The organism is Actinomycetaceae bacterium MB13-C1-2, from assembly GCA_035621235.1.
GTDB lineage: Bacteria > Actinomycetota > Actinomycetes > Actinomycetales > Actinomycetaceae > Scrofimicrobium.
Genome location: CP141731.1, coordinates 576,522 through 629,669, shown reverse-complemented (window position 1 = coordinate 629,669; position 53,148 = coordinate 576,522). Strand labels below are relative to the sequence as shown.

Here is a 53,148-nt window from a genome sequence, read left to right as displayed (position 1 = left end):
TGACACTATTACCCCATGGGATTCCTTATCTACGGGGGTACGCAAGAGTACGAGTTTGATGATCGAACGCTCGCGCACCTCAAAGTCGTGCTGACGATGAAGCTTCGACTTCAGGAGAGTTTTCTGGTCAGTTGGATCAATCCCGCGGAGCGTGGGGGCGGACGCTTTTCGATCTGGTTGTCGCCGTCTATTCCACTTGCTTTTCGTTTTGTTGGAGGACGGGCACCGGAACTCAATAGGGACTGGATCGAAGCGTTGACCGAGACCTCAAATGGCTCGCGTGGACTAGTTGTCCTCTCGGAATCCGAGGCTCAACAGTACCTCTCAACGCGACGCGGAAGCGTGGGACAACATGTCGGCTGACAACCTTGTTCAGGGGACTCGTCGCTGATGGGATGTTTTCTGCGACGACCAACGGTTGTGAGCGGCTTTGCTTCTCGAAGCGCTCGATGTGGCTAGTGATTACGTAGCAGGTTGATCAGTTCCGACTTCTTTAGGCCGGAGTATCCCGTCAGACCGAGTTCCTTGGCCCTGGCCCTCAGCTCAGCAACAGTTCGGTCCTCATAGTTTGGCGCGGTCGCCCCGCGTGTGCCGACGGTCGACCGTCCTTCTTGTGCAGCCGCGTTGGATATACGTGCCGCCTTCTCCTCTGAAGCCCCCTCTTCGCGCAAGCGGTCGTAGAGTTCGGGATCCTTGAGTTGTGGCGTCTTATTCTTTGGCATTTTCCTCTTCTCCTTGGTCTCGAAGAGCCTCATGCTAAACACGCTAAGGGACTGCTCTGCGGGAAAACGACCCCCTTGACAAGCTCAGGTAGACGTGAGTTGCTACGGGAGTATAGTGAGATATATCCCAGTCAATGCATGTTTCTTTGTCGACCCGGGGAAAGAAGGAACTCGAAATGACTGACAACCAGAGACTCTCCCGCTTTGAAACGGGGTCGGGCTTCATCGCCGCTCTGGACCAAAGCGGCGGCAGTACCCCTCGCGCGCTTCGCCAATATGGAATCGACGAGTCGCAGTACTCGAATGACGATGAAATGTTCGGCTTGATTCACGAGGCACGCACCCGCATTATCACTAGCCCCGTGTTTACCAGCGACAGGATCCTCGGCGCGATCTTGTTCCAGGGAACCCTGGAGCGAGACATCGGCGGTCGTTCCGTTGTCGATTATCTATGGAACGAGAAAGGCATACTTCCCTTCCTGAAAATTGATCGTGGTTTAGAGGACGAGGAAGGCGGCGTCCAGATGATGAAGCCCATTTCTGGACTTGAGGAAACACTGGCTCGGGCCGCCAAACAAGGAGTGTTCGGGACTAAGGAGCGGTCGGTTATTCACAGTGCTAATCCGGAGGGAATTAGGCGAATCGTCGAACAGCAGTTTGAAGTCGCTAACAAGGTACTCGACGCAGGCCTGGTTCCAATCGTTGAGCCTGAGGTGGATATCAGGTCCGTTGATCGGGCTGAGTCGGATGTCCTCTTGAAGAAGGAACTACTTGAAGCGCTCGACAAGCTTGGTGACAGGAAGGTAGCGCTGAAACTTAGTCCTCCGGTTGAAGACGGCTTTTATGCAGATCTCATCAGTCACCCGAATGTTGCACGGGTGGTTGCGCTTTCCGGTGGCTATAGCCGGGAGGAAGCTAACGAGATACTGGCTCGGAACCCGGCGTTGATCGCAAGCTTCAGTCGCGCCTTGCTCGAAGGTCTAACCGCGCAACAGGATGACGAGGAGTTCAACAGAACCCTGGATACCTCAATTGAGTCCATCTACGATGCTTCGATGAAAGACTCTTAGATAGTCGTTTCGCCATGTAAATCGTGCTCTCACGCTGCAAGTCTGCGCGAGGTGATGCTGGTAGCTTGTTGCCATGACTGCCGTTTTAGTCGGAGCCGATGGGCGCACCCGCTGCGGGTGGGTGGGAGATGATGAAGAATACTGTCGCTACCACGACAAGGAGTGGGGGTTCCCCCTTCACGGTGATCAAGCCTTGTTCGAAAAGATGTCACTAGAGGGATTCCAAGCGGGCCTTTCTTGGATAACAATCCTGCGGAAGCGCACGCGGTTCCGTGAGGTGTTCGAGGGTTTTAATCCCGCTCTTGTTTGTGACTTTGGCGCGGAGGACATTGAACGTTTGATGGGGGATCCCGGGATTATTCGGAACCGAGCGAAGATTGAGGCGACTATCGCCAATGCGGCGATAGTTCGCGATATGGCCGAGGGAGAGCTTGACGAGCTGATGTGGTCGTTCGCTCCAGAAAGACTCGATTCAGGGCGGCCTCGTCCTCGAATATTTGAAGAAATACCGGCCGTGACTCCAGAATCAACTGCAATGAGTAAGGAACTCAGAAAACGGGGATTCCGTTTCGTCGGACCGACGACAATGTACGCACTTATGCAGTCGGCGGGAATGGTAGATGATCACCTCGCTGGATGTTGGCGCACGCTGGCCTGACGAGTTCACAAAAGCCATGTCCGAAAACCGCGAGTGTTCGCGGGTCGGGGTTGGTAGCTTGGACTCCGAGCGCCGAGGAAGAGGGGTCGAAAATGCTTGAAACTAGCGGATCTCTCTACTCCGCGTTTGCCGCTAAAGATGCCCGTTTTGACGGCCGTTTCTTTGTCGCAATCTCGTCGACGGGAATCTACTGCCGCCCTGTCTGCCGTGCCAAACAGCCCAAGAAAGAGAATTGTACGTTCTACTCATCTGCCGCCGAAGCTGAAGACGCAGGATTTCGGCCATGTCTGATGTGTCGACCGGAACGCGCGCCCGGAACATCCACAACGGACGCAAGCATGAATCTGGCGCGTCGAACTGCCCGGATGCTTGAGGAGGATTGCGGGAACGAGCAGAGTCTGGAACAGATCGCTGAGAGCCTAGGCTGCTCCTCGCGCCACTTGCGCCGCGTCTTTATGGCCGAGTACAACGTTTCGCCCGTTCAGTACCTACAGACCTGTCGTCTCTTGCTGGCAAAGAGCCTACTGACAGATACCGATCTGTCAGTCATCGATGTTGCCAATGCGTCTGGATTCGGAAGCCTTCGGCGCTTTAATGAGGTATTCAAGAAGAGATACCGACTTGTCCCAACAGCGTTGCGCAAGCGCGCTTCAGAAGGATCGACTTTGGACGGAGTTATCTCTGTGGGCCTCGGATACCGGCCGCCGTATCGCTGGAAGGAGATGTTGGAATTTTTGGCCAGGCGCGCAATTCCTGGAGTCGAACTGGTGACGGACAGCAAGTACATGCGTACGGTTCGACTCCTGCTGGCTGGCGGCGAGTCCCTATCTGGTCACCTGAGTGTCGCTAATGATGAGAGAAACCACCTCTTGATCGTGACGGTAAGCGATTCACTACTGTCCGTGCTGCCAAGGGTGCTTGCAAGGGCCAAGGGCCTTTTCGATCTTCACTGTGACCCTTCGGCAGTTGATGGGGTGTTGAGACAACTGAACGATGTCCGTCACGATGCAGCAAAGCTAGGAACCCGTGTTCCCGGTAGCTTTGATTCTTTTGAAATGGCAACGCGAGCGATTCTAGGACAACAGATATCCGTCGGGGCTGCACGAGTTCTGGCCGGAAGGATCGCAGCTCTATACGGGAGACCCCTACAGACAGGAGTGGAGGGACTGACGCATACGTTTCCCTCGCCCCATGAAATAGCGGCAATGGGTGATGAAGTCACTGAGAATCTCGGCAAATTGGGGGTTATCTCAATGCGAGCGAGGGCGATTTGTGAGTTGGCTCAGCGCATGACTTCGGGCGATTTGAGTCTGACCCCTTTAGCCCAGCCGGAAGAAGAGATAACGAAGTTAAAGAGCATTCGTGGCGTTGGGGATTGGACGGCACAGTACATCGCGATGCGGGCGATGGAATGGCCGGACGCATTTCTCGCGACAGATGTGGGAATCAGAAAGGCATTACCTGGCTTCACTTCGAAGCAGTTGCTTGAGATGGCGGAGCGGTGGCGTCCGTGGCGTAGCTACGCAACGGTCAGTCTATGGAACGCACTTGAGGCGGACACTGCAGGAGTCTCGTCCGTCCCTGCTCGTTCGCCTCAATACGACCAAGGAGAATGATCCGTGTATTACTCCACTAACTATGCTTCGCCCATCGGTCCGCTTACGCTGGCCTGCGATGGCGACGGACAGAACCTCGTCGGACTCTGGCGTCAGGGGCAGAAGTACTACGGGAGAGGCATTCCCGAAGCCATGCTGGCGCGCGACGATATCGCCCTACTCGATGATGTGAAAGCTTGGCTAGACAGATATTTCGCCAACCAAAGGCCAGAGATTGCCGAGCTCTCACTGGCGCCGATCGGGGGAGCTTTTCGGCAGGGGGTATGGGAGATTCTTTGCGGGATTCCGTACGGTGAGGTCGTCACATATGGTCAGATCGCTAAGCAGATGGCGGCGCGTGCGAACCGGGAGTCAATGTCCAGTCAAGCGGTCGGAGGGGCCGTGGGGCACAACCCGATCTCGATCATCATTCCGTGCCACCGGGTTGTCGGCGCAAATGGAAGCTTGACGGGCTACGCGGGAGGCATTGATACAAAGATCCGACTATTGGAGCTAGAGGGCGTAGACATGACGACCCTGTTCGTTCCTGAGCGCAGCACGGCACCATAACGTCCTAAAATCGCATCGTTCAATTGCGCTGAGCATACTTTTGCAATGAAGGTTGCAAGTGACAATCTGCCGACGATGAAGCCTAGGTCAGGCCGTGTCGTATGGGTCGGGCGCATTGTGGTAGTCACCGCGTTTTGGGCGTCGGTGAGATTTTGCTTATCGAGGCCCACAGCTCACGCCAGTTGGCACTTGAGTACGGTCGGTCCGTGGTTTTTGTTAGCCAAGTAGTAGCGCAGCCACTACCGCTCCGCAGAAAAGAAACTCGGTGCTACCAAACACTACGGGCTTTATCGGGTGAGGTCGGCGCGCGGAGAGATAGGGGAATAGCCAAGCTCTCAACAAAAGGACAACGAAGACGGCGGCGAGCCAGGGACTCGCCACACCCAGGGCGGCACCGACGGCGGCGAGCGCGACTAGAACTGCGTGATAGGTGAGGGAGAAACGAAGCCAGGTTGGGTTACCTCGTTCGCGAATCATCGTTTTGACGTAGGCGATGGTGCCGATGAAGTAGACCGCGAGGACGATGGCAAAAATCCAGATATGCCGCCAATCGGGGACGCGGGTACCCAGCATCGTGGCCATTGGCATTAGCAAACATGCGGCGGTGATCATGGAGGAACGAGCTAGGAAGCTCCTCGGACTCCCCGTCCAGGTTTGTTGAAGCGAAGCAAGCACTAACGGCACCAGAGCGAGGCCGAACCAGAGTAGGGAAGGTTCTCTCAAAATGAGTGCCACCGCAGACCCAACGAACAGCGTGGCATAAGTGAGCAGAGCTGGAAGGTATTTTTTCCCTCTTTCTAGACGTAGTTTTCCGGTGGCCGTGCGGTTTCTGGGGCGAGGAGCGACCGAAAGAATCCACAGTGAAAGAACATCGTAGAACTGGAACCCTATTAGGGCCGTGACCGTAAGCAGTAGCTGCTGCCAGGCAAACCCGCCGAGAATGCTCCCGACGAGTATCGGAGCTAAAACCATGGCCCATCCGCCGTGCTGGTGCGAAATCCAGCCGGAGCGAGCCAGCTTGGAAAATCGGCTGCGGGACGTCTTGCTCATGACCCTAAGCGTAAGGGGCGACCGCGGTGGTCGTCTCTGAGGCAATATCCTTGTCCGGTGTTTTGCGTGGCCGGCGTAATCACTTTGGTGCCATCTTGTTTGAGCGGTCCTTGTTTGAACGGTCTGCGGATATCCAGATCGACTTACGTGAAAACGTACTCAGACTGCCTAGAGTCGCTTCGCCACCTTTTTCAGAACTAAAGTGGCGTACTCTCAACAGGCATTACCGCATTGGCCGGGAGAGCACCACGGCGAGCGGAATGAGGGCGACAACCCCTACTATCGACAGTGCGGAGAAACTCGTTACTGCCATTAGGGGTCCCGAAGCGAATGCGGCGAGCGCGCCGAATAGATTTGCTAGTGAGTCCACTCCGCCCTGGGACGATGCGCGTGTCTCTGACGAGACCGCCGTCGCGAAGAGCGCTGATGCGGAGACGTTGACGAATGACCATCCAACGCCAAGCAGGATGAGAGAGATGACGACCCAGGTCATGTCGCCTGCCCAGCAAATCCCGATCAGCAGCGAAAGCAGAAAGATGAATCCGCCCAGGGTCATTGTCAATCTATTGCCAAATCGATCGGTGAGAAGTCCGACGACGGGTGCCAGCGCGTACATGCCAAGAATGTGAAGGCTGATTGTTATTCCAACTAAGCTCAGTGACCCTCCCTCGTGCATCACGTGAACTGGGGTCATTGTCATTATTGAGACCATTACGACTTGACCCACGACAATTGCGATGATGGCAACCCGAGCCGGTCGGTTGTCTCGCATCTCGTTTACGATGCTCCTGATCGCACCGCTTTTCTTAAGAGGCGCGGGATTCTTGGTAGCGGTGAGTTCGTCCGAGAGGAGCATTGGGTCTGGGCGGAGGAAGAAAAGGACCACCAGTGCGGCGATTACTGAAAACGCGACTGCAATGAGGAATGCGCTGGCGTAGACGGTGAGTCCCGTCAGTTGACTGACGGCTTCGCCCGGAACCCCAAGGTTTGGCCCCAGCACCATTCCGATTGTCGCCATCCAGACCACAAGTGAGAGCGAGCGGGCTTTGTTGACGGGTGCGGCAAGATCAGTGGCGGCAAAACGTGCCTGAAGTGTCACTGCGGAGCCCGCACCAAAGAGAAATAGTCCGACAAAGAGCGGAACAGTAAGGCCCCACTGCGCGGCGGCAATCAGAATTAGTCCACCAAGACCTGCAATTGTCCACCCGGTTGTCAGGGCAACTCTGCGCCCATGGCGAGTCGCGAGGTTTCCGAGGGGGATGCCCATAGTCGCAGTGCCGAGGATTCCAGCGACTCTGGCAAGTCCCGCCCATGCCTCGCTGTCAGTTACTTCTCCAGCCAAGAGGATGCCGATAGAAGGTGCGACTCCGACTCCGATGGTTCCGAAGATTTGGGAGATGATCAAGACAACTAGGGTGCGCCGCTGGATTCTGGGGACATCCGGCGCGGTAACCGACTGCTTTGTGCTGAGTGCGTCGCTACGCGTGGTGACATGGTCGGTCATCTATTTGGTTCCTGGAGAGCTCTGGAATGCGTGTTACTAAAGACGCGGGAGCAACCTCGCGCGAAGTAGTGCCTATCTCGACCTACTGAAGGAAAGCATACCGGGATGGGGTATCTCAAGTAAGGGGCCGTCCATCTGTGTTGCGGGAATTAATCCGGATGTCCCCCGTATTGGTTGCCACTGCCAATGACTGGCAAATGGAAACATCGCCGACTGAGCTTAGGTTCTTCCTATTAAGTGAGGATGCCTCGGTAGGCTTTGGGTATGCAGAGACGCAGGTTTCGATTCCTTCTAACTGAGGTCGTCACGGTAGTCGTGGCGATCTCGGCCTGCTCTTCTTCATCAGGTGATGCGGCCGAGGAGTTCGACCCCGGTCTGCTCTGGTCCGAACTGACATTCCTTACTGACGGCCCCGATCTAGAAGAACTTAAGGCCCAGGCGGTTGAGGAAGAGGAGTTAATGGCCCAGTGCATGAAGAAGGAGGGTTTCGAGTACATCCCAACGAACCGGAACGTGTCTGTGTACAGTGCGGAGACCGTTGCGGGCTGGGCTCAGGGAACCCTTGAGTTCGCCCAGCAGTACGGATACGGAATAGTTAACAGTCCATGGTTCGAGGAATCAATCGTGACCAGCCAGGAGACGGACTATTCAGATCCGAACGCAGACTATTTTTCATCCCTCAGCTCTGAGGAACAGCAGACGTACTGGTTGACACTGTATGGAGAGGGAGATTCGCCCGAAGACATTGAGGCTTCTGAAGACGGTGAGTACGTTTACGACTGGACGAAGTTTGGCTGTTTCGGTTGGGCGCAGAATGAGACGACTAAGGACTCTCCATACGCTTTCTATGAGGACCCTGAGTTCAGTGAATTGGTTGATGCCATAGGCGGCGTCTGGGACACTGTGCGGCGGGATCCAGAGATGGAGACGTTAGAGGCGGAGTGGTCCTCGTGCATGTTGGACGCGGGGTACGAGGGGTTAGAAACCCGCGGCGATGCGAGTCGGGCGATGCGGGACAAGTACGACGTTCTGAGTGGTTGTTCTGGTAACACCTGTATGGATCCGCCAAAAGACAAGAAGCGCGAGTTCCAGGAAGAGGAAATAAAGCAGGCCGTTGATGACTTTAGCTGCGCGGAAGAAGTCCACTACGACACGCGGTTAGAAGTGATCGACGACCGAATCCAGAAGGAATTGATCGAGCGTTACCGCCCCCAGATAGACGCCGCAATCTTGAAGTACGGAGAGAAGAAGTAGCTAATCCTTGTCGAACTTACGGTACCCCAAGTACGAAGTGGGGTTCCCAAACCCAATTACCTTCTATCCCCACTGGCTTAGCTTGCTAAGGAAGCGTTGCAACTCGGGGGTACGCGGATGGGTGAAGATGTCCCCGCTGGGGCCATACTCCTTAATAACGCCTCCGCTGAGAAATGCCACTTTGTCGCAAACTCGGCGGGCAAACCCCATCTCATGAGTGACAATAATGAAACGCGTTCCCTCTTGCTTCAGATCGTTTATAACTCCCAGCACCTCGGCTGTGTACTCGGGGTCGAGAGCGGATGTCGGCTCGTCCAGTAGCAGCAACTGCGGACGAGGAGCAATTGCCCTTGCTATCGCCACCCTCTGACGTTCTCCACCAGAGAGCTGGGCGGGATGCTTGGTGGCCACCTCTGACAGCCCGAAACGGTCTAGGAGGGCGTGGGACTGCTCGCGGGCGTCCTCTTCCGAAACCCCGTGGACGGTTCGCAAAGGAAGCGCGATGTTCTCGATGGCGTTCAGGTGATCAAACAGGCCGGAGTGTTGGAAGACAAATCCTAGTGACGCGCGGTAGGCCGGAAGGGACGAGGCGCGGTAGTCGACTTGTGTGCCCTGGATCTTGACGGTTCCGGAACTGGGCTCTTCCAGTCCGCCGACTGTGCGTAGCAGCGTGGACTTACCGCCGCCCGAGGGCCCGATCAACGCGAGAGTCGATACGTCCTCGTCAAAGTTGATACCGCACAACACCTGCTGTTCACCAAAGGACTTATGGAGATTTTCTAGCTCAATGCGCATAGTCAAACTTCCGCTCAAAGTGGGAACTCACCAGCATCAGTGGCAGCGTTAGGCAGAGGTAGAGGATTCCAAGGAAGATGTAGCCACCAAAAAAGTTGTAGTTGGTTGCAGTGATTTCACGAATCGTCTGTGTGACCTCGATGACCGCGATGACGGACAGCAACGAAGAGTCCTTGATGAGCGAGGCGAACTGGCCTGTCAGTGCGGGCAGGGTCCTCGCCACCATTTGAGGAAACACGACGTAGCGAAGCTTCTGCGTCCTAGTGAAACCTACGGCGTCGGCTGCAAGGAGCTGGTCACGGTCCAGGGAGGAGGCAGAGCCACGAATGATTTCGGCGACATACGCTCCGTTGAAGACAGAGAGGATGATGATTCCCGCCCAGGTTTTGTTGTTGATCCCCCAGGCGGTGCCGATGATGTAGTAAAAGAGGTAGATCTGCACCAGGAGTGGGGTTCCGCGGATGATCTTCACGTAAATGTCTGCGCCGTATCGCAACGGTAGGAGTCGGGAGTTCGCCGCCAAAGCGACCGGGACACCAATGACCAGGGCCAGTACGACGGAGGCCAGACAGATCTTCAGGGTGAGGATGAACCCGTCAACCAGTCGCACCTGGTATTCAGCAACAAAGCTGAAATCTAGTCGAATGCCAGCTTGATACAGGGAAACCCAGAAGACCAGGACGATGAGAGCGGCAACCAAGAGGTAGTTGGCTGCAACTTTGAGTGGTGGGGTTTTCTTCCCCGGAACCGCCCTAAACCAGGTGCTCAACATCGGTGGTTCCTAACAGAACTCTCAAAATTACTGCTCCTGCATACATCTCGCAGGTTCTTCGGTCCGGGGCGAGGTTTCATGCAGTGCTCGCTCAGTCTAGGTCGAAGAACCACGAGAATCCGAGATCGTCGAACGCCTTCTTCTCTTCCGCAAGGTGTTTCTGAGTGATCGCATCGAATCCGCCATCCGCTGAGTACTGGGCAATAAACTCGTTGATCTGATTCAGAAGTTCCTCGTTCCCCTTCGCAACGGCAATGCCCCAGTACTCGGGGTCTTGGAAAGGAACGAAGACGGCTTTGGTGGTGTCTGGGTTACGTTGCTGGTTGCGATATATAGTCAGTTGGTCATAGAGGAAACCATCGGCTTTCCCCTGGGTGACCTCAGTTACGGCAGCGCTTTCATCAGCAAGCCGAACGATGTCCGCATTGGGTAGGTTTTTGGTGGCGAACACATCCCCAGTGGACCCTGTTTTGACTGTCACGGTCTTACCCGCCTGGTTCAAGTCGTCGATGCTTTCAATGCCGGAGTCGGCGTTTGCCAGAATCGCTAGTTGTGCTCGGGCGTACGGGTCAGAGAAATCAACCGACTGCTTGCGGTCTTCAGTAATGGTCATTGAAGACATGACGGCATCAGCCTTGCCGGTCTGCAGCATGGGGATGAGGCCGTCGAAAGACGTGTTCTCAATCGTCAGGTTGTATCCGTAGGCGTTCGCAAAGTCGCGGAAGAAGTCAACGGAGACTCCTTCGGGGTTGCCCGCCTCGTCTTTGGTCTCAAACGGAGGATAAGCGAGTTCCATAGCGACGACGAGTGGCTTGCCATCCTCGTTCTCAGCCATATCAGAGGTGGTCGAGCCGGACTGGTCGTCACTGCTTTCCGTGTTGCTTGTGCTAGTTCCGCTGGAGCAACTGGATAGCAAAGCAACTCCGGCAACAATGGATACGAATGTGCGGCCAAGTCTGTTTCCCATGATGAACCTCCCGGGGGTGGGGACGATGGACCCACTTAGCCTAACGCGGTCCTCGGGCACACCACCGGGTCGCGAGACTGAACCGGACGGGTAAGCCCGAGTCAGAATCGCCACAGACACAGGCAACGATCAGGTGGGCACTCAAGCTGAAGGAGAACGTACTCGGTCAGCCTGGGTGCCCACCCATTCCCAAATGTTCGTTGCCGCGTCTGGTAGTAGTCAGTCGCCCGTGGCTTGGGACATTGCTAACAGCCGCTTCATTGCGGCTCCCGGTGACAGGTCTCTGCGCGGATGCAACGAGTTGTCAGATCCCATTCAAACAAGGCAGACGCAAATCTGGTGACTATCTGATGGATCATCCGTCCACCCTAAAATGCGCCGACACGATTGTCTCTTGGTCAGTTCTTCTCCTGGATGACTGGGTAAGGCGTGGCCGAGGAGAGCTCGGCGATCTCGTCGGGTACGTCGGGAATCTCACCAGCCTCAACGGTTGGCTCAACCACACCAAGTTCCGCATAGTTGAATGGGCACTGTCCCGAGAGCACTAAACGGGCTTGCTGTTTGTCGATGGTTTTAGTCCAGGTACCTATGACAACGGTCGCGATCGCGTTCCCGGCGAAGTTGGTTAGTGCCCTAGCCTCGGACATAAAACGGTCAATGCCAACGATGATGCCCACGCCGTCCAAAAGGTCGGGACGATAGGCCTGCAGTCCTGCTGCAAGAGTGGCAATTCCAGCGCCCGTGACGCCGGCTGCACCTTTTGAGGCGATGACCATGAAGATCAGTAACCCAAACTGCTCGCCCCAAGGCATAGGCTTACCCATCGCATCAGCAATGAAGATTGAAGCCATCGTCAAATAAATCGCTGTTCCATCAAGGTTGAATGAGTAACCGGTCGGGACGACGACGCCGACCGTTGACTTGTTTACCCCAAGGTGTTCCATCTTCGCCATGAGATTTGGAAGGGCAGACTCTGACGACGATGTGGCCACGATAAGGAGGAACTCGCGTGCAAGGTACTTGAATAGCCTGAAGACGCTTAGACGCGAAACAGCGAAAAGTATCGATCCAAGTATCACAAATACAAACACGATGCAGGTCAGATAGAACGCGAGCATAAGCAGTCCAAGCTGCGCAACTGCCGCGATTCCGGTCTCGCCGACAACGCCAGCGATTGCGCCGAACGCTCCGATTGGGGCCACCCAAAGAATCATTGTGAGAATGCGGAAGACTAGCTTTTGTAGCAATCCCACGGTAGAGAGGACCTTATTGGCACCTGCACCCATGCGTTGTACGGCAACCCTGCAAGCAAAGCCACGAAAAGGACTTGCAACACGGAACTGCCAGTTAGAGAAGCGAAGATCGTTGTTGGTATAAGACCGGAGAGGAATCCATAGACTCCCGACCCGTGGTCTTCGGCCGGGTCCCCCAGGCTAAAAGTGCTTCCCTCTGGAATATCAAGTCCCGACCCGGGTTCGATGATATTGCCAACTATCAGCCCAATGACAAGGGCGAGTGTCGACATTGTGAGGAAATAACCCAGAGTCAATCCGCCGATTTTTCCAACAGTGGCAGCGGCCTTCACCGAGCCGATGCCAAGAACGATTGTGCAGAAGATGATCGGTGCAATCATCATCTTGATGAGTTGGACGAATATTGTTCCTAATGGTTTCAGAGCTACGCCTACCTCTGGGGCAAGCCAGCCAACCATGATCCCTGCGATCACGGCAATGATGACCATGATGTAGAGCCAGTGAGAGCGGTCCTTCTTGGGTTTTGTTTCGGCTATCCGGGGAGCTGTGGATTGAGGGCTGAATGATTCGTCAATTGCTACTTGAGCCATTTTTCTTCCTTGTGCTGCTGACTGTCGCCTTTGATCAGCACGAAGGCAATATGTCACATAACACAAACGTTCGACCGGAATACAACAGTGACCTTGGTCCCAATTCAATTGACGATGTCTGCCTCGTGCGGTCGAGGGATGTCCCGTTATTTAGCGCCAACATCGACGTGAAGTGCGGCAACAAACGAGCCTTGGCAAACAGATATGTGTGCATACAGAGCCTTGAATGCTCCGATGCAGAGGGGCGGTGGTTTGGCGTCGTGGGTTGTCCGCAATTGGTGCAGGGGCTTTTTGGTAGTCCTCTGTGCCTTCTTTTAGTAAAAGAGCTCTTGTCTTAACCATGGGCTGGATCGCGAATAAGAGTGAGGGGTTCGTGACGTTTGATTTCCTCGGGCGTAAGGGTGAAGCGACGGACTGGACTGGGCTTCCGAACCCATTTCCAACGTCGGACGCCGTAGCGAAGCATTCGATGCTTCTGGCTAACGCGGTTAGCGCTAGCGCAGAAGCGTTCCTACGTAGGTGACTCCTGTAGTTTGCTTTCATGGAAGTAACTGCTGTTGGGTTTGACGATGTGCCGGGTGCCACCGGTGTGTCAATGTCGATGTTGCTGGACCAAACTCGATTGGAACGTGTTCGAGTCGATATCGCAGTCCTCGACGAGCACTCGTCCCTACCCAGACACCGGGCAGGACAGAACCAACTCTTCTATGTGGTTTCTGGAACTGGACGGGTTGCCGGTGCAGACGACGTCGAGGTCCCGGTCGGCCCCGGTACGCTGGTTGAATGGCAAGCAGGGGAAGAGCACACCTCGTGGGCGTATACGAGAATGACTGTCCTCATAATCCAAGAGCGGAGCGCCCCGACCGTAGGTGGTTCTCAGTGAGTGAGTACATACGCCCGGCGATTAAGTCGCGCGTCTTCTATGACGAGAACGGCAGAGTCATCGACTATGGGGCCCGTTGGCCTGACAGCCCTCCCGAGGAAAGCTACTCTGTAACCGCCCATCCTGAGCGTTTTGCGCCGCTGCATACGGTGGTGGATGCCTTGGTTCAATACCTGGTGAACAACTATCAGGTTCGGGTGGACGAGGGAGTGCACCTGCTCGAAACCTTGGGTGCGCGTGAGTTTAGCGTGCCCGGACCGGATGAAGTTGACCGCGTGGTTCGGTTGACGCCGAACGATGGCGATTGCTCGCCGCTTTCCTTTATCTGCACCTCTTACCCTGGGGTGCGGGTGGCCGCAGGGGAGTTTGGCGTGTTCTATTACCCCAACTGTGGATGCGATGCCTGCGATGAGACATGGGATAGTGCCGCCCAGGCGATGGAAGAAGATGCGCTGGCCGTCATTAGTGGAGGATACCGCGAGATGGTCGACCTCATCCCTCTCAGAAAGATCGGATACCAGCGGAGCGCGGGAATCAGTGTCGGTCCAGGGCGCACATATGGTTGGGAGATCAAAGGTCCGGACATGAGTTTTAGTCGGAGTTCCGTGGGTGATGCGAGCGGGATACCCGTCCGAACTCTCAAGGCAGTCAACAAGCGGCTGAAGGAACTGACGAAAGTAACGCCGAACGGGTACTGGAAGGCCTGGGAAAGACGGAATGCTTAGCCGATTATCCAATCGGTTGGCTGGGACGGTGACAACTAGCCGCAAGGTTCCGGTGCCATAGTTTGGCTTCATGGGTTCTGCGTAATTGGTGCACGGGGTTCCTTCAGAGCCCTCGTGCGTCTCCTTTTGATAAAGGAGCTTTTGTTGCATCGATAGGGTGGTTCTATGAGTGTTCCTGAAGACTGGCTGGAGTATCGTCGCGGCGATCGTGAACTGGTCGGGTGGATCGCGCCCGAGGGCGAGGGTTTCGTGACGTTTGATCTCCTCGGGCGTAAGGGCGAAGCGACGGACTGGACTTCCGCGGAGGAACGCCTGGATGAACTAGGAATCGGCTACTTGGCTGATCTGTACGGGTTCCGTACGGACGACGGATCGTGGGTGAGGGTGAAACTCATTGAGGTATCACCTGACGGAATCAAAATGAAGCGGGACGACTTCGGTGACGTGACCGCTGATCTGCCAAAGTACTCAATGCAGTTCCCAATTGATGATCGATTGATGCCGCTCGACGATCTGGTTGAGGACACACACCTGATTCACAGCTCGGAATAGGCCGCTTGGCGGGGTTCGGGAGATCCCGGGGTTCTCGGACTTGAATATCCACCAGCGTGGCTAGTCCGCTAACGAAAACATGCGAGAAATTAGGTATCGGCTGGACACTGTGACAGATATTCCTCTCTGTCCTGGCAGTGGGGGCCAGAGCTACGCGAGCCATTGGATGCCAGCGAAGGCAATCACTGAGACAAGGACCGTAGATAACGCCGCTAGCAGGAACGGGCGCAAGCCCACTTTACGCAGATCCCGGATTTTCACGCCGCAGCCCAGGCCGAACATGGCGGCGGCGAGGAGCGCGGTCTGGAGGACTCCTCCTGCCGACAAAACCGCGTCTGGCAGTGGCACAAAAGACCGTAGGGCAACCATCGCAAGGAAACCCACAATGAACGGGGGAACGAAGGGCGGGAGTTTGGCCGGAGATCCCTCGTTCGCAGCATTCTTGAGCAAGGCCCGCTGCCGCGCACTGTAGACCGCGACCACGGGAGCCATCAGCAAGACGCGGGACAGCTTCACAATAACGGCAACGGTCAGGGCAGTTCCGCCGAGGATGCCGCCGATTGCGACCACCTGCGCGATTTCGTGCACCGACGCGCCTGCCCACAGCCCCGCCGTCTCCGGATTCAGGTGCATTAGCGTGGCAAGCGCCGGAAGCAGCGGGATCATTAGCGTTCCAAAAATGACGACGAGGGCGACGGCGGTGATGGTGTCTTCCTCGTGCTCATCGTTCGGGTCGAGAACTCCGGCGGCCCCCGCGACGGCTGCAGCACCACAGATTGAAAAGCCTGTAGCGATCAGGAGCGTGAGCCGGGACGGAACTCGCATCAACCGTCCAAGCAGTACGGTTCCAAGGATTCCACCTAGGACGACTGCAAGTACTACCAGTAGCATTGGGGCGCCCAGGGAAACGATGTCTGAGAGCACAAGCTTCAGTCCCAGCAGGATGATTCCGGCACGCAGTAGTTTCTTGGAGGCAAAGTTGATTCCCGGTGTGAGCGAATCGGGGAGATGGACGAGGTTGGTGAGCAAGACTCCCAGCAGAATCGAGACGATCATCGGGCTGATCAGTGGTTGCAGGAAGTTGATGCCGTAGGAGAGAGTAGCAGCTCCCAGAGCTAGAGCCAGTCCCGGTAAGAGGACCATGAACCCGGAGGTCCAACTTTGCTTAGTCTGGGGTGCGGCTGGTTGTTCGGCTTGCCTGATGTCGCTGGGAGTCACATGCTTCATTGTGCCCCTAGGGGGTCGGCGCAGGTAGCTGGTTCCACACCTGTGGCGAGGGTTGTGGCCAAAATCGGAAGTCTCGGCGAGCAACAGGTTGCCAAGCCTCCGATTTAAGCCAGCTATACGGGATTCGGGTCCGAGGTTGGGTGCAGGAGCCTGAACTTCTCGCACACGGCTGGCATGTCTGGTTCAAATCGGGGGGAGTAGCTGCGCCAGTAGTGCTCGTGAACCTTGCGCCAGTAGTCGAGGGTGCGGTCGCCTTCTCCTTCCTCGTACGCATGGGTCTCATCGACCTCGTTGAAGGGAACGACTTTGACGTCCGTCGTTTCGATAATCGCACGAGGCGCTCCGGTGCCGTCCAAAAGGATGCTGAGAGAACCGGGCTCGGGGAGGGGGTCGCTATCGTGCTCGTATTCCCAAAGGGATGAGGCGGTGGCGGTCTTAGTTCCACGGAGAACTAGGGCGAGGAGTTCGTCGGCCATCTCAGGAGTCGCACCAAAGGCCCACGCTTCGGGAACAGCCTCTGGAAGGTGAGGAAGCTTGGTTCGAACCCGTTCCCAAAACGCCACAATGTCACCAGAAGAATCACTCACGGGAACAAATATAACGGGATGAACGGCTAGTCAGATTGTGGATCTGAAGATACGGCAGGAGTGCACCGCACCGTTGGCTACAGTTTGAAGTGCTATCTCACTGGGAGATGAGAACAAGCCGGGTTCAAACACCCTCTGACCCGGAGAAACAACAAACCCCCGACCAGGCGGGGGTTTCTGTGGCTCCGACGGGCGTCGATCCCGTGACCTTTCGATTTTCAGTCGAAGGTTATAGACTAGTAGAGTCTCAAAATTCCGCGATAAACCGCCATTTCTAGCCATTTAGGTCACTCCTGCGGTAGCTTAGCGGTAGCACCAGAAGGCCAAAGTAATGGCTAAAGTAAGGAGCGTTCATGCCTGCGAAAGAATCCACGCCGCTTCCACAGCGATTGATGTCAAGTGTGCAACTTACGGAGGGCGGGTGCTGGGAGTGGCAAAAGGTTAAGAATCAGACCGGATACGGACAGCTATGGGTAGGCTCCCGGTCTGACGGGACCAGGAAGTTGCGACTTGCTCACGTGGTCGCGTATGAGACATTCAGGGGAGCAATTCCTGACGGGCTTGTCTTAGACCATTTATGTGAGAACAAGGCATGCATTAACCCCACGCATTTAGAGCCAGTGACCTCCGCCCAGAACTTCCAGCGATCAAGGGAGCAAAGAGCGCCGCTGCCAGGAGTCCCCACTCCTCAGATGAAGCCATCCCGAAGAGCCGTGGAGCCGAAAAAGAACCACCGTCTACCCTACGGAGAGGGGTCTTTCTACAAGCGCAAAGACGGCATGTGGGTGGGCACGCTCGAAGCGGGCACCAATGAGAAAAATAAGCGCCGCCGTATCGTGGTCACCTCAAAGGACGAAGATGAGGCGTGGGACAAGCTCCAGGTCAAACGCAAAATCCTCCACCTGAAGGGGCGAGCCGCCGCACTTAAAGGATCTAGGACCGTGCAGGCGTGGGTGAAAGATTGGCTTCCCATCCAGCAAAAACGACTACGACCCAACACTTTCAAGGGTACGCGATCGTACATGACTAAATGGGTGATCCCTCAAATTGGGAGGGTGAAGCTCGAAGATGTGGACGCTGACCATGTGCGCAAGGTGAGCCGAGCGGTACTCGATGCGGGACTGTCCTCGACCACGGCAGGAACCGTGCAGGGTGTGCTCCAGAAATGCTTGCGGGACGCGAGGATCGAGGGGTATACCGTATCCGATGCCGCGCTGGATGTGCCGAAGCCGCGCAAGGAAAACACTCGTCAGCGGACAGCGGTCCCAGTGGACGCGGCAATAGCGCTACGAACCAAGGCCGAACAGTGGCCTGGTGGGGTGCGCTGGCTGATCGCTTTCGTGCAAGGTATGAGACCCGCTGAGGTTCTAGGTCTGACGTGGAATGCCATCGACTTCGAACGGGGGCTAATGGATGTTTCCTGGCAGCTTCAAGCACTCCCGTACAACACTCCACGAAAAAGGGAGAGTGGATTCAGTGTGCCAGATGGCTATGAAGTCAAGCATCTGGAAGATTCGTGGCACCTTGTGCGACCGAAGTCTGACGCCGGTCAGCGCGTCATGCCACTAATCCCCTATGTAGCAAAGTATCTGGCGGCGTGGCGAGACAGCAGTGAGCGGCCAGAAAACAAGGGCGGACTGGTCTTCCCGCGAGCAGACGGCTACCCGCGCTCACAGAGAGAAGATCGCGAAGACTGGCGAGCGCTCCAAGATGCCGCCCAGCAGTGGAAAGTGCCACCAGTAGGCGACGGAAAGCCAAAATATTGGGAAGCTTACGAAGTGCGACGAGCCACCGCGACGATGCTTCTGAGGGACCATGTGGACCCGAAGATAATCAAGACGATCATGGGCCACTCGGACGTGCTGGTCACGGAGGGCTATCAGGATGTGGACGAGAAGATGCTCCGCGACGCGCTAGAGCAAGTGAGCCAATCACTGCGACCCAAGCAGATTACCGCCTAATTTCCTGCCTCTTTTGCGGCAGTGGTGAGTGTGGCTTCATCTCGGGCACGCTCGCAGATCGGTTCTTGATTGGGTAGCCCTTTCTTTGGTCACGGTTTGGTAACTTTTGGTGATCGCTCGGTTTGGGCTTGCACCCCCCTTATAAGTGGGGTAGACTTATTACATGAGGCAAAGGGGAAGAGGTCCCCGCCCATCAGGTCAGAAAGGACCAGAACAATGGCACAGTACGGAATCGACAGCGAAGCTCAGACCCTCATCGATGCGGGATGGACCGAAGACCAGATCATCGCCCTCGCCCCCAATCAGAACATTCAGCACCAAAGCTTCGGATGGATAGCTTGGAACCGCGACGCGGTGTACGCCATCGAGAATGCGGCATCTAGGGTCACCGAGCCGAAGAAAGAAGCTTCAGCACCTCGCCCCGTATCCCCTGCCACGGACCGCCAGATCGCTTATATTCGGACCCTGATCCGCAAGGGTGCTGGCTCCGAGGGTGGATTCATGCGGGTCCCTGCCGATGCTGACCTGGTGAAGCTGTCGAAGCGGGAGGCTTCCGCTCTGATCGATTCGCTCACTGGCAACTACTAAACCACTCCACCGCCCCGGCCAAAGCGGGCCGGGGCACCCAGTTTTGAAAGGACTAAGACCATGGAAGACGTCGATCAGTTAAGCGCTCAAGCGGTCAAGATCGCCGAATCCCGCGAAGCAGCAGGGGAAGGCAAGCTTTACCCGACCGCATTCCAGAACCTCGACAAGCTCAAGATGATACTGGCTGAGGACATCCCCGCTGACGAGCTTCAATACGATCTTGGAAATGAGATCTACCGCTTCGACGGGCATCCGCTGATGGGTCTGCTTTCCGACTTCGATTACGCGATTGCGATGGCTGGGGATGGACACTCCCGTAATGACAAGGCCACTGTCCTCGCTCTGGCGAAGCTCATTGGTGAGATGGAATCCTAGAAAAGGGGCGAGGACTGATGACTTATTTTGAGGACAAGGCGAGGCTAGCGCTCCGTAAGCTTCACGCTGACGAAACCCAGTATGCGGCTCTTGCTAAGTGGGCGGAGGAGCACAAAGGCCAGGAGGGAGAAGTCTCCGGCGTGATAGTCACTAGGGATGGGCGCATTGTCGCTGAAACCTTCCGGGTGGACGACGGGGTAGTAGGCCCTGGTGATACCTATGTGGATCGGGACTCCACGGACATCGAGCTTGGAGGTAATCGGCTTGACCTCGCTTTAGGGGCTATTTCCCACGCTTTGGGTGAGCCTGTCTGTCACATCCCGATTTGGGATTTGACGCAAGGCTCCGGTGATTTCGCTAGAGCGCAGGTCGTGAAGGGTAGGAGGCGCATGAGTGGGGCCGAGCTGAAAAAGGTTCGCCACGCGCTGGGTTTCACTGGTCCACGATTGGCTGGGCTACTCGCTGTCCGCTATGACACCCTGAGGAAGTGGGAGTCCGACAAAGAGCCGATTCCGTACGCTCTACCCGATGACCTGCGGGGGATCGTCCGGGACCAGATCGATGCTCTCCAGGACCTAGCGGAGTCCTTGAAAGCCTAAAACAGGGATCATCCCCACTCGCGCGGGGTAGGCTTGGTGGGTCAAGGAGGGTCAGCATGGGCAAAGCGAAGACAGTCACGTCATGGCGGGAAGCCGCGCGGATCACCGGACTCACCCCGGCCACACTCAGGGCACGAGTCGAGGCCGGCAATCTCACCCAACCGCCATGGACGCAAGCGGCGCTAGAAAAAGCCAGGGACGCGAAGACCACCAATCGGAGCAAACGTGGCGAAAGGTCAGAGCACGGAACCTCTGCTCGCTGGTCCGCTGGATGCAATTGCGAGGAATGCGCAGGGGCACACTTGAGCGCAGTCCGGGACCTACGTAGGAGAAAGTCACTTGAGGCACTAGAGCCTCACCGGGAGCAGATTTTGTCCATGCTCGCTTCGGGAGACACGTACAAGAAAATCTTTGAGAAAACTGGGATTCGACCGCAAGCGCTCACCGGAATTGCGTCCTGGGATGAGGAATGGCGGCAAGCTCTCGATGAGGCGCTGATGAGTGGGCGACGCCCAGACCTGAACCACGGCACGAGTTGGGGGTGGCGGTGTGGGTGTAGGTGCCCTGAGTGCCGGGACGCGCACGCTTCTGAGTGCCGATAGAAAGAATCCCCGCCAGCCCATTTTTCAATGGAGGGCGGGGAGTTAGCTCTGCTGACGCAAAGCGCAATCCAAAGGATCATCCCCACCGAAGCGGGGATCACAAAATCAGCGTAACACCTGCTGCCGACTTAAACACCAAAATCGGCCTCTCACCCAGCTAGTGCCAGGTGAGAGGCCAAGTGTTGTTTGCGTGTCGATATTCAGTTATGCCGCGACCCCCTTTATAACCTGAGGCTATGGGGGAGCCGTGGACGATTATTCGGGTTCTGGTGGTTTCGGCATGTCAGTAGTGTCCACCGACTGAGTGAGTAACCAGCGGCGGATTCTTGCACCCCACTCCTCCCACTCCAAAAGCCTGCGTTTGAGTTTGCGGCGTTTCGGGTCGGTCTCCCCGATAAGGTTCACGGCCTGCGTGAGTGCGGTAGACCCGATTACTGCGATGATGATGGGTTGCCAATCCACTGGCGACCTCCGCTCTTCTTAGAAAAGGTCGTAGTAGCGGGTCAGCCACACCCAGCGGACTATCACCACGATCAGGACAATCATGCCGAGGGCTATGAGGACGTGTCCTGCGAAGTCGTTGCCCCAAAGGGTTGATGACTCGATGACGATTCCTCCTAGTAGCCCACCGAGGGATATTGGCATGAAAACGAGTTCCCAGCGTGCGCGTTTTGGCCCGCCAAGCCACGCGCATGGCAGTCCAACGGCGGCACCGGTCATCATCATTATGGCGGGCACCCATTGCCAGGCGGGTTCCCCTCGTAGGTTGGGTATGAGGTCTATTCCGAGGGCGAGCACGACCATGTATGCGGCGACTGTAGCGCCGCTGATGATGCGAGGCTCAGATAATGTGTGCTTCAGTCGCTGCCACATGATTCGGCCTTCCCTTATTCGGCGGCGTGTTTGGGGGAGGCGTCCAGGGTTTCCCCGTCAACCAGCGCGCTCGGTTCCCCGTAGTTTGGTAGTTCGGGGTTCCACCACTCGGGAGCGTCCGGGTCCACGCCTACTAGCTGGCCCGCGTCCACTGGCTGGGCTTCCTGCAAAGTCGTGTAAGTAACCTGATCTGCGGAGCGTTTTGCCGTGTCATACAGTCCAGCGGCGGACAGTCCGAGGATCAGGCCGGTAGCTGCCGCCTGATACCAGCCCTGAGTGGTCGTCGGGTCTGCGCTCACCGTGTACTCGACTACTTGCAAGACCACGCCAAGGACGACGGCTAGCAGTGTCGCCCACTTGCCTGAAATGCCGAAAGACTTTGAGAGTTGCACCAGGGCAAGAATCGCGGGGATTGTCGCCAAAGTCGTTACCGTATCCATTACTAGATTCCCTTCCTTACCTTGTCTAGGTCCGCTTTGAGGCGTGCGGCGTGAGCTGCTGTCACCGTGGGCCAAGACTTCGTTTCCCAGTTTTGAGCGATTGGGTTGATGTAAGACCCTGGCATGGGGCCACGACCCGCGCCGTTACTAAATTCGCTGTAAAACCCGCTTACGGGGTTGAAAAGCATGTACATGCGGCTCTTACCGTCCGCTGTGGTGTAAGTGAGTCCTCGAAGCATTGCTTGCTCCTCCTCTTCGGTTGATTGGTTTGTGCTGCTGCTTGCTGACTGGGGGGCGGGGGCGTCGGCGACGAGTTGAGCGACGCGCTGAGTTGAGATGTCTTCACTCCAGCCGACGTATGCGCCACCGAACCTTGCAATCACAGCGGCGACACTGGACAACCATTCCTGTCCATACCCACTGCCGGGGGAGCTCAGGAAGCCGCGGCCCGGAATCCAGTAGACGACATGACCCCAGTTTTTGTAGGTGCCGTTGTACGTATTCCAATGGGAGAGCCAGAGGATGACGGGCACGTTCGGGATTGGCTCACCTGGACCATGCCGGTGCTTGACGGCCATCCACGCATCCCACGCGGTCGCCTCCCTCGCCGGAGCGCGAGCCACCTGACGGGCCAGACTCAGGCACCATCCAGCCCAGACACGAATCGACAAATCCGGGGGCACCAGTTGCTTCCAAGCCATGCGTGGCCTCCTCTTTCGGGCATGAAAAAACCGCCCCAAGTGAGGCGGTTGAAAAGGATCAGCTGTTGAGGGGCGTCCACGCCCACCCAGTAGGCTGCTTGTCGGCGTAAACCCGTTGCAACCTGGCAGAGAGATCGGCGACCTGTCGTTGTAAGGAGAGGACCTGAGTGGCAACATCTCTCAGCCCACTGATCTGACCCTCAGCGTTAGTGAGTCGGTTCTCTGCGGCTCCGATCCGTGAGGCGTGGGAATCGAGTCGCCCGGAATGGTTCGCGATGATCGTGTCCTGCGAATCATTCCTCGACTTCTCATTGTTGATCGCGGTTTGTAGTCGGTCGGTGCGGTCAACCGTCCAGGTCGCGAGGTTGACCATGTTCCCGTTGATGCGCGCCCCCACGCCTTGGCTCCCATCGGGGAGGTCCCCGAGGGACGCTTCCGGGGTAGTCGAATCATCAGTGGGTAGCAGATCAATACTGCCTTCGCCTTTAGTGATTGAGGAGAGGCCTAGGGTGCGGGCGTAGGACTGGTGTCGTTGCACGCCCGCGAAGTCCCGCAGCGTGCTGCCGAGGTTCTTTTGGTAGGGGAACCGCATTTAGATCGCCCCCACTTCTACCGTGTCCAACATGCCTGCTGTTACTGGCAGTCTCACTTCTCCGACTCGCATTGTCCCGTTGTAGCCAGCGGGGATCGTCCATGTGGGAGCGATCTGCGCGGTGATCAGGTCACCCAGTTTCGGGAGGGCCGGGAGTTTGTCAGCGACCAGCACTGCTTTCGCGGGGTTGCGTAGGTTCTGGCCTGCTTTGAGTTCCGCACTGGCTAGAGCCGCCAACGCCGCTTGGCGGATGATGTTCGGGTAGGACAGGTTCTTCGTGATTTTCACGTGCCCCTGGGTGGCTAGCGTGTCATCAGCTTTTTCGTAGAACAGTTGTTTCGCGCCGTCGCCTGCGCCCCACGCATACACGGAGTGGAGGTAGTTGCGTGAGTCTATGGTCTGTTCGAAGGACAGGCAGTTCCCGGAGCGGGTTCCGGGCCCATCGTGGCGAACCACAATGGAGGATGATTGCTTGATTTCTGGGGAGCCGAACCGGACCGTGCGATTCACTTTGGTTAGCGAGCCGCCGCTCCAAGACCCGGTGTGGCCCACCCTCCAGTCGAATCCGTCTTCGGGTTGGCTGATCTCGTCCAGTGCGTCGGAATAGTAGCCCTCGCGGGTCCGCCACTTACCCGTCCGCTTCACACCCGATGACGAGGTGGGAACCGTGATCTGGAAAGCCTCTTGCCACCCCTGAAAAGCGTCCAGTAGTAGGGTTTTGGCGATTGCCAACTGCTCGGTAGCTGTCTTGTACTCATACGATGCGTGCAAGGAACGCAAGGCCGGGTAGCCATCCCACTCCATACCCTGCACGGCGAGGAGACCTTCACCGATCACCTCGGGGCGTTCCATCAACAGCCACTCACCCAGCACGTTAGTGCCAGCGGTGAGGACCACCGTGCGGCGCCCAGTTGAGAGCACATCAATCACCCTGGCTACAGCAGGCCAATCCACCTCACTACTGTCCCGCCTCTTCAGGTTGCCAAGTGGCACGGTCAGGTCACAAGTCCCACCACCAAACCGACTGGTGAACGAGCCAGACATAGCAGGCAGCTCACTGACCACAGCGCCGGTAAGAGCGTTTACCGCCCACAGTCTCACGTTCACGTAGAATCACCTCGATCTATCATTAACAGGGGTGCTGATGGTTACGAGGGTCGCGGTTCTGGGGTCATGCGCAAGCCGTGATCCGTTCAACCGGAAGTTCGTGCCCGACTATAAGGACCACTTTGAGTGCGTCTCCCTGGTCGATAAGGTCTCACTGGTGAGCATGGCGTCGCCCCAAATCAGCTTCCCAGCGGAAGACTTGAGTGTTCTTGACGCGCGGAACCAGTTGATCCTCGCGAAGGAGCTGCGCCGTGAGGGGTTCAAAGACATCAGAGATTCTCGCCCAGAAGTTCTCGTTGTCGACTTGTGGGCCGACGCGGTCATGGGATTCGCGCGGCTCACTGACGGAGGAATCGTCACACGCAACTTCTGGACTGTGGAGAAAACAGACTTCTACAAAGAGCGCCTAGAAAAAAAGACGACGCTCACCTGGGCACACGACGAATACTGGCCGATGTTCACCGCCGCAGCTGACGCAGTGATCGGACGAATCCGCTTGGAAAACCCCGGGCTCTCGATCGTGCTCCACAAGCCCCGAAACGTCGGTAAGTGGACCGACAAAGACGGAGAGATCCACGCGTTCGACGGATACCACCTGACGCAGAACAAAGCGTGGGTGAAAGCCGATGCCTGGTTCGCGGAAAGACATGCTGACATGGTGATCGACTTGATGGAACCGGGTCAAATGTCTTACGCGGAGCATCCGTGGGGGGCTTTTCCTGTTCATTACCACAGTGACTATCACCAGCGGTTCATACGTGCACTAGGGGCGGTCACCGGAGCGTAGCGTCACGTCCAAGCTTCACTTCGAGTGACCGTGCATCCGGCGGATGCGCCAGATACCTGCCAAGTTGACCCTCCTGGGTCGATATACGGCCAAGACCCTGACGCGATTCCAAAGAGTCTGTTCCCAGCGGCGTTGAATACGTCGCCGTTACGACAATCCACGAACCGCTTGGCCGCACTGCTCCAGCCGTCAAGTTTCCATGTGCCGCCAGGGTGCGTGATCGTCAGGTCACCAGATGGGTAGGTGACCTCTAAGAGTGGGTAGGCGCGGGCGTCCCCACGATTAGGTAGGAACACTGCTCCGTCAGTTATGGGTGCGCTACCCCCGGTGACCCCACTAGCAGAGGCGAGCACGGACTGGGCCTGGTTCGCTGGTCCAAGCCAAACCGCGCCTGGAGAGTCCCCGTCGAAATACTCGCCGACCTGATCTCCTCGTTCAACTAACAGCGCATCCCACCACACGACTGTCTCGCTGGACCCGTTCATGAGTCGCACTAAACAGTTCGACGCGCCCTTCGGGACCGTGAACGTCACCGATACGCGGTGGCGGCCTGGCTCGTTCGGTGCCTGCTCACTCAATGCGTACTCCCAGTGGTTTCGGGCGTTCGCCATTTCCACACCGACAACGATCCTGCGCGCCAACGCCGACAATAACCCCGACTGAGGAGAGGTGAGGATGATCGTCGCTGAAACCGTGTAGGTGCCTCCAGGCTCAAACCCGAGCCTGCTCATCGCCCCACCTATGCCCGCAACGAACGCAGATGTCTCATTGCTGCCCGCATAGCGCGGATCGATCCTCAGCGTGTAGTTGCCAGCTACCGGTGGTAGGTACGAGCCAAATACCTGGAATAGGAGCGCCCCGCCGCCTGCCGGCATAGCAGTGCCCCCGGTGCCCTCCGCGACGGGTGTGGAAGCGGTCATCTGCGTAACCGAGTTGTTTGGTTCACCGGCCCACGCGATGTACAGGCCGGAAATGTCACCCATATCGCCGTCCAACGGGCCTTTATCTTTTGAGGTTTCTTCAACCACAAAACTGTCGTACCAGACCGGTGTTGTTGTCGACCCGTTGGTGAGTCGAATATTCACGCCGGTCGCATCATTTGGCACTGTGAATGTGGTGGTCAACCGGTGAACACCTGGAGCGTTGGGTGCCGGGTCAGACTTCGCGAAGGTCCATGTGGTGCTCCCATCAGATCGGGGAATGTCAACCACAATCGACCGAGCCAAGTTGCCCAAGGTGCCGGACTGTTCTCTTTGCAGATAGATCGTCGCGCTCACCGTGTACGTCTTGCCTGGAACCACCCCCAGCTTCGCGAGAGTCTGCCCGGTGCCAGCAATGTAAACCGAGGTCGCCGTCGTGGCGGTAGGGCCTGGAGCCACACACAGTGACACGTCACCCCGGTCAGACCACGCCCGCGACTGGTAGCAGACAGCAGCCCCACCAGCCGTCACAGCGACCTGCGCGCCCTGCTGGCGAACGTCAGGGAACGTCCGGTCTTGCGATGGCAAAGCAACGTCCGCGTAGATGGGCAGGTGATCTGACGCTAGAGGCGTTTCCAGAGGCAAACCTGTACCGTCAGCGAAACTGGCCGTCACACCCACTTCGGGAACCACGCTGAGCCCCTTCACGAGAATCCCATCAATCCAGTTCCCATTCTGATAGCCCACCATCAAAGGGTCCAGATCATTGAATGAATTCAAGCCACCGTTAGTGACTGACACAGCGAGAGATCGACTATTCACGTAGCCGCGAGCCGCCATACGCCCATAAACACTGGTGTCCGTAGTGAACGGGTCGTTGAAATCACCGGTCAGAACCACTGGGATGCCACCATTTGCCGCAGACGCAGCATCCAACGTATCCGCGGCGACCTGGCAAGACTCAGGGCGCGACGCGGTATCACCGAAATGCGTCACCGAAAAGATGAACTCGGCACCCGTTACTCGATGCTGGAACACGGCCCACGACAACAACCGGTTTCCCTGCGACTCAGGAAAATTCGGGTTAACAATCACCGAAGTGACAACGCTAACCCTTTCAACCGCCGACCGCCGCCACACAATGCCGTTATAGTTCGCGCCGTCACTCCCAGCCCATACGCCCGGCTCAATACGGTCCAACTCGCGAAGAATATCCGCCAAATGCGAGTCAAAAACCCACGCCTGCAACTCCTGCAAACCAACAATCACAGCGCCCGTAGAGACAATCGCCTCAGCGATCCTCCTAACCCTTACCGCCCACGGCGCAACATCATCACGCAAATCCGCATACCGCTGATTCAAAACATTAAACGACGCCACACGCAAAGCCGCCGGACCCGTCGGCACAGTCACCGTTCCACCAGCCGACGCCTCAAAACTCGGGTTCGTCGCCAAATTCGTGCGCACCACCTGAGACACAGCCCGCTCAAAACTAGGGTTCGTCGCCAAATTCACGCGCAAACCCCGAGCCTCCAAACCCTCCACAGACTCAGCAGAACTAATCGCCACCGACGAATACCGCAAAGGATCATCCGCCTGAAGAGACAGGGTGACCTTTGCGAGCCGATCAGAAACCTTCGTAACCTGCATGTCCATCAAACGACAGTCGGCCTCACGCGACACGCCACGCTTCAACTCGCGGACGACCAACACGCCAGAACGAACGGCAGCCAACGCGTCCAACGCCTGCTCCAAGATGCCGACGGCCTGGCGGTCCTCGACTTGCACGAACCCCTCAATGGTTACGGGGCGCACCCCAAGTCGCGGATCTAGCGCGAGTTTCCCGTCGCCGCTAGGAGCATCTACTTCCCTGGTTGAGTTCGGTGACGGCGACCACCACCCACTGATTTTCTGGACACCCCAAATCCAGCCATCCGTGACCAGCGGCGCGTAAGTCTGGCCGATCAATCCACCCCAAGTGAGAGACACGAGCTGCTGTGACTGGTCAGGGTTGAAAGAGAACCCGTAGTTCATGCGTGGAACGTCCTAACCTGATCGTTGATCCAATGCTGGAACTGTGCGTAAGTGCGGGCGCCAAGCTCTGCGGCATCGACCCCGTAGTTGTTGATCGCCACGCTGTTGCCAGGTTGCCCGCTGCCAGCCGCAGAACCATCCGCGGTAGCTGAGACGCTGAACGCGCCTTGGACGGCTGTCACGGCTTCCTGAGCGCGTGCCATGGCCGAAGCGACCGCCGACTCAGCAACAGGGATCTCGTCGGTGATACCGCCAGCCCAGTCCCTCATAAGAGCTTTACCGGAATACGTCGTGTAGCCGGTACCAGAGAACGGCCCCTTTTTCGCGGGGGAGAACGGTAGCCATTCGCGGACAGCGCCAACGGCGTCACTGATTGCCTCAACCGCATTATCTATGCCGTTACGGATACCCTGAGCGAGGCCGTCAATGATCGACTTTCCAGCGTCCTTCAACCACTCCCACGCGCCAGAGAAGAACCCGACGATCCGGTCCTTCATGCCAGTCAGCGATTCGAGGAGCTTGTCCCAGGATTCGCCAACCGCGTCAGACATTCCCGCGAACATTGTTTTGCCCGCTTCGAGGATCTGCGGCCAAGCATCAACAATCGCCTGCACGATCTGGGGGATCAGCATGACAATCGCTTCAATCAAAGCGGGCAGGATCTCCGCGACTCCCTGTACGAGTGCCATGAACAATTGGATGGCGCCGATCAGCAGTTGTGGAATCAACTCGATCAACGCGACGATCAGGACGGGAATCAAGTCCACAATCGCCTGGATCAGGACGGGCAAGATTTCGGCGACCGCTTGCACCAGGGCGAGGAACAGTTCGATGGCCCCCTCGATCAAGACGGGGATCATGCCGATAAGTGCGGTGATTATCTGCGGGACCAGTTCCACGATCATTTGCAGGAGCGGCGGCACAATCTGCACTACCGCATCCAGGAGGACCATGAATAGTTGGATTGCGCCCTGCAACAGAGTGGGGATATTCGCCAGCAGGTTTGACACCAGCTTCGGCACAACCTTCGAGATGACACCCACCAGTTGCGGGATCAACCCTTCGAGGGCGCTGGTAACACCGTCAACCATGCTCATCATGCCCGAAACCATGGCTTGCGGGTCAGCCGCTGCTAGGCCACCAACTAGGCCGATGATTAGGCCCAGCGGGCCGCTGAGGAACTTCATCTTCCCGGCGAGCCCACCGAACAGTTCCCCAACCACCGGGATCTTCGACAACAGCCCAGCCAGGCCGGAGGATCCCAATGTGGCGGTCATTCCCAAGATTGGGGCGAGCGCCGACATGAGCGGCCCAAGTTTGCCCGTCAGACCGCCGGACGATTCGCCCATACGGTTGAAGAAGTCGGTGATCTTCTCAAGGATCGGCCCGACCTTCGCCGACAACACCTCACCCAGGCGGGATGCCATGTCCTCGACCGGGCCCAGTGCCGAGGTGATCGACGCGATGAGCGGCCCGATCTTCGCGTAGAGGCCGAACATTTCGCCGGTCTCTTTATCAATCCCACCCAGCACGTTCGCGCCGATACGACCAACTGACGCCCAAAGGTTCGAGAGGGCGCCGGGAACGGTCTTACCCATCTCCTCAGCGACCGTTCCCGCAGCGGCCTCAGCAGCCTTGGAGAAAGTCTCAAAATCGACTTTCCCCTCAGACGCCAACTTGAACACTTCGCCAGCGGTGACACCCATCTGCTCGCCCAGGGCCGCATAAATGGGGATACCCTTGTCGGCCAGTTGGCCGATCACGTCATTCTGGACGCCGTTGGCTTGGGTAGCGGCCTTGTTGAAGATCGCGCCCATGTCTTCCATGCCGACACCCGCAGCAGCAGCATTGTTAGCGACCCGCTTCAAATGCGTTTCGAGCTGTTGGCCCGGCTTGATTTGCGCGGCTACCGCCGATGCGGCGACGTTCGCGGCCTCACCCAAGCCGAACGCGGTGCCCTTCACCGACGCGGTCGCGTTAGTCATGATCTTTCCGACGGTCTCCCCGTCGTTACCAAGACCAGTTAGTTTCTTTGACGCCGTATCAATCGAGGAAAGACGTCCGAAACCCTTAGTCAGTGCGACACCAGAGAAAGCGGCGAAACCAGCGACGGCAGCCGTAGCCGGGCCGCTCATCATGTCAGCAGCCTTGGTCAGCCCCTGCGTGAGGTTATCCTTCAGGGACCGGCCAGCGTCAGCGGCCTCACCTTTGACGGTTTCGAGGAACGCCGCGAACTTTGATTGTGCTTTCGGTGCTTCATTGCCAGCGTCGTGCGTAACGTCGGCTAGGGTCTTTTGAGCCGTGCTCAGCCGTTCCGACGCAGCCTTCACCGTGTCATTCGCAGCAGCCTCACGACGCCGCGCCGACTCCAACCGCTCACTGGCCGCTATAGCCTGCGATGACGATTCCCCATGCTTAGCGACGGCCTCAGCGAGTTTCGCTTCAGCAACACGAACCCGGCCCGCCTCATCCTGCTGCTTCAACCGGGCACGAGACAAAGACGCGGACGCGGTTGCCACGTCCCGCTGCAGCACCTTCAAACCCGGACCAGCAAGGTCTTTAGCGGACGTGTTGAACGCACTCTTCAGATCAGAGCCAAGCTGTTTACCAGACTTCGACCCCGCGCCCTTCATCGAGGACTCAAAGTCACGGGCACCCTGAGTGCCCGCCGACTTCATCTCATTAGAGACCGACCGTTTGAAGCCTGTAAGGACAGGGAGTATCGCCACATGCCCAGTTCCGACGCGAGGTGACATAGCCACCCCCGCCCCGACCTAGCTACTGAACTTGATCTCCGACAGAAGTTCCTTGTGGGCCGCTTCCATTTCCGCGTCCGACACGGACGAGCCACCATTGGGGTCAAACGGCAACACTTTGTCCGCCTGCTTTCCGTAGGTGCCCCGAATGCTCAGGAGGTCCACAATGGAGGCGGGATAATCCCAGTCCGACAACGCCACAAACAGGGGCGTAGTCGTGTCAGCCAGGGCGGCTTCCACAAGGCTAAGAGCCTCACCCCAACTGACGGAGTGACCAATACCAATGTCCCACGCGGAACAGTTGTAATGGGAGCGGAAAGTGGCGGTTAGCGCTACGCGCTCAGTCCGCCACAAATCCACTAGGCCAAGGATTTTCCCAACGCCACGCCCGCGATCCGGTTGAACACGTTGAAGAACTTCTCCGCATAGATCACGACCGACGCGAGATCCTTGGTCTCTAGGGCTCCCGCAGTCTTCTCATTCCCAAGACGATTCAGGAGTGCTTTCACCTGATCCACGGGATTGTCGTGGTCAGCGGTGATCGCCTCCAAGTCCGCGACAGAGAAATCGAGCGGGCATTTGAGGATTTCCCCGTCCGGGAACCGCCCCGCGAAGATGCGGCCCTCAATGATGATGTAGGGAACATCCGCGAGTTTCGCGGCCTCCGCGATGGCGGCTTCTTCTGCCGCCTCATCCCACGCGTCGAAGAGGGCATCGTCATCCGCTGTGGCTTCAGTCGGGTCCCACACAATATTCTTAGCCTTCGTTGCTGCCATTGTTTTCTCCTATCTGATCGCCTATCGGAGTTAGTGCACCGCCCGGGGTGGATAGGCACACCCCAGGCGGGCGACCGGGGTGTTACGGCTCGGGGTCTGGCTCGGGAGCGCTCTTCGGATTGCCATGCCACATCTTGAACGGCGCACCGTTGAACAGCGGGTCTTCCTGCCAGGTGAACGTCACCGACCGACCACGAACCTCACCACGCGTATCCCGATCCACCTCAATAGCGGTGATCTGTGCGACCCCGTTGTAGCGGTCCTCTGTCCCGTTCTTGTACTTGGTTGCCAGGAACAGCAGCAGACGCGCGGCAGGTAGACTTGAGTCCACGTAGATAACACCGTTTGAGTCTGGTTCCTTACCCTCAACGAGCTCGAGGACGGCTTCAGTGTTCTCCGCGAGGTTTGCTTGCACCGTGCGGGTCCCGTCACCGGGCATGATGTAGCCCGCCTGCCAGAACTCAAGTGCGTCCCCCGATTCGCGGGCGTGCTGGGGTGCGCCGTCCTGCTTGATGAGACCTGCGAGCTTGTACGCTTCGGACAGCTCAACGGTTGAGCCTCCCAGGTCCGCGTCCGCGATTACGTTCGCGGCGGCGTAGGGTGCGAAGGCCAGGAGGCCCCCGATAGGAACCGGCACTGAGCCGAGATCGTTTCCAGCTTCATCACGCGACATTGTTTTTCCTCCTTGGAATTGCAAAAAGCCACCCCAAGGTGGAGTGGCGAATAGTTGGTTTTTCTAGGTCTTGTGTGTGGCTCACCAAGAGCCAACAACCGTGTACTGCACGGTGGAGTATCTGCGGGCAACGTCTAGATTGTCTGCGACCGCATAGGGGCCGTTGCACCCATCCCAGGGCACTGCGGCGATAGGCGAACCGGGAATATCAACGATCGCGTCATCCGTGAGGATTGATTGCACGACGCGCGCCAAATCATTCGCGGCCTTGTCATTCGTCTTAGAACCAGCAAGCACTGAGACGCCAACAGATCGGTCAAAAGTGACATGCGAGAGGCGCGCGCCGGAATCATCCCGGACGACGATCAGCGGCTTGGGGAGTGGCAAGGATAAGGTGGCGGGTTCTTTATTGGAGACCTGCACGTCAAACCCGTCCAACTTCAACGTGGTTCGCAGGTAGGTGGTCAGCCAGAGTTCTAGATCAGGAGCAGTAACGCGAGCCATCGTTTACCCCCGTCCCGCTGACTTCAACGCGCGCGCCAAAACGCCGGAGCGACTCTCAACCAGCATTGTCTTCCAGTCCGTCCCAACCACAAGGTAGACGGTCCTGTATTTGGCTTCCGCCTTCTCGATGCGCAGACCCGCCTTGTATGCACCGGTCTTTACCGGCGCGGCTGCCTTTGCCGCTGCGAGGACCCGCTCCGCCGCGTCACGCTCTAAAGACTGCACACCAGCCGACCGCATAATGCTGTCGAAATACCCCTGGTCAAACTCGGTCTTCACATCACCGCCGCGTGCCATCAGCCGGTCGCCTCTTCTAGGTTGCAAACCCTTGTTGGCTGCCACCCGGTAAACGGGTTCACGTCTGCTTCAGGTATGCCGGTGACGGTCCAGAGGTTGTCGCCTTGACGTATCCGGTCCCCGCGCCTCACATCCACGCTCGGATCATCGAGGACCAGTTGCTTCGTCGTGACGAGTTGTGAGCGCACCGGGTCCGACTGCTCTGTGGATGACTGGGACGCGAGGTAGCCGTAGACCGTGAGCGTGTCCGGGTTATCCCACGACGGCACGCCAGGAGCGTCCGGGTCATACGGGTCTGTCACTAGGACGGCGCGTTCACGCACGAACTCGGAGACGTGCTCAAAACCAAACTGGTCAGCATCCACAAACTCGCCTGCCGTGGTCATCTCGGACCCCAGTTCACCCGGTACGGTTCCAACATCTCCTTCTCAATGCCCAACAAGGGCACCGACAAGGGAGCACCACCAGCCGTTTGGTAGGACACGGACGCGCCGTTCACAGACTGAGAGGATACGACGCCGGGTTGAGTCCGAGCGCGCTTCCCAATCGTGACAATCAGCGCGGCAACTTCAGGCACGTCCTCCGCTGACCACCCATGCTCCAATGTCACTTCAACAGCGCCGGGAGCGTCCGGCCAATGCCCACGCCCGCGCTTGAGTTGCAAGGTGCCCGCCTCGGACCAGTCCAGCCGGTCCAACCAATCAACGCCGCCAACCATGACAGACTCAAGCTTGGTGACGTGCTTCGACGGGAGTTCCAGGACGCGACCCCCGTAAGCATCCACCCGCAACGTTTCAGAAAGGATTGGGGCAACATGCCAGCCACAGAATCGGCGGATCGCGGCCTGCGCCGCCTTCAACCACCACTGGCCCGTTAACGGCGTTGTGGCGTCGAGAATGTCCGGTGCTGCCATGCTGCACCCCTCCTTTCGTCTACTTGTTGACCGGTTTGACGGCCTTATTCTGCGGCTTCCGGGTCTTCACAGCCGCCGGTTCCGCACTGGCGGATACCTGTTCGACGAGGACTGCGCCCGCAGGCACCGCGTCCTCCTCGAACAGGTAGGTTCCGCCCCGATACGCGTATTCCTTCAGAGCCACGACTACCCCTCAGTGTCGAGGGTGAGCTTGACGAACGCCGCCGGATACTTCACCTGAAGACCGAGACGCTCACGGACACGAACCGTGATCCGGTCATTCGTGAAATCATCAGCGTGACTGTTAGTGGACTCAACGCGCAGCCCGCCCTTACGGAACACCTTCGCGGCCTGCGCCCACGCGCCCACCACGACAGTGCCAGCAGCGACCGCGTTCGTCACCACAGTCTTGCGGCCCCACAGTGGCGGATTCACAAGAATGTCGCCCGCACCGTACTGACCAGCGAAGAAACCACCACCGAAGTACTGTCCGTTGGAATCCTTCGACAGGCGCAGCGCTTCGTAGTCGGCGGGGTTGATGACAATACCGTCAGCGGTGAAGTCGGTCGCCTCTTCCACCTTCGTAAGCGCCTTGAAGATCGCGTCCTGCACAGAATCCGCGCCCTGAGTAGCAGTCTGAATGCCGGAGCGGTTCAGGACTCCACGCAGATTCGGGGACGTGCCATTACCGCCAAGGAGTGCGGCTTCTTCCTTCGCGCGCAGGTCGTAGATCGCGGTCGAGTTGATCTCAGACACGACGTAGTCCAAATCCTCCGCCATATCGTCTGAGAGGGTGAAGAATCCGGCGACCTCACCGAGAGCGTCCGTAACCCACGTTGGGCTAGCGACGTGCATCTGCGGCTTCTGCCCAGCCTCACCGACAAACCCTGCCCCACCTTCCAGGACACCAAAAACCGGGTAGGTGATCGCGTTACCGGACACGGTGCCAGACCCCATCAGATCAGCGACTACGAGACGCTCACGCTTCGCATGGACAAACGACTTGTCTACGTCCGTCAGGAGTGGCCCATACGGGGCGCCAAGTCCAGACCCACCAACCGTCTGCACATCGGACGCAGCCTTGAACTCGCCAGGCGCGAACGTGCCCGGTTCCTTCAAAGAACGCGAACCCAACGCCTTCACGAAGTGGTCACCGAGAGACTTAGCGGGGGCGTCATCCGGCTGGGTCGGCGAGGGTGTTGGTTCGTTCAGGAACGCCAGCTTTTTCGCCATCGCTTCATCCCTCTCTTTGGCTGCCACATCTGCAGCGTGCTTCTCCATGATCTCGTCGAACGACTTCATTTCCGCGTCCGTCATGTCGCGATTCTCAGCAGTCGCTTTATCTACGATTGCCTGTGCCGCAGCCTTATGCCCGGCCAGGACTTCACTAATGGACTTCGCCATAGTGACACACCCCTTTCAGAGGTCCATGGCCCGGAGCCGCCGGGCAGCGGTTTCACGAGACGCCACAGACGGCTCCTCGCTGGTTTCTTCCGCAACCGGGGCCTCCGGCTGGGTAGTCTTTTCTTCCGTCGCGCGCTCTTTCTCTTTGAGCGCTTTCACGGAGATAATTTCGGTGGCCTGATTCATCCCAATAGGGACAACCGACACTTCAAACAGATCCAGCTTCCGTAGCTCGTAGAAGTAGCCGTCCTCTGAGTCAACGAACGCGCCCTCTTGCACGTCAAAAGAGAACGACATTTGCGTGACCCGCTGGTCCTTCAAGAGCCTGGCCGTCTGCTTACCCCACGACGTTTCCGTATCCAACGCGACGCGGACGCGCAGGCCATGGTCATCCTCTTTCGCTTCCAGAGTCTTCCCAACATTGCCAAACGGATCATCAAGGTTGTGGTTCCAGTAGACCGGGATACCCGCACCACCAGAGGGATAGCGTTTCGCCAGGGACTCAGCAAACGCACCCTTGACGATCTTGTCGCCGCCCAGGTCCACGTTGTCGAACACAGCGGCGTAACCCTCAAACTCTGTGGGTAGCTCGTCCTTGTCGAAACCGACCGCCTTCAGGTCAGCACTAAACGTCTTCTTGAACATTTGTGACCTCCTCTAGTCCTGCGAGTTGGCCGCCACCGCGACCTGCCGTAATCCCGTCCTGCGGGCTTGTCTGTCCACCAACCGCCACATTCAACGGAGTAACCAGTTCATCCCCACCCGGCACCGGGGGAAGATTCATGCGGGATCGGATTTCGTTCGTTGTCATAAACGGCCTGCCTGTCGCCGTGTTCATTGCCGCGAACTGGGCTTCCGGGTTGCCGCGCAACTGCGCGTCCAAATCAAACTCCACATACTCGCCGTCACCCGCCAGGGAGCGCAGCCCATGATCGACGGCCTGCTCAAAAGCCGTAATGTACGGACGCAAATAAGTACCAAACAGCATTTGTCGGTACGCCTCTAGATTGCTGAAGTTTCCCTCACGCAGCCCCATAATCTCGGCGGGGATTCCGTAGGCGTTCGCCACGTCAATCTTCACGCGGTCCCGCGCGTCCAAGTCGCCAACATCTATCGGCTTGAACACTGACAGCGCTTCAATCTTCATGCCATCTTCGAGGAGCATCCCGCTGCCAGCGGACCCGCCACCGGACACGAACGCACTCATGCCGCGACTGAACCGCTCACGACTCTCCTTGTCCGGCCACGGCTTGTCACGCTCCACCACAAACGGGGCACGCGCCGTGTTCTTGTTGACACTGGCCCGATACTCGACCGATTCTTGATACTCCTTCAGCACCTTCTTCAGCGTCTTAGCCTGAGCGACACCGTTAGCACCGGAATATGCGTAACCAACATCGAGAATCATCGGATTGTTACCCAGCGTCAGGTCACGCCAACGACCGTCAGCCTTGAAGATACGGACACCTGTGATCTGGTCGGATGAATCCGAGATGATTTCCCACTGTGACGGGGGGATTCGGCGGAGCGTTCGCTGCTCGGCTTTCACCTCAACGATGGCGAGCATCCTGTCAGCCAAAAGTCCGTCAGCGACCAGGGAATACCAGAACCTCATGGGTGCCAGTGGACCGCTGTTAGGGGAACTCACCAGCTCGGCTAGGTTCCCATCACGTACCCGCTCGCGCGCGTCCATGCCGACCCGACGATATGTTTTCAGCGGCAAAGACGAGACATTACGGGCAATGAAATCAACGACCGTGCGAACAGGCGGCTCCCCGTAGCCCTTCTCGGGGCGCAACCCATCCCAGTCGATATCAGACTTGAAGCCGTCAACGAACTCGAAATGTGCGCCAGACATGGGGACTTGGATCACGCCATCTGATTCAAAAACTGGCATTAGGGCACCTGCACATATCGGACTTTGCCAACCGGGACCAGGAGCGTGCCATCGACCGTTGCTTGAACGTCACCATTTAGGGCCACAGCATCCCGCATCACCAACAGCGCGCCGCGAACTGCGATTAGCCTGCCCTTCACGTCGAAACCATCAGCAGAGACAATCACTGTGCTGCCAACCCATGAGCGGAATCCACGCATACCCAACCTCCCTAGAAAGTCATCACGTCATACTCCGAGTAAGCCGACACGGCCTCATCCTCCGGTGGTTCCATCACTTCCAACCCGTACAGGGCGACCGTTTCAGCGACCACACCCGAAATGTCAACCAAGCTCCGTTTCCGGTCCCACGCTTCGTTTTCAGCGATCACCTTGGTTTGGCCGCCCTCAATACCGAGGTCCACCAACGGTTGCGGGGGATGAACTAGCGCCTTCTGCCTCACCCGGTCACGGAACCGGCCCGTCGCCAAACCAATGTGTCCGCCGTCGATCTCGTGAACCGTCAGGCCCTTCTCCTGTAGAGGCCCAATTAGTTCCATTGCCGGACAACCCTTGGATTGCAAGGCAACCTCACGGTGGCCGGACTGCTCCGCCAAATCAGCGAGGAGGTCAACGGCTTCAAACATGGACTTCACACGATTACGGACCTGCACCAATCGTTGCCCGTCATCCAACTCCACCGCAGCAGCAATCCACACCCACCTGCGGTCAAACGACACGTCCACACCCCACACGGTCCGCGCATTCCTGGGGACAATCACGTTCACGGGAGACACCTCCCGGTCCCGCCACTCCTTCACATCGACGTAAGACTCAACCTGCACCGTCACCCACTGACACAGCACTTCAGTGCGGTAATCAGCTTCCGGCATCGAGTTCGAGTCAGAGATACAGTCAGCGACAGTGATCGCTCCATACCCAATACTCGGATTCGCCTGCAAGATGCCTTCAACGTCATCTTTAGCGCACCCATCCGGCGCGGACCACTCAAACAAGCCGATACTCGTGTCGTGGTTACTGTTCGCGTACTGCTCAATCGACATCAGCCCAGCAGTCACATAACGATCAAACTCGGCGATCAACTCCAACGCCGTCTCACGCTGCTTTACCAACACCACCGAGGCCGCGCTACCCGCGTTCGAAATCCCCCACACCTGCCCAGACCAGAACGCCTTCGAGGTCTGAGAGACCGCGTTCCACGCCTTCCAATCCTTCTGCTCTCGAAGCTCATCCATCAGCACCCGTGCGGCGGGCTTGCCTCGCGCATTTCCAGCGGCCCGGATCTCATAGTGCGCCAGCGACTGCGCGAGAATGTACTGGTCGCCGTTCGTGTCGGAGACCTTCGCGGTTGCCGCCTGAAGCTGCTCGATCGCCTGCGCTCTCGCTTCGTCCGTGTCCGGCTCAGGATCACACCAAAGCTTCACACTCTTCCACGGCTCACGCGCAATATCGAGATTCTGCGCCGTGCCCACAATCTTGAACTGGACAGGCGGCACACGCTCAGGGAACCGCAACGACTCCACATGAAGCCACCACGCCGCCAACACCGACGCGAGCAACGTCTTCCCATTCTGCCGACTAACAAGCACGATCACGCGCCGGAACCGATACGCGCCATCTTCCTTGAGCTCAAGCGCGTGGACAAGTAACCACTTCTGCCACGGATACAGATCAATCCCGAGGAACACAAGCGCAAACTCAATCACCTCGAAGCCCCGAGAGGTCTCCGGCGTCAACTCGCGAAGCGGCCTAGTCCACAGACGCGGCTCCGTCTTGCCGTAGGTGACAGCCAAACCGCCACCCCCACTCAGGCGCTCTTCGCCCTCCACTTATCCAGCTCTGAAGATCCCGAACCCTTCGCGACACCCCCAACAGGCTTCACCTTCGGCCCAGCCCCAGCGGCAGGAGGAACGAGCTGGAGCGCGTCCATGTACTTCAGGAACGACGCGAGAGACACATTGTCATTCTGGGGAACGGCAGGACGCCCACCAGACTCGGCAGCATCCTCCAACGCCCACCCCACAATCACATCCCACGCATCAATCTTCCGAGCCAACGCCCGAGCCGCCGCAACGGTCGCCGCATCACGCTCCCCAAGGTGCTCAGCACTCGCCAAAGCGCGATCCAAAGCGGCATCAAGGGATGACTTCGGGAACTCCACGACTACACCACCCTTCGCGCGCGCGACCCCCATAAAAAAGTCGGGGAGAGAGGACTCCTAGCCGCGGGGGAGGTGGTCCGGTCCGGTTGCTCTGCAAATCTGACCGCCCCTACCCCTGCGCTTGGCTACTGGTCGCGGAGGCTATTGGTGAACAGTTCGCGGCGGAGCTTCGTCACGGCAGCCTCGGCGTCTGCAAGCGAGCGATGGTACCCGGCTGAGTATTGGCGCCCTTCATGTCGGACGTGACCGCGCCACTTACCTGTTGGCTTGTGCCAGTAGACGCCGCGAACGCCGCTAGAGGTGTTCTCGTTTGCGCCCGCGCGGTTCTCGATGTTCTCTTTGTTGGAGACGGCTTGTAGGTGCGCCGGGTTGACGCACGCGGGGTTGTGGCACATGTGATCGATAACGAAGCCTTCAGGGATTGGTCCCTTGAAGTGTTCGAAGGATGCTCTGTGCGCCTGCTGGCGCTTGCCGTTGAGATCGACTAGTCCGTAGCCGGCGTCGCTCTTTAGCCCGGTCCACTCCCAGCATCCATCACCTTTGATTGCATAGGCAGCGAGTTTGTTCTCGAAGCCACCACCGACGTTCAGTCGCAGCGGAGTTAGTGGCACGCCCCTGCGTGATTGTGCGTAGTGGCCGTGGCACCAGCCGCGTTTCCTCGCTGGCTTATCGCATGGGTCGAATTTACAGATAGACTGCATCGCAGCCCTCCGATCAACTAGAGCTTGATTCGTGGGTTAGGCCCGGATGAGTGTTGACGCACTCGTTCGGGCTGCTTCTATCTTACTAGATCCACCAGTCGGGGATTGGTTCCCCGAGGTCTTGTTTCGGTTGTCCGTTGCCGCGTTCGCGGTTGCATAGGCGGTGTGAGTGGCGGAAGTTTGCCGGGTCTTCTTGAAGCTCGGGGTATTGGCTTACGGGGTAGTAGTGGTCGAGTTCGTGGCTCTGGTCGGTGGTGCCGGGTTTCGCTTGGTAGTCGATGCGCTTCTTGCATATCCAACAGTCCGCTTGCGGGTCACCAACACTGTCGAGGGTGATGCCTTGCTGGTAGAACTCGGCTTTGAGTTGTTTGAAGTTCCGGGTGTTGGTTCGTTTCCCTGCCACGTTGATGCCTCCCGGTTACGCTTGGTTCATGTCGAGGTTGGTTAGTCGTCGTAAACGTTTTTGGATCCTGGTTGGCGGGGTATCGGCACTGACGTTGTTGGTCGCGTTGCTGTTTGGTTTGTTCCCCGAGTCGTCGCCTGTCCGGGATGCGCTGGTGACAATCTGGTTGTTGGCGCTCCCAGTCTGGTGTGTGTTCGTGTTCTTCTATTGGAAGGTGCCACCAAAGGATCAGAAAACCCCGAATGCGGGGCGATCGGTGCGCGAGGGGAAGCGGTTGCGGGAGACTCGGGACGTGAAGCTGACTGTGAAGGGGACCGGGCAGGATGACCTGTCAGCGTTGCCGAGCGATGTGCTTCTGCCGGTCAGGCTCCGACCAAACGGGAATCGAGTGTTTGTTCTGATCGAGGGTACGGTGATCGGGTACGTCCCGTCTTTTGAGATTACGGATACGCGTGGGAAGTTTGCGGTCGTGGTGTTGCCATCGCAGTTCCAGGTAGGCGAGTTGTATGCCTCGCTACGGTCGGTTGAGTAAGCCCCCTGTGTAAGCGAATAGCGCCGCCCCTTGCATGGGACTAGCGCTCTAGCGCAAGCGTAGCACTACTTGTTTGCCATGTCTGTTAACCATTTGGTCGTTGACCATGAGCGTGTCTTCCTCCATGCGGCGCAGGCGCTCCCGTGTCTCCCAGTTAGTCAGGGCAAACAGTAGGCCGACGCGGGCGATGGTCTCGTGGTTCATCAGTTACTCCCGTCGTGTAGGGCTAGTAGTTCGGCCATGTTGATCCTGGCGGGGTGTCCGTCTGAGGTGAGTTTTCCGGCGTCGATCCAGTTGTAGACGGTGCGCTTAGCTAGGGGTCTGCCCGTGTAGAGGGTGACGGCTTTGCACGCGTTGTCGATGGTGAGCCAGGAGGTTTTTAGTCGGTCGAGTTTGGCGAGGCGTTCTAGTTCGGTGAGGCGCGTGTCTACTTGGCGGGGTTCCGTTAGTGATTTGAGCCGCCGGATTTGGTGGTCCACTTCGGGGATCATGTCAGGTGACGGGTAGAAGTGAACCAAATCAGCGTGTTGGTAGATCTGTTGCACGGTGGCCCAGTCTCCGGGCACGAAGCTCGCGCCGGGGTACTGGTTTTGCAGGATGTCTGCCGCCCACAGTTCGATGATTGCTTGTGCTTCGGAGAGGACTGATAGTGCGTGCAGGTTCAGGGGTGGTTTACTTCCTGGCCTGGGCCGTCCACCTTCGGATGATCCTCGCGACGGTGTGAGTGCTTGTTGTCCTTGCTCCATGAGTCTGGCGATTCCAAGGCACGCGTTTTTGAAGTCGTCTGCGGCTTTCCTGCTGATGACGGCTTTATTGTCGGCGGGCGGGAGCGGTTCTCCCGTGATCGGGCAGATGCGTTGTTCGGGGTTCATGTGTTCGGGCATTTCTGGCACTCTCTCAGGTAGACTGCTGATTGAGTGAGTCGGTAGCTTCCTCTATCGTCCCCCAGGTGTCGGAGCCTGGGGGATTAGTGGTTTTTAGGGTTGTTTCTTGCAGTCGCATTGGCAGTGGTGGATGCCTTGCGGGGTGTGTGTGAGGCGGAGGCAGTCTTCGTGTTTTCCGAGTCTGCATGGGTAGCAAATCGAGTAATCAATCATCGGTTCTCCTGTCGCAGGTCTTGTTGTGGGCTTCGATTACGGCCTCCCCACGCAGTTGTTCGATTTCAGCCACCATCAGCGGCGCCAACTCCAAGACTCGGACGACCTCTAACGGCAACCATGCTTCAATCTGGGCTGCTGCGATCTGACGCTTGGCCGCGTCCAGGTCCAACTGCTTTTCTTCGCGTGTCATCGGTCGGTCTCCTTCGGGTCTGTGCTCCAGGTCGCGACGAACCGGGCATGGTTCATCGTTGTTTCGATTTTCAGGGTCGCGTGGTCTGGCATTCCGGCGCGGCGGAGCTGACCAAACATCGCTTCCATGTCGGTCACGCTGGGATTGTCGCGGTGGAGCACCAACGAATGGCTGATGACTGATCGGCGCTTGTTGATGGCGAGCTGCTCTTCGCGTTTCTCGGTGACCAGCAGGTCACGCTCTAGCTGCTCGACGCTCACTCCCCGCTCCTTTCTGCGATCCGGGCGGTTCCTTTCACGATTTCGGCAGCGTCTAGCATCCCGTTCCCCCACTCTTCGCCGGTCGAGACGAAGCCGTTGATTGCGGTCCCACCGTTGTGGGTACCTTCCTCGATCTCTCGTATCTCTTCCGCGATCTGTGCCCGGATGTGGGGTGCGGCGGCTTCGAGGGTCACCCGAGCACGGTCGCGCCAGTAGTCGTGCCAGTCCCCGTCCTGGTCGGGATATTGGGCTTCCCAGCGCCGAAGTTCGCGCGGATACCCTAGAGCTTCATCTTCGGCATAGAAAAGTTCTTCGGCAGCCGCTTCCACAGCGGCTTCCGGAATAGTACTCATCCTCGTATTTCTTTCCATGATTCGATGTTTGCTAGCGGGTAGTTCGCCCATTCGTCGGTGTAGACGGTGTCGTGGGTGGTGCGGATTCGGAGGACGCCGTCTTCGGTCCTGGTTCGGTATCCGTCTACGGTTTCGATGCGTCCCGATGTGAACCTGATTTCCCAACGCCTCACGATTCGCTCCTGTCGAGGATTCGCACGGTCGGGCATTCGCTGTAAGAGCCGTTGTAGCCGCAAGTGCAATTCGCTTCTTCTTCGGGATGGTCAATATCCCAGTCAGACCAATCCGGCTGGTGTAGCTCCCGGATAGCCGCGAACCGGGTGAGCGCGTCGGGCACCCATTCGCGGGCGGCAGCAATAAACGCGGCGTCGTGGGGTTCTATGATTCCGCCGTCTTCGTAGTCGTAGTTCCCCGCGATTGTGATCTTTTCGTCGTTGGCGTAGACATGATGGGCGTCGATCTGTTGGTGCCAGTGGCCTCCGTCCTGGTCGTGGCGGTGAAAACGGTACTCGTAATCTTCGGAGTCGTTGCACCGGCACTCGTTTCGTGAGTGAGTCGCATAGCTTAGGGGCCCTGGGATTGCCGTAGCCCATGGCCCTTCTGTGGCTTTGTCTGCGAGGTCCCGCATTTCCTGGTCAGTGATCATCGAGGCCACCCCCAGCAATGAACTCAAAAGCGATATCCATAATCTGTTCTGCGCTCTTATAGGTTTCGCCAAACCCAGGTAGCGGAAGCTCCGCAAGCTGCCTGCCTTTTTCGTAGACAACCGCGCAATACTCGTCGCGCATTGAGGGCTCGTCCAGGTAGAAGGGCCAGTCGATTTCGTAGGTGTGACCCTCCCACTCGACGGTGCCGATTGTCGCTTCACTGTCAGTGCTCACTGGTTTAGTCCTTTCCGGTATTCGTCTGCGAAGTTGAGAGTGTTGCGAGGTTCGCGACGCGCAGCTGTTCCCCGATTTCGAGGAGCGCCAAGACTTGGGCTTGCGCGATCATGTCGGCTTTTTCTTCACCGGTTTTCGTGAGCCAGTTTTCGCTTACGTCCCGGTCAGCTTCCTCCAAAATGCGTAACGCTTCGTCACGGTGAGTCATCGTTGTCGTCCTTCCACGATCCGGGCGGCTCGAATCAGGCCGATATTGATACCGATGCCCCGGTTGTAGGTGGCTGGGTCGTTGTGGATTTTCCCTGCGGCGTCCTCGTCGATGCGTGCTCGGATTAGTGTGGCGAGTTGGCGGCAGATTTCGGGGTTGTTGAGTGCTTCGTGGTGGGGTTTCAGCGCGTCGATTACTTGCCAGCATTTCCCGCAGGTTCCGTCCACGACTGGGTGGACAAGTTGGTCGGCGGGAGTATGGTCGCACTGCTGGGCGTCCTGTGTGGCCCGTGAATCACATGGTTGTGTTTTACCCTGCACGGACTTTAATCCGGCCTGTGCGCTCGTCCTAGGGGGCAAAGAATGACGATTTGAGGCATGTTTGCCTGTCTGCTCTGGTGTCGGATAGCCCAGTTCGGTTTCCAAGACCGCGATCTGCACGTACAAGTCACTAATCAGAGATTCGAGCCGCTCGTTCGTGGACTCCAAAGCCGCGAGGCCAATGTTCTGACCTTCGATGGTTGCGAGGTCCTGTAAATGCTCCCGGTTGAGCCTGGCAAGTTCGCGGCGCTGGTTCTGGATGGTCCTGCGTTTACCTTCGAGCTGTGCGTCTCGGCCTCGGATAGCGGATTCGTACATGCCTAGTTCGCGGGCGAGGGCTTTCAGGACTTCCCCCGTGTTTTTGTTGATTTCCACGGAAACCGTGGGATCATCGTCCTCTGGCGCGTCCAGATCGACGCCGCCGATCACATAATCACTCATGGTCATTTCCTCCTAGAAAGGTGGGTCGGCGTCGAAGTCTGGTGACGTGCCACCCCAAGGGTCGCTAGCGGGGGCGGCATAGGAGGCTTGCGGGGTGGACTGTTGCCCGGACTTCGGGATCACGCCGAGGAAGGTTGGGAAAATCAGTTCCAGGCTTTCACCGTTGCTGCCGTCCCTGGTCGTGTAGGTGCGGCGCATGAGCGTACCCTCGCAGGTCACTCGGGCGCCTTTGCGTAGCCCGAGTGTGTCGATCTGCTCGGCTTTCTTGTTCCAAAATGGGGCTTTCACCCACAGGTCAGCGCCGTCGTTGACCCATTGCTGAGAGTTTTTGTCCCAGTGGCCGGGCGTGCAAGCAATGCTGAGTTCGAGGACTTGTCCTTGCCCAGCGTTTTTCAGTTCGGGGTCTTGTCCGAGGTTCCCGGTGACAATGATCTTCGCGGACATTAGTTGTTCTCCTTGGGGCCGTATTTGTCGGTGAGTACTTTGCATCGCAGGCAGGACTCGGGATGCAAGGCTTGGTCGGCGTGCACGTGGTAGCGCACGTCCTGCTGTCGGCTCACACGATGCTTCGGCATCCGATCAGGGCCAGGACGAGGGGCAAGGGGGTTCATGCTGAGATTCCTTTCAGGGTTTCGGTTTGGGTTTTGCGTGCTTCTCTGACCTGCTCACGGTGCGATAGGGCGGGACGGTCGAGTTGGTCAATGAGTTCATCCATGGCATCGGCTAATGACACGATCCCGGAGCTGGCTGGTTCCCAGACTCGTTTGCAGACGATGGTCATTTCGTAGCCTTGGAGTTCAGCACGACGGAGCTTCCTCAGTAGGTCAGCGTCTGGACCACAGCCACGGTCATCGCCGCGTTCGATGAACTTGTCGAAGTAGTCATTGATCGAGTACGCCCATTCCTGAGCGACATGGTCAACCGTTGGTTCAGAATGGGGCTGCATCATCGGCCTGTTTCCTTCCTGATTCGAGATGGTGTGGGCGCTGTTCGAGAGCGCCGATAGTGGATTTCCCGCCGTTGCGTTGGATCGTGAACGAGCCGTGCGGTCCGTGCCGGTTCTTCGCGACACTGACCCGTAAGTTGAGCTCATCGAGACGCACTGAGCCGTCTTCTTCTTGTATCTCTGGCTGGCTCAGGAGGATCACCACGTCGGCGTCCTGCTCCAGGGAGCCGGACTCTTTGAGGTGCGTTAGGGATGGGTCGCTGCCAGCACCACCACGGTTCAGCTGAGACAGGGCGATTACCGGGCAGCCCATTTCCTTGGCGAGCTTCTTCAAGGCGCGACTGTAGGACGCCACGATTTCGTGTCGGGGCCGCTGATCCCGCCCGTCCGGTTCCATGAGTTGCAGGTAGTCCACGACTATGCCCATCAGCGGGCCTTTACGGGTCAGGCTGCGGGCGTGGGCGCGCACTGTGAGTGGGGTGGCGTTCGGGTCGTCCTGCACGGATATTGGCAGGTCCGCCAAGGCGGGGATGACGGCTTTTACCGCGTCGCGTTCCCAGTCGTACATGGCAGATTTCCCGTTCTTAGCGCCTTGTAGGTGACTGATCCACACTTCCCCGGCATGACTGATCGCCCGCTGGTTGATTTCGTGCTTATCCATCTCCAGCGTGTTCAAAGCGACGTAACCGTATTGCGCTAAGCCCAGGGCGGCTTGCACACCGAAGATCGTTTTTCCCGCCCCTGGGCGCGCGCCAACCACGTAGAGAGCGCCAGGACGCCACCCACCGATAATGTCGTTCAGGGAATCCCAGGGCGTGGGAATGACAGGGGTTTCCTCATCGAAGCGGGCCACGGTCTCGGCGATGCTGTCACCGATCATGGTTCCGGTCGCTCGGTCAGCAGCAACCTGGTCGATGAGTGCTCGCACGGTCTCCAATGTGGCGGGAGCGTCCGTTGCGCCTTCAGTGACTTGCTGTGCGCGCGTCAATGCCAGAGATAGCGCGTTCAGGTTCGCGGAGTTGATGAGTTGGCGGCACACGGTTTCCGCCTGCTCGGGGAACTGCGCGAACGTTGACGACTCGTACAGCCAGGAGGCATCAACCCCGCGCCTTTCGTTCACTGGTACTCGGCCCAAGTTTGCGGCAACAGTTTGGATACTTATCGCGTCCCCGGAAGCGTCCATTTGGGTGATGAGTCGCCACAGCGCCCCGCATTGCACGGACTGGAAATGCTCGGGCCTAACCGCCGCGAAATCGATGAGGGTCTTGTTGGGCCACACCATCGCAAGGCCAAGGACAGTGCGCTCAAGGTCGATGTCACTGTTCACCGTAGATCGCCTTCCACTGTGGGGAACCAACCTCGGGCGGTGCGGCCTCACGGCGAATCGTGGGGCGGGGCGAGGATGGAGTTAGCTCGTCACTCCAAGACTCAGCGCGAAGCCACGCTGCTGGACCTTTGATGTACTGGCGGTCCGTGTGAGCTACTGACCTTGCGTAAGCACCCACTCCTCGCACAAGTTCTTCTTGGCTTACTTTCTTCCTTGCCGACTTGAAAGCTTTGAGTGCATCACCCTTGCCAACCTTCTTCGGATAGAGCGAATACCATGCGTCAAAATCGCGAGTTAATATATGTGTCTCTGTCTCTGTCTCTGGTACGTTTTTGCTAAGCACTTTGCTAGACGAGCGCTTAGCACTGCGCTTAGCTTTTGCTAGGCCCCCGGCCTGACCTGCACGTTTAGCGTGTTCTTGACGTGCTTCGACCTGTGCTTTTGTGTCGTTATGACCCTCAAAATCGTGGATTTGATACCCGCCATCGACCTCCATCCAAAGGGGTTTTTCGTCATCACTTCCTACCAACTCTCTAGCAACCTCTAGCGACCACCTAGCAGACACGTAGCGACTTGCTAGGAACCCGTCAGTGAGGTGCTTTCGGGACCACAGAATCGACTCGACGTAGGCGCGGAAAGCCGCGTCAGATAGCGGCATCACCTTCGGGTGATCCGGCAAATCTAAGTCAATCTTCGCGAACAACGCGGCCACGGTTATTCCCCCTGTTTCCTGGTGGTAAGGGCTTGACTGATTTGCTTGTCAGTGAGGCCGTATTCGCGGCCCAGGTCAACGAACCGGGAGAGGTTCAAGGCGGCTTGACCGACCAGCCGTTGAGCGTCCTGAATGAACCGCACAGCCAACTTCTGTTGCGGGGTAAGCTCACCCATCAGCTTTCCTTTCTACGGGGGTGGTTTGGTTGGCCCCTTGCGTCTTACAGGGGCCAACCGGGGGTGTTTTTAGTTGCCGAGGTAGACGGGCACGTCTCTTGCGCCCTCACGTACCGCGTCGAGGATGCCGCTGAAAACGCGTTCAATCATCAAATCCGCGTTCATGAGTTTCACGGAGAGCTTCAGTTCGCGGTTGACGAGGCGGTAGCGGAACTTCGCGTCCAGCATGTAGGCACTAGATGACGTGAAGGGCTGGACGGTGATCTTGATTTGTTGGGGGATTTCCAGCTGTCCCGCGCGGCCCGCTTTGCCTTCGATGTCTTCCTTGTACACCAACTGGGTTTCGCCGTTGTCCAGGCGGATGCCTTTCTCTACGACTGTGCCGACTGTGGCGCGAATGGACTGGGCGATCTCTAGCATTTCAGCGGCGGAAGGGGAGGCCAGGTCATCGGCGTGGTCTTCCAGGAACTCAGCGAATTCTTCCTGGTCGTACCAGCGGTTATCGACGCGTTTCCAGTCTTGCCACCGCTCGGTTTCGGTGAAAGCGAGACGGAGATTTCTAAGGGATGGGCCGCTGGGTGCTGGGTCCAGTAGGGCGGTCACACTCATGGAGCGCCGATCACCGGCTTGCCTAGCCCAAATCTCTGCTGCCTGGTCCTGATTGTGGGAATGCAGGAACGCCAGGAAGCTATCCACGTCATCAAAGGTCTTGCTCAAGGCCCGGTAGTCGCGTGGCACGTCATTGAATTCGTCTAGGTCGATCACCTGGTAGTCGCCCTTAGCGTCAGGTGCCAGGTAGACGTTCTCGAAGTCGGTGGGGAAGGGCCTCAGTGATTCTCTGGCGAAGTTGATAATCGCCTGGTTCTCGTTGCTCATGCTCTCTTCCACGGGGTTACTCCTTGATCTCTCCGGTAGCGGGGTCCACGACGGTCACTTCACCGCCGAGGTTCACCACGGCAACAGGTTTCGTGTCGTCGAGGTCGTGGACATCCCATAAGGGTTTCTGGTTGGGGTCTTCGCGTAGCAGGTTCCCGGCCTCGTCCGCGAAAGCGATAGTCACGGGCCGGTCATACTCGGGAAGCTTGGTTCTGATCTTGTCGTCAATGACCAGTTGCCCGGTCTTCTTGATCTGAGAGACACGCACCGTGAGACTGATAGTGCCGGGCTTACCGGTAGCGACCACTCGCTTCGTCAGTTCGCGTAGCGCCTCGCTTAGTTCTTCATTGGTGGAGCCTCGTCCCTGACGGACCAACACCTCCACAAACTCCACATCCGGTTTTTCTTCACTCATTACTTTTCCTTCCCTTGTAGGTGGTTCCTGTTTCCGGTTAATAGGGCCACGAAATCGGCGAGCGTCATGGTCACCCACTGGTCTTCTGGTTGGCCTTTTCCGTGGCGTTTATGCACGGTCACCCCAGCGAGGGCATCATCATTACCGCGCTCTATTTCTGTTTCTGCCGCCCATCCGGCCAGGTTGATTCGTGTTGTGTCCTTGCATTCCAAGACGACGCGGCCCAGCATGTGTCGAACCCCCGAGATGTCGCCCCGGTCCTTGTTCCCGGTCTTCACGCGCCGGTCTATGCGGTCATCCACAGTCGCCGCCAGGTAGTCGGCTACCAGACGCTCGAATCGTGTCCCGGCCTGTTTAGCGCTAGCCCTACTACGACTCATGCCATCTCCTTTTTCCTGGCGCGGCATTGGCGTGCGCTTTCTTTGATGCGGTCAGTTCGGCAGGTGTCGCAGTATTGGCGTCCTCCCTGCGTCTGGCCCAGTGGGGTGCCGCAGTCCTGGCAGCGACGCCTTGGTGTGGGTCTCCCGGTCGCGATCCGCCACCGTTCCAGGGGCGTTTTCCCGCCATACACGCCGAACCTTGAGTTTTTGTCCGCTTTCCCTTCGGCTTTGAGTGCGGCCTGTAAGCAAAACGCTGCTACAGGGCATTCGGCACAAAACTTCTTTGCCTCACTGGTGCGGTCCCGATCAAAAAATGTTTCAGAATCCGCGCCCGCACATTTAGCCTTTAGTCGCCAATTCATTTCGCGCCACCTCCGCAGTTGAGGCAGAAGCCTTCCGCGTCCAAAAACGCGCTTGGGTGACCGCATTGGACGCAGTGCTTGCGTGTCACTGGATGCTGAACACCGCACCGCTCACAATCCACGTACCAGACACCCGTCGGGGAAGTACGCTCACTCACGCCGCATCACCTGCCTCAATCGTGGACGCGATCTCCCTCAGTACTTTCCGTGCTTTCGGAGTCAAATCCCGGTCGATGTAATACGCCTGCATGTCGCGGTCCTGCTCACTCATCGACTGCACGAAAGCTTGCGCGAAACCATTGAAAAAGTTGGCTTGGACATGACTGTCCGCCATCCCAATGTCGAAGCCGATAGGCTCAGCCATCCGATTAAGAGCATTGAAAACACTCATACGGGGTCACCGGCCTCCGCGTCTTCTACGATTTCGGCGTCGATGACTTCCTGACTGTCGTCCTCGGCTTGCGTGCGCGCTTGGTCCGCGAGCCTCTTATCTCGTTGCCCGCGCAAATGCTCGGCCATCGCTTCGGCAACTTCCACGGTGGGAGTGCCTTGCACATCTGGGTCTTGCCCGCAATGCTTCATGACGGCTCGTATCTGGTCGCGGCCCATGTGAAGTTCTTTCGCGTAGGCGTTGATCTCGTCAATTAGTTCCTGGGATGCCAGCGGAGTATCAGGGGTGTGTGGCTTCTGCTCGATCCTGGTGTGAGCCCGCCCGGAGGATGTGTCCGTGGCCTCTTCTGCCTGATCCATTTCGTCGGTCGTGTATAGGCCCGACAAGTCCAGGGGGAAGGCTTTGCGCAGGGCCAGAGCCTCCGCGCACTTACCGATCATCACGGAAGGCTTGGTTGCCCACATGCGCGTCAATTCGCCCTTACTGGTGGTGCCCGCATATTCACGGAACATAGCAACAGCCGGGAACTCCCCGTCCCCGCGTTTGACCATGACCTTCGCCGCTATCGGAGGCTTGTCGTAGGGCCAGAAGTCCAACCACTTGCCGTCCGGGGTAGCGAAATACGGTTGACTGATAGATAGGGCTTCACCGCTTTTATCAGCGGCTCTCCTAGCGATTAGGCGAAACCCGTCAATCCCGGTTTGAATGGTCTGCTTCGTGGTCCAACGCTCTTGCCGAGTTTCGGGGTCCCACACTTTTTGTCTACGCCCGATCATGTAAATTTGGCGGGCGAAAGGGTCCAGTCCGGTGCGTTGCACCTGGTGGAAGAAAACGGCAAGGTCGGCGTCAGAGGCATCTTGTACCCCTATCTGGGAAAGGACAGCGATCTGCTGTTCACTGAACTCGGTTTGCCCCTCGCTGACCGTTAGGTCTTTACTCATTTCTTTTCGTCTTTCTTTGCTCGGCGATTGGCTTCGCCGATCACCCAATAAATGCTTTTCGCTAGCTCGGTCGCATCGGCTTGAGACATGCGGGCCTCGCTATCCCAAGGGTTTTGAAGCCTCACGCAAATCTGGCCGTCCTCGTCCCACACGATGACCCCGCCGAATATTGCTGACGCGGCTCTCATAGCTCGTCCCACAACATTGCGGTTTCGTCCGCGAGCGCCTGCATTTCCACGGTTGATGGGTAAGGGTCCGCATCCCAGTCCAAGGGGTCGCCCTGGTGGTAGCGGTCCGGCCCATACGGATTCGACTCGGAATACTCATAAGCGGCATTCATGGCTTCACCGCCTGTAAGTAGTCGCGGGTGATTTGTGTGCGGGTGCCGCACAGGTGCGCGTATGCCTCTAAATCACCGGCAAGGCGGCGTCCTTCAGAGGCGGGAACAGTGCACACTTCTGCACCCTCAAAAGTGAGCACCAACTGTCCGTCGCGCATGTCCACTTGGGGGCGCGCATGCCAATCGCAAAACTCAGAGGCCCGCCCGTAAGAATCAGTGCCCATCGGATTACGGCACCCAATCGTCAGGCACTCGTCCGACGCGAAAGCCACAGCCACGCTCATTGCTTGCCCCTCGCTTTCAAAGCTCGGTGGCCCGCATACACGAGCAGACAAACAGCCGCCCACGCCGAGAGCACATTGATCAGAGAAAACATCAGCGGGCCTCCTCGTACTGTTTGATGAGTCGGTTGATTTTGGTCGCAACATCCCGCAGGGACGCGACGATGTATTTCGCGTCCAAATCCGGGTTAGCTGACACGTCCCACTGGCCGCTATCGTCGTGGCTGATACTGATAACCGGAGTGATCATGCTTCGACCTCCCAGCGGGCCACATGATCTTCCAAGCTCACGGTCACGCTCAGCGGCGAAATATTCACCCAAAGCGGTAAGCTCCTCGACGGTCACTATCCGTCTGGGCTGATCCCGCCCTATGAAGACCACATCCCCACCCGAATCGGACAGACGCACCACCATGCCATTACTAGCCGTAAACACCGGATTCTCTTTTTCTTCCTGCATCAGCCTGATAACCTTCCTAATAGGTATTTCCTGCCTCGCCCCGGACCACACATCCGGGGCTGTTTACTTAGTTGGTTTCTGTAGTTCGGGAATCTTGAGTTCGTCCCGAAAGTAATCGGCGGCATCGCAGATGCTCACTAGCACCCCAAGATCGATTCGCCCTGAAAGTTGAGCTGCCGCGTGGAGTGGCGTTTTATCGCTGACACCCCATCCGGCAAGTAGGCGCGACCACCAAAGCGGGAGTGCCACCTGCTCCAAGACCACATCGACGGGATCACGGAAAGTCTCGGTAATCCATTCCTCGACACTCATTGACTTCCACGACTCAACTTCGGCTTTCCGACGTGCGTTCTCTGCGGCGAGTTCATCCCGGCGTTCTTGTTGACGGCGCTTCGCTTTTGCCTCGTCATCCGCGCATT

At 57.8% G+C, this 53,148-nt stretch carries 72 protein-coding genes and 1 pseudogene (1 of these 73 cut by a window edge); 16 read left to right on the top strand and 57 right to left on the bottom strand.

The window, feature by feature from the left end; translation table 11 throughout:
- Positions 1 to 15: 15 nt before the first annotated feature.
- On the top strand, positions 16 to 363 hold the full coding sequence (locus tag U6G28_02795; GenBank protein WRS30634.1) for a hypothetical protein: 348 nt from the start codon (positions 16 to 18) through the stop codon (positions 361 to 363).
- A gap of 92 nt (positions 364 to 455) precedes the next feature.
- On the opposite strand, the gene U6G28_02790 is transcribed toward U6G28_02795, so the two are convergent.
- Positions 456 to 722 (bottom strand): Rho termination factor N-terminal domain-containing protein, encoded by a 267-nt coding sequence (locus tag U6G28_02790; GenBank protein ID WRS30633.1) that lies wholly within the window; start codon positions 720 to 722, stop codon positions 456 to 458.
- Between the two features lie 176 nt (positions 723 to 898).
- Here U6G28_02790 and U6G28_02785 point away from each other — a divergent pair, with 176 nt between their 5' ends.
- The 4 genes from U6G28_02785 (at position 899) to U6G28_02770 (ending at position 4,615) form a co-directional block, all read left to right on the top strand.
- Entirely contained in the window at positions 899 to 1,792 is an 894-nt protein-coding gene (locus tag U6G28_02785) for a fructose bisphosphate aldolase (GenBank protein ID WRS30632.1), read from the top strand.
- A gap of 73 nt (positions 1,793 to 1,865) precedes the next feature.
- Positions 1,866 to 2,450: a DNA-3-methyladenine glycosylase I gene (locus U6G28_02780; protein ID WRS30631.1), complete on the top strand. Its 585-nt coding sequence runs from the start codon at positions 1,866 to 1,868 to the stop codon at positions 2,448 to 2,450.
- 92 nt (positions 2,451 to 2,542) lie between these two features.
- Positions 2,543 to 4,066: an AlkA N-terminal domain-containing protein gene (locus tag U6G28_02775; protein ID WRS30630.1), complete on the top strand. Its 1,524-nt coding sequence runs from the start codon at positions 2,543 to 2,545 to the stop codon at positions 4,064 to 4,066.
- Between the two features lie 3 nt (positions 4,067 to 4,069).
- On the top strand, positions 4,070 to 4,615 hold the full coding sequence (locus U6G28_02770) for a methylated-DNA--[protein]-cysteine S-methyltransferase (GenBank protein WRS30629.1): 546 nt from the start codon (positions 4,070 to 4,072) through the stop codon (positions 4,613 to 4,615).
- Between the two features lie 216 nt (positions 4,616 to 4,831).
- On the opposite strand, the gene U6G28_02765 is transcribed toward U6G28_02770, so the two are convergent.
- Entirely contained in the window at positions 4,832 to 5,665 is an 834-nt protein-coding gene (locus U6G28_02765; protein WRS30628.1) for a YwiC-like family protein, read from the bottom strand.
- Between the two features lie 223 nt (positions 5,666 to 5,888).
- Positions 5,889 to 7,169, bottom strand: a complete 1,281-nt coding sequence (locus U6G28_02760; GenBank protein ID WRS30627.1) for an MFS transporter — start codon at positions 7,167 to 7,169, stop codon at positions 5,889 to 5,891.
- A gap of 264 nt (positions 7,170 to 7,433) precedes the next feature.
- Between U6G28_02760 and U6G28_02755 the strand changes: the two genes are divergently transcribed.
- Entirely contained in the window at positions 7,434 to 8,423 is a 990-nt protein-coding gene (locus tag U6G28_02755) for a hypothetical protein (GenBank protein ID WRS30626.1), read from the top strand.
- Between the two features lie 63 nt (positions 8,424 to 8,486).
- Here the strand turns inward: U6G28_02755 and U6G28_02750 are convergent, their stop codons facing one another.
- From U6G28_02750 to U6G28_02735, 4 genes and pseudogenes are all read right to left on the bottom strand, one after another.
- Entirely contained in the window at positions 8,487 to 9,218 is a 732-nt protein-coding gene (locus tag U6G28_02750; GenBank protein WRS30625.1) for an amino acid ABC transporter ATP-binding protein, read from the bottom strand.
- Positions 9,208 to 9,990, bottom strand: coding sequence for an amino acid ABC transporter permease (locus U6G28_02745; GenBank protein WRS30624.1), 783 nt, complete (start codon positions 9,988 to 9,990; stop codon positions 9,208 to 9,210). Before U6G28_02745 ends, U6G28_02750 begins: the two co-directional genes overlap by 11 nt.
- Positions 9,991 to 10,081: 91 nt before the next feature.
- Positions 10,082 to 10,957 carry a transporter substrate-binding domain-containing protein gene (locus tag U6G28_02740; GenBank protein ID WRS30623.1) on the bottom strand — a complete coding sequence of 292 codons (876 nt, stop codon included), beginning with the start codon at positions 10,955 to 10,957 and terminating at the stop codon, positions 10,082 to 10,084.
- A 398-nt stretch (positions 10,958 to 11,355) separates the two neighbouring features.
- Positions 11,356 to 12,668 (bottom strand): annotated as a pseudogene (locus tag U6G28_02735) (cation:dicarboxylase symporter family transporter).
- Positions 12,669 to 13,341: 673 nt separating this feature from the next.
- Between U6G28_02735 and U6G28_02730 the strand changes: the two are divergent.
- From U6G28_02730 to U6G28_02720, 3 genes are all read left to right on the top strand, one after another.
- The gene (locus U6G28_02730; GenBank protein WRS30622.1) at positions 13,342 to 13,683 is read left to right on the top strand and encodes a cupin domain-containing protein; all 342 of its coding nucleotides are present in this window, start codon (positions 13,342 to 13,344) and stop codon (positions 13,681 to 13,683) included.
- Positions 13,680 to 14,408 carry a DUF6226 family protein gene (locus tag U6G28_02725; GenBank protein ID WRS30621.1) on the top strand — a complete coding sequence of 243 codons (729 nt, stop codon included), beginning with the start codon at positions 13,680 to 13,682 and terminating at the stop codon, positions 14,406 to 14,408. The genes U6G28_02730 and U6G28_02725 overlap by 4 nt, the downstream gene beginning before the upstream one ends.
- A 165-nt stretch (positions 14,409 to 14,573) precedes the next feature.
- A complete protein-coding gene (locus tag U6G28_02720; protein WRS30620.1) occupies positions 14,574 to 14,960 on the top strand; it encodes a hypothetical protein in 387 nt (128 codons plus the stop codon).
- Between the two features lie 150 nt (positions 14,961 to 15,110).
- Here U6G28_02720 and U6G28_02715 read toward each other — a convergent pair whose 3' ends face one another.
- Positions 15,111 to 16,187: a YeiH family protein gene (locus U6G28_02715; protein ID WRS30619.1), complete on the bottom strand. Its 1,077-nt coding sequence runs from the start codon at positions 16,185 to 16,187 to the stop codon at positions 15,111 to 15,113.
- 113 nt (positions 16,188 to 16,300) lie between these two features.
- Complete coding sequence (locus U6G28_02710) at positions 16,301 to 16,774, bottom strand: ASCH domain-containing protein (GenBank protein ID WRS30618.1); 474 nt, start codon at positions 16,772 to 16,774, stop codon at positions 16,301 to 16,303.
- 353 nt (positions 16,775 to 17,127) lie between these two features.
- On the opposite strand from U6G28_02710, the gene U6G28_02705 reads away from it, so the two are divergent.
- The 4 genes from U6G28_02705 to U6G28_02690 all read left to right on the top strand — a co-directional run bounded on the left by U6G28_02705 (position 17,128) and on the right by U6G28_02690 (position 20,297).
- Entirely contained in the window at positions 17,128 to 18,735 is a 1,608-nt protein-coding gene (locus U6G28_02705; GenBank protein WRS30617.1) for a tyrosine-type recombinase/integrase, read from the top strand.
- Between the two features lie 216 nt (positions 18,736 to 18,951).
- Positions 18,952 to 19,323 carry a hypothetical protein gene (locus tag U6G28_02700; protein WRS30616.1) on the top strand — a complete coding sequence of 124 codons (372 nt, stop codon included), beginning with the start codon at positions 18,952 to 18,954 and terminating at the stop codon, positions 19,321 to 19,323.
- 60 nt (positions 19,324 to 19,383) lie between these two features.
- The gene (locus U6G28_02695) at positions 19,384 to 19,698 is read left to right on the top strand and encodes a hypothetical protein (protein ID WRS30615.1); all 315 of its coding nucleotides are present in this window, start codon (positions 19,384 to 19,386) and stop codon (positions 19,696 to 19,698) included.
- A 17-nt stretch (positions 19,699 to 19,715) separates the two neighbouring features.
- A complete protein-coding gene (locus tag U6G28_02690; GenBank protein WRS30614.1) occupies positions 19,716 to 20,297 on the top strand; it encodes a hypothetical protein in 582 nt (193 codons plus the stop codon).
- Between the two features lie 857 nt (positions 20,298 to 21,154).
- Here the strand turns inward: U6G28_02690 and U6G28_02685 are convergent.
- From U6G28_02685 to U6G28_02660, 6 genes are read right to left on the bottom strand one after another with little or no spacing between them, the layout of a single operon-like run.
- Entirely contained in the window at positions 21,155 to 21,361 is a 207-nt protein-coding gene (locus tag U6G28_02685) for a hypothetical protein (protein ID WRS30613.1), read from the bottom strand.
- A gap of 18 nt (positions 21,362 to 21,379) precedes the next feature.
- Positions 21,380 to 21,772: a hypothetical protein gene (locus U6G28_02680; protein ID WRS30612.1), complete on the bottom strand. Its 393-nt coding sequence runs from the start codon at positions 21,770 to 21,772 to the stop codon at positions 21,380 to 21,382.
- Positions 21,773 to 21,786: 14 nt separating this feature from the next.
- Complete coding sequence (locus U6G28_02675; protein ID WRS30611.1) at positions 21,787 to 22,212, bottom strand: hypothetical protein; 426 nt, start codon at positions 22,210 to 22,212, stop codon at positions 21,787 to 21,789.
- A gap of 2 nt (positions 22,213 to 22,214) precedes the next feature.
- The gene (locus tag U6G28_02670) at positions 22,215 to 22,913 is read right to left on the bottom strand and encodes a hypothetical protein (protein WRS30610.1); all 699 of its coding nucleotides are present in this window, start codon (positions 22,911 to 22,913) and stop codon (positions 22,215 to 22,217) included.
- A gap of 58 nt (positions 22,914 to 22,971) precedes the next feature.
- Positions 22,972 to 23,505: a hypothetical protein gene (locus tag U6G28_02665; GenBank protein ID WRS30609.1), complete on the bottom strand. Its 534-nt coding sequence runs from the start codon at positions 23,503 to 23,505 to the stop codon at positions 22,972 to 22,974.
- Positions 23,506 to 24,612 carry a hypothetical protein gene (locus U6G28_02660; GenBank protein WRS30608.1) on the bottom strand — a complete coding sequence of 369 codons (1,107 nt, stop codon included), beginning with the start codon at positions 24,610 to 24,612 and terminating at the stop codon, positions 23,506 to 23,508.
- 37 nt (positions 24,613 to 24,649) lie between these two features.
- On the opposite strand from U6G28_02660, the gene U6G28_02655 reads away from it, so the two are divergent.
- Entirely contained in the window at positions 24,650 to 25,399 is a 750-nt protein-coding gene (locus tag U6G28_02655) for a DUF6270 domain-containing protein (GenBank protein ID WRS30607.1), read from the top strand.
- Between the two features lie 2 nt (positions 25,400 to 25,401).
- Here U6G28_02655 and U6G28_02650 read toward each other — a convergent pair whose 3' ends face one another.
- From U6G28_02650 to U6G28_02570, 17 genes are all read right to left on the bottom strand, one after another.
- The gene (locus tag U6G28_02650) at positions 25,402 to 28,353 is read right to left on the bottom strand and encodes an endonuclease/exonuclease/phosphatase family protein (protein ID WRS30606.1); all 2,952 of its coding nucleotides are present in this window, start codon (positions 28,351 to 28,353) and stop codon (positions 25,402 to 25,404) included.
- The gene (locus U6G28_02645) at positions 28,350 to 31,109 is read right to left on the bottom strand and encodes a tape measure protein (GenBank protein WRS30605.1); all 2,760 of its coding nucleotides are present in this window, start codon (positions 31,107 to 31,109) and stop codon (positions 28,350 to 28,352) included. Before U6G28_02645 ends, U6G28_02650 begins: the two co-directional genes overlap by 4 nt.
- Before the next feature lie 18 nt (positions 31,110 to 31,127).
- A complete protein-coding gene (locus U6G28_02640) occupies positions 31,128 to 31,469 on the bottom strand; it encodes a hypothetical protein (protein ID WRS30604.1) in 342 nt (113 codons plus the stop codon).
- On the bottom strand, positions 31,469 to 31,885 hold the full coding sequence (locus tag U6G28_02635; GenBank protein ID WRS30603.1) for a hypothetical protein: 417 nt from the start codon (positions 31,883 to 31,885) through the stop codon (positions 31,469 to 31,471). The genes U6G28_02640 and U6G28_02635 overlap by 1 nt, the downstream gene beginning before the upstream one ends.
- 82 nt (positions 31,886 to 31,967) lie before the next feature.
- On the bottom strand, positions 31,968 to 32,558 hold the full coding sequence (locus U6G28_02630; GenBank protein ID WRS30602.1) for a hypothetical protein: 591 nt from the start codon (positions 32,556 to 32,558) through the stop codon (positions 31,968 to 31,970).
- Between the two features lie 81 nt (positions 32,559 to 32,639).
- A complete protein-coding gene (locus tag U6G28_02625; GenBank protein WRS30601.1) occupies positions 32,640 to 33,062 on the bottom strand; it encodes a hypothetical protein in 423 nt (140 codons plus the stop codon).
- Positions 33,063 to 33,065: 3 nt separating this feature from the next.
- On the bottom strand, positions 33,066 to 33,359 hold the full coding sequence (locus U6G28_02620; protein ID WRS30600.1) for a hypothetical protein: 294 nt from the start codon (positions 33,357 to 33,359) through the stop codon (positions 33,066 to 33,068).
- Positions 33,359 to 33,745, bottom strand: a complete 387-nt coding sequence (locus U6G28_02615; protein ID WRS30599.1) for a hypothetical protein — start codon at positions 33,743 to 33,745, stop codon at positions 33,359 to 33,361. The genes U6G28_02620 and U6G28_02615 overlap by 1 nt, the downstream gene beginning before the upstream one ends.
- Positions 33,742 to 34,272 carry a hypothetical protein gene (locus tag U6G28_02610; GenBank protein WRS30598.1) on the bottom strand — a complete coding sequence of 177 codons (531 nt, stop codon included), beginning with the start codon at positions 34,270 to 34,272 and terminating at the stop codon, positions 33,742 to 33,744. The genes U6G28_02615 and U6G28_02610 overlap by 4 nt, the downstream gene beginning before the upstream one ends.
- 19 nt (positions 34,273 to 34,291) lie before the next feature.
- Complete coding sequence (locus tag U6G28_02605) at positions 34,292 to 34,456, bottom strand: hypothetical protein (GenBank protein ID WRS30597.1); 165 nt, start codon at positions 34,454 to 34,456, stop codon at positions 34,292 to 34,294.
- 2 nt (positions 34,457 to 34,458) lie between these two features.
- On the bottom strand, positions 34,459 to 35,676 hold the full coding sequence (locus tag U6G28_02600) for a phage major capsid protein (protein ID WRS30596.1): 1,218 nt from the start codon (positions 35,674 to 35,676) through the stop codon (positions 34,459 to 34,461).
- 15 nt (positions 35,677 to 35,691) lie between these two features.
- Entirely contained in the window at positions 35,692 to 36,321 is a 630-nt protein-coding gene (locus U6G28_02595; GenBank protein WRS30595.1) for an HK97 family phage prohead protease, read from the bottom strand.
- The gene (locus U6G28_02590) at positions 36,302 to 37,573 is read right to left on the bottom strand and encodes a phage portal protein (GenBank protein WRS30594.1); all 1,272 of its coding nucleotides are present in this window, start codon (positions 37,571 to 37,573) and stop codon (positions 36,302 to 36,304) included. The genes U6G28_02595 and U6G28_02590 overlap by 20 nt, the downstream gene beginning before the upstream one ends.
- Positions 37,573 to 37,773 (bottom strand): hypothetical protein, encoded by a 201-nt coding sequence (locus tag U6G28_02585; protein WRS30593.1) that lies wholly within the window; start codon positions 37,771 to 37,773, stop codon positions 37,573 to 37,575. The genes U6G28_02590 and U6G28_02585 overlap by 1 nt, the downstream gene beginning before the upstream one ends.
- Before the next feature lie 11 nt (positions 37,774 to 37,784).
- Positions 37,785 to 39,401, bottom strand: a complete 1,617-nt coding sequence (locus tag U6G28_02580) for a hypothetical protein (GenBank protein WRS30592.1) — start codon at positions 39,399 to 39,401, stop codon at positions 37,785 to 37,787.
- Complete coding sequence (locus U6G28_02575) at positions 39,380 to 39,733, bottom strand: hypothetical protein (GenBank protein WRS30591.1); 354 nt, start codon at positions 39,731 to 39,733, stop codon at positions 39,380 to 39,382. The genes U6G28_02580 and U6G28_02575 overlap by 22 nt, the downstream gene beginning before the upstream one ends.
- A gap of 125 nt (positions 39,734 to 39,858) precedes the next feature.
- Positions 39,859 to 40,344, bottom strand: a complete 486-nt coding sequence (locus U6G28_02570) for an HNH endonuclease signature motif containing protein (GenBank protein ID WRS30590.1) — start codon at positions 40,342 to 40,344, stop codon at positions 39,859 to 39,861.
- A gap of 259 nt (positions 40,345 to 40,603) precedes the next feature.
- Here U6G28_02570 and U6G28_02565 point away from each other — a divergent pair, with 259 nt between their 5' ends.
- On the top strand, positions 40,604 to 40,882 hold the full coding sequence (locus tag U6G28_02565) for a hypothetical protein (protein ID WRS30589.1): 279 nt from the start codon (positions 40,604 to 40,606) through the stop codon (positions 40,880 to 40,882).
- Entirely contained in the window at positions 40,866 to 41,369 is a 504-nt protein-coding gene (locus U6G28_02560; protein ID WRS30588.1) for a hypothetical protein, read from the top strand. Before U6G28_02565 ends, U6G28_02560 begins: the two co-directional genes overlap by 17 nt.
- 48 nt (positions 41,370 to 41,417) lie before the next feature.
- Here the strand turns inward: U6G28_02560 and U6G28_02555 are convergent, their stop codons facing one another.
- From U6G28_02555 to U6G28_02435, 25 genes are all read right to left on the bottom strand, one after another.
- Entirely contained in the window at positions 41,418 to 41,573 is a 156-nt protein-coding gene (locus U6G28_02555; GenBank protein WRS30587.1) for a hypothetical protein, read from the bottom strand.
- Positions 41,573 to 42,253, bottom strand: coding sequence for a hypothetical protein (locus tag U6G28_02550; protein WRS30586.1), 681 nt, complete (start codon positions 42,251 to 42,253; stop codon positions 41,573 to 41,575). Before U6G28_02550 ends, U6G28_02555 begins: the two co-directional genes overlap by 1 nt.
- Positions 42,254 to 42,458: 205 nt before the next feature.
- Positions 42,459 to 42,659 carry a hypothetical protein gene (locus U6G28_02545; GenBank protein ID WRS30585.1) on the bottom strand — a complete coding sequence of 67 codons (201 nt, stop codon included), beginning with the start codon at positions 42,657 to 42,659 and terminating at the stop codon, positions 42,459 to 42,461.
- Positions 42,656 to 42,919 carry a hypothetical protein gene (locus U6G28_02540; protein WRS30584.1) on the bottom strand — a complete coding sequence of 88 codons (264 nt, stop codon included), beginning with the start codon at positions 42,917 to 42,919 and terminating at the stop codon, positions 42,656 to 42,658. The genes U6G28_02545 and U6G28_02540 overlap by 4 nt, the downstream gene beginning before the upstream one ends.
- Positions 42,916 to 43,272 carry a hypothetical protein gene (locus U6G28_02535; GenBank protein WRS30583.1) on the bottom strand — a complete coding sequence of 119 codons (357 nt, stop codon included), beginning with the start codon at positions 43,270 to 43,272 and terminating at the stop codon, positions 42,916 to 42,918. The genes U6G28_02540 and U6G28_02535 overlap by 4 nt, the downstream gene beginning before the upstream one ends.
- Complete coding sequence (locus tag U6G28_02530) at positions 43,269 to 43,445, bottom strand: hypothetical protein (protein WRS30582.1); 177 nt, start codon at positions 43,443 to 43,445, stop codon at positions 43,269 to 43,271. Before U6G28_02530 ends, U6G28_02535 begins: the two co-directional genes overlap by 4 nt.
- Positions 43,442 to 43,918 carry a hypothetical protein gene (locus U6G28_02525; protein WRS30581.1) on the bottom strand — a complete coding sequence of 159 codons (477 nt, stop codon included), beginning with the start codon at positions 43,916 to 43,918 and terminating at the stop codon, positions 43,442 to 43,444. The genes U6G28_02530 and U6G28_02525 overlap by 4 nt, the downstream gene beginning before the upstream one ends.
- Positions 43,908 to 44,153 carry a hypothetical protein gene (locus U6G28_02520; protein WRS30580.1) on the bottom strand — a complete coding sequence of 82 codons (246 nt, stop codon included), beginning with the start codon at positions 44,151 to 44,153 and terminating at the stop codon, positions 43,908 to 43,910. Before U6G28_02520 ends, U6G28_02525 begins: the two co-directional genes overlap by 11 nt.
- Positions 44,154 to 44,157: 4 nt before the next feature.
- Entirely contained in the window at positions 44,158 to 44,361 is a 204-nt protein-coding gene (locus tag U6G28_02515) for a hypothetical protein (GenBank protein WRS30579.1), read from the bottom strand.
- Positions 44,358 to 45,122: a hypothetical protein gene (locus U6G28_02510; GenBank protein WRS30578.1), complete on the bottom strand. Its 765-nt coding sequence runs from the start codon at positions 45,120 to 45,122 to the stop codon at positions 44,358 to 44,360. The genes U6G28_02515 and U6G28_02510 overlap by 4 nt, the downstream gene beginning before the upstream one ends.
- Before the next feature lie 12 nt (positions 45,123 to 45,134).
- Positions 45,135 to 45,566, bottom strand: a complete 432-nt coding sequence (locus U6G28_02505; GenBank protein ID WRS30577.1) for a single-stranded DNA-binding protein — start codon at positions 45,564 to 45,566, stop codon at positions 45,135 to 45,137.
- A 163-nt stretch (positions 45,567 to 45,729) separates the two neighbouring features.
- Positions 45,730 to 46,071, bottom strand: coding sequence for a hypothetical protein (locus tag U6G28_02500; GenBank protein WRS30576.1), 342 nt, complete (start codon positions 46,069 to 46,071; stop codon positions 45,730 to 45,732).
- Positions 46,052 to 47,395: a DnaB-like helicase C-terminal domain-containing protein gene (locus U6G28_02495; GenBank protein WRS30575.1), complete on the bottom strand. Its 1,344-nt coding sequence runs from the start codon at positions 47,393 to 47,395 to the stop codon at positions 46,052 to 46,054. Before U6G28_02495 ends, U6G28_02500 begins: the two co-directional genes overlap by 20 nt.
- Positions 47,385 to 48,107, bottom strand: a complete 723-nt coding sequence (locus U6G28_02490) for a hypothetical protein (GenBank protein WRS30574.1) — start codon at positions 48,105 to 48,107, stop codon at positions 47,385 to 47,387. The genes U6G28_02495 and U6G28_02490 overlap by 11 nt, the downstream gene beginning before the upstream one ends.
- A gap of 2 nt (positions 48,108 to 48,109) precedes the next feature.
- A complete protein-coding gene (locus U6G28_02485) occupies positions 48,110 to 48,283 on the bottom strand; it encodes a hypothetical protein (protein WRS30573.1) in 174 nt (57 codons plus the stop codon).
- 69 nt (positions 48,284 to 48,352) lie between these two features.
- Positions 48,353 to 49,159, bottom strand: a complete 807-nt coding sequence (locus U6G28_02480; protein WRS30572.1) for a DUF2303 family protein — start codon at positions 49,157 to 49,159, stop codon at positions 48,353 to 48,355.
- A gap of 16 nt (positions 49,160 to 49,175) precedes the next feature.
- Positions 49,176 to 49,574 carry a hypothetical protein gene (locus tag U6G28_02475; GenBank protein WRS30571.1) on the bottom strand — a complete coding sequence of 133 codons (399 nt, stop codon included), beginning with the start codon at positions 49,572 to 49,574 and terminating at the stop codon, positions 49,176 to 49,178.
- Positions 49,574 to 49,954: a hypothetical protein gene (locus U6G28_02470; protein ID WRS30570.1), complete on the bottom strand. Its 381-nt coding sequence runs from the start codon at positions 49,952 to 49,954 to the stop codon at positions 49,574 to 49,576. Before U6G28_02470 ends, U6G28_02475 begins: the two co-directional genes overlap by 1 nt.
- A gap of 516 nt (positions 49,955 to 50,470) precedes the next feature.
- Positions 50,471 to 50,707 carry a hypothetical protein gene (locus U6G28_02465; GenBank protein WRS30569.1) on the bottom strand — a complete coding sequence of 79 codons (237 nt, stop codon included), beginning with the start codon at positions 50,705 to 50,707 and terminating at the stop codon, positions 50,471 to 50,473.
- Positions 50,704 to 51,648 carry a phage recombination protein Bet gene (gene bet, locus U6G28_02460; protein ID WRS30568.1) on the bottom strand — a complete coding sequence of 315 codons (945 nt, stop codon included), beginning with the start codon at positions 51,646 to 51,648 and terminating at the stop codon, positions 50,704 to 50,706. The genes U6G28_02465 and bet overlap by 4 nt, the downstream gene beginning before the upstream one ends.
- Positions 51,645 to 51,836, bottom strand: a complete 192-nt coding sequence (locus U6G28_02455) for a hypothetical protein (GenBank protein WRS30567.1) — start codon at positions 51,834 to 51,836, stop codon at positions 51,645 to 51,647. The genes bet and U6G28_02455 overlap by 4 nt, the downstream gene beginning before the upstream one ends.
- Positions 51,833 to 51,988, bottom strand: a complete 156-nt coding sequence (locus tag U6G28_02450; GenBank protein WRS30566.1) for a hypothetical protein — start codon at positions 51,986 to 51,988, stop codon at positions 51,833 to 51,835. The genes U6G28_02455 and U6G28_02450 overlap by 4 nt, the downstream gene beginning before the upstream one ends.
- Positions 51,985 to 52,272: a hypothetical protein gene (locus U6G28_02445; protein ID WRS30565.1), complete on the bottom strand. Its 288-nt coding sequence runs from the start codon at positions 52,270 to 52,272 to the stop codon at positions 51,985 to 51,987. Before U6G28_02445 ends, U6G28_02450 begins: the two co-directional genes overlap by 4 nt.
- A 91-nt stretch (positions 52,273 to 52,363) precedes the next feature.
- Positions 52,364 to 52,729 carry a hypothetical protein gene (locus tag U6G28_02440; protein WRS30564.1) on the bottom strand — a complete coding sequence of 122 codons (366 nt, stop codon included), beginning with the start codon at positions 52,727 to 52,729 and terminating at the stop codon, positions 52,364 to 52,366.
- Between the two features lie 63 nt (positions 52,730 to 52,792).
- Positions 52,793 to 53,148: the end of an HNH endonuclease signature motif containing protein gene (locus tag U6G28_02435; GenBank protein WRS30563.1), read on the bottom strand. It continues 463 nt past the right edge of the window; 356 of the gene's 819 nt are visible here — the last part of the coding sequence; its start codon lies off the right edge, out of view — the gene reads right to left on this strand; the stop codon is at positions 52,793 to 52,795.

Coding starts and splice junctions, on each gene's coding strand:
- U6G28_02715 (WRS30619.1), bottom strand. CDS start 16,187: ATGAAGCATGTGACTCCCAGCGACATCAGGCAAGCCGAACAACCAGCC.
- U6G28_02590 (WRS30594.1), bottom strand. CDS start 37,573: ATGCCAGTTTTTGAATCAGATGGCGTGATCCAAGTCCCCATGTCTGGC.
- U6G28_02450 (WRS30566.1), bottom strand. CDS start 51,988: ATGAATGCCGCTTATGAGTATTCCGAGTCGAATCCGTATGGGCCGGAC.
- U6G28_02750 (WRS30625.1), bottom strand. CDS start 9,218: ATGCGCATTGAGCTAGAAAATCTCCATAAGTCCTTTGGTGAACAGCAG.
- U6G28_02555 (WRS30587.1), bottom strand. CDS start 41,573: ATGAACCACGAGACCATCGCCCGCGTCGGCCTACTGTTTGCCCTGACT.
- U6G28_02440 (WRS30564.1), bottom strand. CDS start 52,729: ATGCAGGAAGAAAAAGAGAATCCGGTGTTTACGGCTAGTAATGGCATG.
- U6G28_02515 (WRS30579.1), bottom strand. CDS start 44,361: ATGACTCACCGTGACGAAGCGTTACGCATTTTGGAGGAAGCTGACCGG.
- U6G28_02525 (WRS30581.1), bottom strand. CDS start 43,918: ATGATCACTGACCAGGAAATGCGGGACCTCGCAGACAAAGCCACAGAA.
- U6G28_02625 (WRS30601.1), bottom strand. CDS start 33,062: ATGGCTCGCGTTACTGCTCCTGATCTAGAACTCTGGCTGACCACCTAC.
- U6G28_02655 (WRS30607.1), top strand. CDS start 24,650: ATGGTTACGAGGGTCGCGGTTCTGGGGTCATGCGCAAGCCGTGATCCG.
- U6G28_02740 (WRS30623.1), bottom strand. CDS start 10,957: ATGGGAAACAGACTTGGCCGCACATTCGTATCCATTGTTGCCGGAGTT.
- U6G28_02670 (WRS30610.1), bottom strand. CDS start 22,913: ATGGCTTGGAAGCAACTGGTGCCCCCGGATTTGTCGATTCGTGTCTGG.
- U6G28_02470 (WRS30570.1), bottom strand. CDS start 49,954: ATGAGTCGTAGTAGGGCTAGCGCTAAACAGGCCGGGACACGATTCGAG.
- U6G28_02700 (WRS30616.1), top strand. CDS start 18,952: ATGGCACAGTACGGAATCGACAGCGAAGCTCAGACCCTCATCGATGCG.
- U6G28_02635 (WRS30603.1), bottom strand. CDS start 31,885: ATGGCAGCAACGAAGGCTAAGAATATTGTGTGGGACCCGACTGAAGCC.
- U6G28_02560 (WRS30588.1), top strand. CDS start 40,866: ATGTCGAGGTTGGTTAGTCGTCGTAAACGTTTTTGGATCCTGGTTGGC.
- U6G28_02760 (WRS30627.1), bottom strand. CDS start 7,169: ATGACCGACCATGTCACCACGCGTAGCGACGCACTCAGCACAAAGCAG.
- U6G28_02550 (WRS30586.1), bottom strand. CDS start 42,253: ATGCCCGAACACATGAACCCCGAACAACGCATCTGCCCGATCACGGGA.
- U6G28_02745 (WRS30624.1), bottom strand. CDS start 9,990: ATGTTGAGCACCTGGTTTAGGGCGGTTCCGGGGAAGAAAACCCCACCA.
- U6G28_02730 (WRS30622.1), top strand. CDS start 13,342: ATGGAAGTAACTGCTGTTGGGTTTGACGATGTGCCGGGTGCCACCGGT.
- U6G28_02610 (WRS30598.1), bottom strand. CDS start 34,272: ATGGCAGCACCGGACATTCTCGACGCCACAACGCCGTTAACGGGCCAG.
- U6G28_02445 (WRS30565.1), bottom strand. CDS start 52,272: ATGAGCGTGGCTGTGGCTTTCGCGTCGGACGAGTGCCTGACGATTGGG.
- U6G28_02665 (WRS30609.1), bottom strand. CDS start 23,505: ATGCGGTTCCCCTACCAAAAGAACCTCGGCAGCACGCTGCGGGACTTC.
- U6G28_02630 (WRS30602.1), bottom strand. CDS start 32,558: ATGTCGCGTGATGAAGCTGGAAACGATCTCGGCTCAGTGCCGGTTCCT.
- U6G28_02680 (WRS30612.1), bottom strand. CDS start 21,772: ATGTGGCAGCGACTGAAGCACACATTATCTGAGCCTCGCATCATCAGC.
- U6G28_02690 (WRS30614.1), top strand. CDS start 19,716: ATGACTTATTTTGAGGACAAGGCGAGGCTAGCGCTCCGTAAGCTTCAC.
- U6G28_02645 (WRS30605.1), bottom strand. CDS start 31,109: ATGTCACCTCGCGTCGGAACTGGGCATGTGGCGATACTCCCTGTCCTT.
- U6G28_02615 (WRS30599.1), bottom strand. CDS start 33,745: ATGACCACGGCAGGCGAGTTTGTGGATGCTGACCAGTTTGGTTTTGAG.
- U6G28_02500 (WRS30576.1), bottom strand. CDS start 46,071: ATGATGCAGCCCCATTCTGAACCAACGGTTGACCATGTCGCTCAGGAA.
- U6G28_02705 (WRS30617.1), top strand. CDS start 17,128: ATGCCTGCGAAAGAATCCACGCCGCTTCCACAGCGATTGATGTCAAGT.
- U6G28_02535 (WRS30583.1), bottom strand. CDS start 43,272: ATGAGTACTATTCCGGAAGCCGCTGTGGAAGCGGCTGCCGAAGAACTT.
- U6G28_02695 (WRS30615.1), top strand. CDS start 19,384: ATGGAAGACGTCGATCAGTTAAGCGCTCAAGCGGTCAAGATCGCCGAA.
- U6G28_02765 (WRS30628.1), bottom strand. CDS start 5,665: ATGAGCAAGACGTCCCGCAGCCGATTTTCCAAGCTGGCTCGCTCCGGC.
- U6G28_02650 (WRS30606.1), bottom strand. CDS start 28,353: ATGAACTACGGGTTCTCTTTCAACCCTGACCAGTCACAGCAGCTCGTG.
- U6G28_02675 (WRS30611.1), bottom strand. CDS start 22,212: ATGGATACGGTAACGACTTTGGCGACAATCCCCGCGATTCTTGCCCTG.
- U6G28_02510 (WRS30578.1), bottom strand. CDS start 45,122: ATGAGTGATTATGTGATCGGCGGCGTCGATCTGGACGCGCCAGAGGAC.
- U6G28_02465 (WRS30569.1), bottom strand. CDS start 50,707: ATGAGTGTTTTCAATGCTCTTAATCGGATGGCTGAGCCTATCGGCTTC.
- U6G28_02505 (WRS30577.1), bottom strand. CDS start 45,566: ATGTCCGCGAAGATCATTGTCACCGGGAACCTCGGACAAGACCCCGAA.
- U6G28_02545 (WRS30585.1), bottom strand. CDS start 42,659: ATGACACGCGAAGAAAAGCAGTTGGACCTGGACGCGGCCAAGCGTCAG.
- U6G28_02775 (WRS30630.1), top strand. CDS start 2,543: ATGCTTGAAACTAGCGGATCTCTCTACTCCGCGTTTGCCGCTAAAGAT.
- U6G28_02600 (WRS30596.1), bottom strand. CDS start 35,676: ATGGCGAAGTCCATTAGTGAAGTCCTGGCCGGGCATAAGGCTGCGGCA.
- U6G28_02485 (WRS30573.1), bottom strand. CDS start 48,283: ATGGGTGAGCTTACCCCGCAACAGAAGTTGGCTGTGCGGTTCATTCAG.
- U6G28_02790 (WRS30633.1), bottom strand. CDS start 722: ATGCCAAAGAATAAGACGCCACAACTCAAGGATCCCGAACTCTACGAC.
- U6G28_02755 (WRS30626.1), top strand. CDS start 7,434: ATGCAGAGACGCAGGTTTCGATTCCTTCTAACTGAGGTCGTCACGGTA.
- U6G28_02455 (WRS30567.1), bottom strand. CDS start 51,836: ATGAGAGCCGCGTCAGCAATATTCGGCGGGGTCATCGTGTGGGACGAG.
- U6G28_02585 (WRS30593.1), bottom strand. CDS start 37,773: ATGCGTGGATTCCGCTCATGGGTTGGCAGCACAGTGATTGTCTCTGCT.
- U6G28_02795 (WRS30634.1), top strand. CDS start 16: ATGGGATTCCTTATCTACGGGGGTACGCAAGAGTACGAGTTTGATGAT.
- U6G28_02595 (WRS30595.1), bottom strand. CDS start 36,321: ATGTTCAAGAAGACGTTTAGTGCTGACCTGAAGGCGGTCGGTTTCGAC.
- U6G28_02620 (WRS30600.1), bottom strand. CDS start 33,359: ATGGCACGCGGCGGTGATGTGAAGACCGAGTTTGACCAGGGGTATTTC.
- U6G28_02780 (WRS30631.1), top strand. CDS start 1,866: ATGACTGCCGTTTTAGTCGGAGCCGATGGGCGCACCCGCTGCGGGTGG.
- U6G28_02720 (WRS30620.1), top strand. CDS start 14,574: ATGAGTGTTCCTGAAGACTGGCTGGAGTATCGTCGCGGCGATCGTGAA.
- U6G28_02480 (WRS30572.1), bottom strand. CDS start 49,159: ATGAGCAACGAGAACCAGGCGATTATCAACTTCGCCAGAGAATCACTG.
- bet (WRS30568.1), bottom strand. CDS start 51,648: ATGAGTAAAGACCTAACGGTCAGCGAGGGGCAAACCGAGTTCAGTGAA.
- U6G28_02475 (WRS30571.1), bottom strand. CDS start 49,574: ATGAGTGAAGAAAAACCGGATGTGGAGTTTGTGGAGGTGTTGGTCCGT.
- U6G28_02785 (WRS30632.1), top strand. CDS start 899: ATGACTGACAACCAGAGACTCTCCCGCTTTGAAACGGGGTCGGGCTTC.